At 46.8% G+C, this 55,858-nt stretch carries 61 protein-coding genes and 1 pseudogene (1 of these 62 running past the window's edge); 21 read left to right on the forward strand and 41 right to left on the reverse strand.

Features of this window, described 5'->3' with window-relative positions:
• Positions 1-15, forward strand: partial view of a putative hydroxymethylpyrimidine transporter CytX gene (gene cytX, locus AKG09_RS06160; RefSeq protein ID WP_054618584.1) — the final stretch only. The gene continues 1,176 nt to the left of window position 1, outside the view; the window shows 15 of its 1,191 coding nt (coding positions 1,177-1,191); its start codon lies off the left edge, out of view; its stop codon occupies positions 13-15.
• A 569-nt stretch (positions 16-584) separates the two neighbouring features.
• On the opposite strand, the gene AKG09_RS06165 is transcribed toward cytX, so the two are convergent.
• Positions 585-2,363 (reverse strand): heavy metal translocating P-type ATPase, encoded by a 1,779-nt coding sequence (locus AKG09_RS06165; protein WP_369814087.1) that lies wholly within the window; start codon positions 2,361-2,363, stop codon positions 585-587.
• Here AKG09_RS06165 and AKG09_RS12390 point away from each other — a divergent pair.
• Entirely contained in the window at positions 2,347-2,418 is a 72-nt protein-coding gene (locus AKG09_RS12390; RefSeq protein WP_369814088.1) for a hypothetical protein, read from the forward strand. The genes AKG09_RS06165 and AKG09_RS12390 overlap by 17 nt on opposite strands.
• Before the next feature lie 143 nt (positions 2,419-2,561).
• On the opposite strand, the pseudogene AKG09_RS12395 reads toward AKG09_RS12390, so the two are convergent.
• Positions 2,562-3,014, reverse strand: a pseudogene (locus AKG09_RS12395) (heavy metal translocating P-type ATPase metal-binding domain-containing protein); the annotation flags it as partial.
• A gap of 166 nt (positions 3,015-3,180) precedes the next feature.
• Here AKG09_RS12395 and AKG09_RS06170 point away from each other — a divergent pair.
• Complete coding sequence (locus tag AKG09_RS06170; protein WP_054618739.1) at positions 3,181-3,720, forward strand: DUF924 family protein; 540 nt, start codon at positions 3,181-3,183, stop codon at positions 3,718-3,720.
• 213 nt (positions 3,721-3,933) lie between these two features.
• On the opposite strand, the gene AKG09_RS06175 is transcribed toward AKG09_RS06170, so the two are convergent.
• From AKG09_RS06175 to queC, 4 genes are read right to left on the reverse strand one after another with little or no spacing between them, the layout of a single operon-like run.
• Positions 3,934-4,566, reverse strand: coding sequence for a 7-carboxy-7-deazaguanine synthase QueE (locus AKG09_RS06175; protein WP_054618586.1), 633 nt, complete (start codon positions 4,564-4,566; stop codon positions 3,934-3,936).
• A gap of 4 nt (positions 4,567-4,570) precedes the next feature.
• Positions 4,571-4,993, reverse strand: a complete 423-nt coding sequence (gene queD, locus AKG09_RS06180; protein WP_054618587.1) for a 6-carboxytetrahydropterin synthase QueD — start codon at positions 4,991-4,993, stop codon at positions 4,571-4,573.
• Positions 4,994-5,051: 58 nt separating this feature from the next.
• Complete coding sequence (locus tag AKG09_RS06185) at positions 5,052-5,552, reverse strand: DUF1543 domain-containing protein (RefSeq protein WP_054618588.1); 501 nt, start codon at positions 5,550-5,552, stop codon at positions 5,052-5,054.
• A gap of 30 nt (positions 5,553-5,582) precedes the next feature.
• The gene (gene queC, locus AKG09_RS06190) at positions 5,583-6,248 is read right to left on the reverse strand and encodes a 7-cyano-7-deazaguanine synthase QueC (protein WP_054618589.1); all 666 of its coding nucleotides are present in this window, start codon (positions 6,246-6,248) and stop codon (positions 5,583-5,585) included.
• A 282-nt stretch (positions 6,249-6,530) separates the two neighbouring features.
• Here queC and AKG09_RS06195 point away from each other — a divergent pair, with 282 nt between their 5' ends.
• Positions 6,531-7,208 (forward strand): CDP-alcohol phosphatidyltransferase family protein, encoded by a 678-nt coding sequence (locus AKG09_RS06195; RefSeq protein ID WP_054618590.1) that lies wholly within the window; start codon positions 6,531-6,533, stop codon positions 7,206-7,208.
• A 100-nt stretch (positions 7,209-7,308) separates the two neighbouring features.
• Here the strand turns inward: AKG09_RS06195 and rsmI are convergent, their stop codons facing one another.
• The gene (gene rsmI, locus AKG09_RS06200; protein ID WP_054618591.1) at positions 7,309-8,190 is read right to left on the reverse strand and encodes a 16S rRNA (cytidine(1402)-2'-O)-methyltransferase; all 882 of its coding nucleotides are present in this window, start codon (positions 8,188-8,190) and stop codon (positions 7,309-7,311) included.
• A gap of 53 nt (positions 8,191-8,243) precedes the next feature.
• Here rsmI and AKG09_RS06205 point away from each other — a divergent pair, with 53 nt between their 5' ends.
• The 4 genes from AKG09_RS06205 (at position 8,244) to AKG09_RS06220 (ending at position 10,613) form a co-directional block, all read left to right on the forward strand.
• A complete protein-coding gene (locus AKG09_RS06205; RefSeq protein ID WP_054618592.1) occupies positions 8,244-8,591 on the forward strand; it encodes a YraN family protein in 348 nt (115 codons plus the stop codon).
• Positions 8,592-8,595: 4 nt separating this feature from the next.
• Positions 8,596-9,189 carry a phosphoheptose isomerase gene (locus tag AKG09_RS06210; RefSeq protein ID WP_054618593.1) on the forward strand — a complete coding sequence of 198 codons (594 nt, stop codon included), beginning with the start codon at positions 8,596-8,598 and terminating at the stop codon, positions 9,187-9,189.
• 133 nt (positions 9,190-9,322) lie between these two features.
• Positions 9,323-9,925, forward strand: a complete 603-nt coding sequence (locus AKG09_RS06215; protein ID WP_054618594.1) for a BON domain-containing protein — start codon at positions 9,323-9,325, stop codon at positions 9,923-9,925.
• A gap of 88 nt (positions 9,926-10,013) precedes the next feature.
• Complete coding sequence (locus AKG09_RS06220) at positions 10,014-10,613, forward strand: hypothetical protein (protein ID WP_054618595.1); 600 nt, start codon at positions 10,014-10,016, stop codon at positions 10,611-10,613.
• Between the two features lie 131 nt (positions 10,614-10,744).
• On the opposite strand, the gene AKG09_RS06225 is transcribed toward AKG09_RS06220, so the two are convergent.
• From AKG09_RS06225 to AKG09_RS06240, 4 genes are all read right to left on the reverse strand, one after another.
• Positions 10,745-11,449: an LrgB family protein gene (locus AKG09_RS06225; protein WP_107688484.1), complete on the reverse strand. Its 705-nt coding sequence runs from the start codon at positions 11,447-11,449 to the stop codon at positions 10,745-10,747.
• Positions 11,446-11,781, reverse strand: coding sequence for a CidA/LrgA family protein (locus tag AKG09_RS06230; RefSeq protein ID WP_054618596.1), 336 nt, complete (start codon positions 11,779-11,781; stop codon positions 11,446-11,448). The genes AKG09_RS06225 and AKG09_RS06230 overlap by 4 nt, the downstream gene beginning before the upstream one ends.
• Positions 11,782-11,929: 148 nt before the next feature.
• Positions 11,930-12,145: a hypothetical protein gene (locus tag AKG09_RS06235; protein ID WP_054618597.1), complete on the reverse strand. Its 216-nt coding sequence runs from the start codon at positions 12,143-12,145 to the stop codon at positions 11,930-11,932.
• 10 nt (positions 12,146-12,155) lie between these two features.
• Complete coding sequence (locus AKG09_RS06240) at positions 12,156-12,716, reverse strand: C40 family peptidase (protein WP_054618598.1); 561 nt, start codon at positions 12,714-12,716, stop codon at positions 12,156-12,158.
• Between the two features lie 204 nt (positions 12,717-12,920).
• Here AKG09_RS06240 and AKG09_RS06245 point away from each other — a divergent pair, with 204 nt between their 5' ends.
• Both AKG09_RS06245 and AKG09_RS06250 read left to right on the forward strand, forming a co-directional pair.
• Positions 12,921-14,573, forward strand: coding sequence for an AarF/ABC1/UbiB kinase family protein (locus AKG09_RS06245; protein ID WP_054618599.1), 1,653 nt, complete (start codon positions 12,921-12,923; stop codon positions 14,571-14,573).
• Between the two features lie 215 nt (positions 14,574-14,788).
• The gene (locus AKG09_RS06250) at positions 14,789-15,478 is read left to right on the forward strand and encodes a Bax inhibitor-1/YccA family protein (RefSeq protein WP_054618600.1); all 690 of its coding nucleotides are present in this window, start codon (positions 14,789-14,791) and stop codon (positions 15,476-15,478) included.
• A gap of 83 nt (positions 15,479-15,561) precedes the next feature.
• On the opposite strand, the gene ftnA is transcribed toward AKG09_RS06250, so the two are convergent.
• Entirely contained in the window at positions 15,562-16,056 is a 495-nt protein-coding gene (gene ftnA, locus AKG09_RS06255) for a non-heme ferritin (protein WP_054618601.1), read from the reverse strand.
• 298 nt (positions 16,057-16,354) lie between these two features.
• Between ftnA and coaD the strand changes: the two genes are divergently transcribed.
• Positions 16,355-16,861 (forward strand): pantetheine-phosphate adenylyltransferase, encoded by a 507-nt coding sequence (gene coaD / locus AKG09_RS06260; RefSeq protein ID WP_054618602.1) that lies wholly within the window; start codon positions 16,355-16,357, stop codon positions 16,859-16,861.
• A 76-nt stretch (positions 16,862-16,937) separates the two neighbouring features.
• Here coaD and AKG09_RS06265 read toward each other — a convergent pair whose 3' ends face one another.
• From AKG09_RS06265 to AKG09_RS06285, 4 genes are all read right to left on the reverse strand, one after another.
• Positions 16,938-17,672 (reverse strand): GntR family transcriptional regulator, encoded by a 735-nt coding sequence (locus AKG09_RS06265; protein ID WP_054618603.1) that lies wholly within the window; start codon positions 17,670-17,672, stop codon positions 16,938-16,940.
• A 322-nt stretch (positions 17,673-17,994) separates the two neighbouring features.
• Positions 17,995-18,720, reverse strand: a complete 726-nt coding sequence (locus AKG09_RS11885; RefSeq protein WP_054618605.1) for an amino acid ABC transporter ATP-binding protein — start codon at positions 18,718-18,720, stop codon at positions 17,995-17,997.
• 12 nt (positions 18,721-18,732) lie between these two features.
• Entirely contained in the window at positions 18,733-19,515 is a 783-nt protein-coding gene (gene rsmA / locus AKG09_RS11890; protein ID WP_054618606.1) for a 16S rRNA (adenine(1518)-N(6)/adenine(1519)-N(6))-dimethyltransferase RsmA, read from the reverse strand.
• 85 nt (positions 19,516-19,600) lie between these two features.
• Positions 19,601-20,008 (reverse strand): YqaA family protein, encoded by a 408-nt coding sequence (locus tag AKG09_RS06285; protein WP_054618607.1) that lies wholly within the window; start codon positions 20,006-20,008, stop codon positions 19,601-19,603.
• 311 nt (positions 20,009-20,319) lie between these two features.
• Here AKG09_RS06285 and AKG09_RS06290 point away from each other — a divergent pair, with 311 nt between their 5' ends.
• Positions 20,320-21,165, forward strand: a complete 846-nt coding sequence (locus tag AKG09_RS06290; protein ID WP_054618608.1) for an SDR family NAD(P)-dependent oxidoreductase — start codon at positions 20,320-20,322, stop codon at positions 21,163-21,165.
• Entirely contained in the window at positions 21,162-21,770 is a 609-nt protein-coding gene (locus tag AKG09_RS06295) for a nucleoside triphosphate pyrophosphatase (protein WP_054618609.1), read from the forward strand. The genes AKG09_RS06290 and AKG09_RS06295 overlap by 4 nt, the downstream gene beginning before the upstream one ends.
• A 482-nt stretch (positions 21,771-22,252) precedes the next feature.
• On the opposite strand, the gene porB is transcribed toward AKG09_RS06295, so the two are convergent.
• Positions 22,253-23,314 carry a trimeric porin PorB gene (gene porB, locus AKG09_RS06300; RefSeq protein WP_054618610.1) on the reverse strand — a complete coding sequence of 354 codons (1,062 nt, stop codon included), beginning with the start codon at positions 23,312-23,314 and terminating at the stop codon, positions 22,253-22,255.
• A 615-nt stretch (positions 23,315-23,929) separates the two neighbouring features.
• Here porB and AKG09_RS06310 point away from each other — a divergent pair.
• Both AKG09_RS06310 and AKG09_RS06315 read left to right on the forward strand, forming a co-directional pair.
• Positions 23,930-24,412, forward strand: coding sequence for a disulfide bond formation protein B (locus AKG09_RS06310; RefSeq protein ID WP_054618612.1), 483 nt, complete (start codon positions 23,930-23,932; stop codon positions 24,410-24,412).
• 320 nt (positions 24,413-24,732) lie between these two features.
• Positions 24,733-25,416, forward strand: a complete 684-nt coding sequence (locus AKG09_RS06315) for a hypothetical protein (protein ID WP_156320809.1) — start codon at positions 24,733-24,735, stop codon at positions 25,414-25,416.
• A 38-nt stretch (positions 25,417-25,454) separates the two neighbouring features.
• Here the strand turns inward: AKG09_RS06315 and AKG09_RS06320 are convergent, their stop codons facing one another.
• From AKG09_RS06320 to pgaA, 4 genes are all read right to left on the reverse strand, one after another.
• The gene (locus AKG09_RS06320; protein ID WP_054618614.1) at positions 25,455-25,850 is read right to left on the reverse strand and encodes a hypothetical protein; all 396 of its coding nucleotides are present in this window, start codon (positions 25,848-25,850) and stop codon (positions 25,455-25,457) included.
• Positions 25,851-25,868: 18 nt separating this feature from the next.
• Positions 25,869-27,092 carry a poly-beta-1,6-N-acetyl-D-glucosamine synthase gene (gene pgaC / locus AKG09_RS06325; RefSeq protein ID WP_054618615.1) on the reverse strand — a complete coding sequence of 408 codons (1,224 nt, stop codon included), beginning with the start codon at positions 27,090-27,092 and terminating at the stop codon, positions 25,869-25,871.
• Positions 27,093-27,232: 140 nt separating this feature from the next.
• Entirely contained in the window at positions 27,233-29,134 is a 1,902-nt protein-coding gene (gene pgaB, locus AKG09_RS06330) for a poly-beta-1,6-N-acetyl-D-glucosamine N-deacetylase PgaB (RefSeq protein WP_054618616.1), read from the reverse strand.
• Positions 29,135-29,229: 95 nt separating this feature from the next.
• Positions 29,230-31,638 (reverse strand): poly-beta-1,6 N-acetyl-D-glucosamine export porin PgaA, encoded by a 2,409-nt coding sequence (gene pgaA / locus AKG09_RS06335; RefSeq protein WP_054618617.1) that lies wholly within the window; start codon positions 31,636-31,638, stop codon positions 29,230-29,232.
• A 451-nt stretch (positions 31,639-32,089) separates the two neighbouring features.
• On the opposite strand from pgaA, the gene moaC reads away from it, so the two are divergent.
• From moaC to AKG09_RS06355, 4 genes are all read left to right on the forward strand, one after another.
• Positions 32,090-32,593, forward strand: coding sequence for a cyclic pyranopterin monophosphate synthase MoaC (gene moaC / locus AKG09_RS06340; RefSeq protein ID WP_054618618.1), 504 nt, complete (start codon positions 32,090-32,092; stop codon positions 32,591-32,593).
• On the forward strand, positions 32,593-33,354 hold the full coding sequence (locus AKG09_RS06345; protein ID WP_054618619.1) for a HesA/MoeB/ThiF family protein: 762 nt from the start codon (positions 32,593-32,595) through the stop codon (positions 33,352-33,354). The genes moaC and AKG09_RS06345 overlap by 1 nt, the downstream gene beginning before the upstream one ends.
• A 2-nt stretch (positions 33,355-33,356) precedes the next feature.
• Positions 33,357-33,818, forward strand: a complete 462-nt coding sequence (gene dtd, locus AKG09_RS06350) for a D-aminoacyl-tRNA deacylase (protein WP_054618620.1) — start codon at positions 33,357-33,359, stop codon at positions 33,816-33,818.
• 446 nt (positions 33,819-34,264) lie between these two features.
• Entirely contained in the window at positions 34,265-34,777 is a 513-nt protein-coding gene (locus AKG09_RS06355) for a DUF2478 domain-containing protein (protein WP_054618621.1), read from the forward strand.
• A 596-nt stretch (positions 34,778-35,373) separates the two neighbouring features.
• Here the strand turns inward: AKG09_RS06355 and AKG09_RS06360 are convergent.
• The 6 genes from AKG09_RS06360 to rlmD form a co-directional block, all read right to left on the reverse strand.
• Positions 35,374-35,736: a roadblock/LC7 domain-containing protein gene (locus AKG09_RS06360; RefSeq protein WP_009117308.1), complete on the reverse strand. Its 363-nt coding sequence runs from the start codon at positions 35,734-35,736 to the stop codon at positions 35,374-35,376.
• 100 nt (positions 35,737-35,836) lie between these two features.
• Positions 35,837-36,466 (reverse strand): hypothetical protein, encoded by a 630-nt coding sequence (locus tag AKG09_RS06365; protein ID WP_054618622.1) that lies wholly within the window; start codon positions 36,464-36,466, stop codon positions 35,837-35,839.
• Positions 36,467-36,468: 2 nt separating this feature from the next.
• Positions 36,469-37,005, reverse strand: a complete 537-nt coding sequence (locus AKG09_RS06370) for an ATP/GTP-binding protein (protein WP_009117310.1) — start codon at positions 37,003-37,005, stop codon at positions 36,469-36,471.
• Positions 37,006-37,016: 11 nt separating this feature from the next.
• Positions 37,017-38,129: a hypothetical protein gene (locus AKG09_RS06375; RefSeq protein ID WP_054618623.1), complete on the reverse strand. Its 1,113-nt coding sequence runs from the start codon at positions 38,127-38,129 to the stop codon at positions 37,017-37,019.
• 17 nt (positions 38,130-38,146) lie between these two features.
• Positions 38,147-39,589 (reverse strand): 23S rRNA methyltransferase, encoded by a 1,443-nt coding sequence (locus AKG09_RS06380; RefSeq protein WP_231623909.1) that lies wholly within the window; start codon positions 39,587-39,589, stop codon positions 38,147-38,149.
• Between the two features lie 163 nt (positions 39,590-39,752).
• Positions 39,753-41,075 carry a 23S rRNA (uracil(1939)-C(5))-methyltransferase RlmD gene (gene rlmD / locus AKG09_RS06385; protein WP_054618624.1) on the reverse strand — a complete coding sequence of 441 codons (1,323 nt, stop codon included), beginning with the start codon at positions 41,073-41,075 and terminating at the stop codon, positions 39,753-39,755.
• 137 nt (positions 41,076-41,212) lie between these two features.
• On the opposite strand from rlmD, the gene AKG09_RS06390 reads away from it, so the two are divergent.
• Positions 41,213-42,205 (forward strand): L,D-transpeptidase, encoded by a 993-nt coding sequence (locus AKG09_RS06390; protein WP_054618625.1) that lies wholly within the window; start codon positions 41,213-41,215, stop codon positions 42,203-42,205.
• A 159-nt stretch (positions 42,206-42,364) separates the two neighbouring features.
• Here the strand turns inward: AKG09_RS06390 and AKG09_RS06395 are convergent, their stop codons facing one another.
• The 14 genes from AKG09_RS06395 to AKG09_RS06460 form a co-directional block, all read right to left on the reverse strand.
• Positions 42,365-43,198: a GNAT family N-acetyltransferase gene (locus tag AKG09_RS06395; protein ID WP_054618626.1), complete on the reverse strand. Its 834-nt coding sequence runs from the start codon at positions 43,196-43,198 to the stop codon at positions 42,365-42,367.
• 442 nt (positions 43,199-43,640) lie between these two features.
• Positions 43,641-45,491 carry an NAD(P)/FAD-dependent oxidoreductase gene (locus tag AKG09_RS06400; protein WP_054618742.1) on the reverse strand — a complete coding sequence of 617 codons (1,851 nt, stop codon included), beginning with the start codon at positions 45,489-45,491 and terminating at the stop codon, positions 43,641-43,643.
• A 375-nt stretch (positions 45,492-45,866) separates the two neighbouring features.
• Entirely contained in the window at positions 45,867-47,555 is a 1,689-nt protein-coding gene (dld, locus tag AKG09_RS06405; protein WP_054618627.1) for a D-lactate dehydrogenase, read from the reverse strand.
• A 17-nt stretch (positions 47,556-47,572) separates the two neighbouring features.
• Complete coding sequence (locus AKG09_RS06410; RefSeq protein ID WP_054618743.1) at positions 47,573-48,358, reverse strand: sulfite exporter TauE/SafE family protein; 786 nt, start codon at positions 48,356-48,358, stop codon at positions 47,573-47,575.
• A 97-nt stretch (positions 48,359-48,455) separates the two neighbouring features.
• On the reverse strand, positions 48,456-49,214 hold the full coding sequence (gene pssA, locus AKG09_RS06415; protein WP_009117321.1) for a CDP-diacylglycerol--serine O-phosphatidyltransferase: 759 nt from the start codon (positions 49,212-49,214) through the stop codon (positions 48,456-48,458).
• A 397-nt stretch (positions 49,215-49,611) separates the two neighbouring features.
• Positions 49,612-49,986, reverse strand: a complete 375-nt coding sequence (locus AKG09_RS06420; RefSeq protein WP_054618628.1) for a VanZ family protein — start codon at positions 49,984-49,986, stop codon at positions 49,612-49,614.
• Positions 49,980-50,183 carry a hypothetical protein gene (locus AKG09_RS06425; protein WP_054618629.1) on the reverse strand — a complete coding sequence of 68 codons (204 nt, stop codon included), beginning with the start codon at positions 50,181-50,183 and terminating at the stop codon, positions 49,980-49,982. The genes AKG09_RS06420 and AKG09_RS06425 overlap by 7 nt, the downstream gene beginning before the upstream one ends.
• A gap of 86 nt (positions 50,184-50,269) precedes the next feature.
• Positions 50,270-50,998: a YebC/PmpR family DNA-binding transcriptional regulator gene (locus AKG09_RS06430; RefSeq protein ID WP_054618630.1), complete on the reverse strand. Its 729-nt coding sequence runs from the start codon at positions 50,996-50,998 to the stop codon at positions 50,270-50,272.
• A gap of 128 nt (positions 50,999-51,126) precedes the next feature.
• Entirely contained in the window at positions 51,127-51,717 is a 591-nt protein-coding gene (locus AKG09_RS06435; RefSeq protein ID WP_054618631.1) for a hypothetical protein, read from the reverse strand.
• Between the two features lie 11 nt (positions 51,718-51,728).
• The gene (locus tag AKG09_RS06440; RefSeq protein ID WP_231623910.1) at positions 51,729-52,652 is read right to left on the reverse strand and encodes a CsgG/HfaB family protein; all 924 of its coding nucleotides are present in this window, start codon (positions 52,650-52,652) and stop codon (positions 51,729-51,731) included.
• 26 nt (positions 52,653-52,678) lie between these two features.
• Positions 52,679-53,254, reverse strand: a complete 576-nt coding sequence (locus AKG09_RS06445; RefSeq protein ID WP_054618633.1) for a hypothetical protein — start codon at positions 53,252-53,254, stop codon at positions 52,679-52,681.
• 83 nt (positions 53,255-53,337) lie between these two features.
• The gene (locus AKG09_RS06450) at positions 53,338-53,682 is read right to left on the reverse strand and encodes a hypothetical protein (protein ID WP_054618634.1); all 345 of its coding nucleotides are present in this window, start codon (positions 53,680-53,682) and stop codon (positions 53,338-53,340) included.
• A 129-nt stretch (positions 53,683-53,811) separates the two neighbouring features.
• A complete protein-coding gene (locus AKG09_RS06455; protein ID WP_054618635.1) occupies positions 53,812-54,168 on the reverse strand; it encodes a hypothetical protein in 357 nt (118 codons plus the stop codon).
• Positions 54,169-54,334: 166 nt separating this feature from the next.
• Positions 54,335-54,673: a hypothetical protein gene (locus tag AKG09_RS06460; protein WP_054618636.1), complete on the reverse strand. Its 339-nt coding sequence runs from the start codon at positions 54,671-54,673 to the stop codon at positions 54,335-54,337.
• A 743-nt stretch (positions 54,674-55,416) separates the two neighbouring features.
• Here AKG09_RS06460 and AKG09_RS06465 point away from each other — a divergent pair.
• On the forward strand, positions 55,417-55,794 hold the full coding sequence (locus AKG09_RS06465) for a PAS domain-containing protein (protein ID WP_054618637.1): 378 nt from the start codon (positions 55,417-55,419) through the stop codon (positions 55,792-55,794).
• Positions 55,795-55,858 lie beyond the last annotated feature (64 nt).

Genomic DNA, 55,858 nt, shown 5'->3' on the forward strand with positions numbered 1-55,858 from the left:
ATACAAGGTGCTTGAATAAACGGATAAAGCAAAATGCCTGTCTGAAAAAGGTTTCAGACAGGCATTTCTATCATTTTATCTGATTGCTTTCATACGGCGGGCAATAATGCCCGCCCTACATTGTTCAGCTTTTGTTGTTTCACAGTATAACTGATCAACCCTCAGCCTGATTGAAACCTCAGCCACTCCCGCTTCACCCGCTGGCGCCGCCGAACGGAACGGGATTTTCGGAGAAACAAGGCCGGTCCCGGAGCGTAGCGACTACCGGCCGCCCCGAAAAGTACGCGCAGAGAGGGTAGTTTGCGAAGCAAACCGGCAACCGCGGTCGCCTTCCTTTGCCTACTTTCTTTGGCGAGACAAAGAAAGTAGGTGGCCGCGCGGCCATGAAGCGCAACCTAGGTCGAGCGGAAATCGGTGGGATTTAAGTAAACGCAACCGCGCCCATTCTTAAGTTATACAATAAAATACTCTATATAAACTGATCCCAAGCCAATGCCTGTCTGAAACGGGCAACGCCAATTTCTGCGAAACCAAACCCTTTCAGACAGGCATTGGCCTGATTTAACCCGCTATCCGAATCCAGCTTATTGCTTACCCAGCCTCAGCGCGTTCATCAACACCAATAAAGAGCTGCTGCTCATACCCAGCGCCGCAACCCACGGCGTTACATAGCCGGCGGCGGCAAGCGGTACGGCGATGATGTTATACAGGCTTGCCCAAATCAGGTTTTGCCGGATATTGGCCTGCGTGCGTGCAGCCTGTTCCAGCATTTCGGGCAACACGGCCATGTCTTCGTTTAAGAGCACCACATCGGCGCCGTCCCGCGCCACATCGGCGCCGCCTGCAACAGCCACAGACACATCCGCCGCCGCCAGCACAGGCGCGTCGTTGATGCCGTCGCCCACCATCAGCACTTTTTTTCCCTGCCGCTGCAAGTTTTCCACATAGGCCAGCTTGTCTTCCGGCGCGGCTTCGGCGCAGGCGGATTCGATGCCCAACTGCTTGGCCAGCGCGTTCACGGCATTTCGGCGGTCGCCGCTCAAAATATGCGGCGTTAACCCGCGATTTTTGAGCGCGGCCAGCATTTCCGGCACACCCGCTTTCACTTGGTCTTTCAGAAAAAACAATGCGGCAAAACCCTGCTGGTTGCCCAAAGCAATCACGCTGCCGTCGTGTCCGGTATCGCAGCATTGCGGCGGAATGTCGCCGGCAATTTCAGCCACAAATTCCGGCCTGCCGATGGCCCAAATTTGCTGTTTGCCGCTGATGGTCAACATGGCGCTCACGCCGTGCCCCACGCGGTTGACCCGCTGTTCTACTGCTATATCCGCCGCTTTTTCCACAGGCAATGCCATAATGGCGTGCGCAATCGGGTGTTCGGACTGGCTTTCCAATGCCTGCGCGGCCTGAACGGCATATTCTCCGCCCAGCAGCAGAGTTTGGGTTACCCACAATTTGCCTTCGGTGAGCGTGCCCGTTTTGTCGAATACCACATCGGTAGCCGCCGCCAATGCCTCCAAAGCATGCCCCCGTGCAATCAGCACGCCTTTGCCGGCCAGTTTGCCGGTGGAGACGGCCAGCGCAGTCGGCGTGGCCAGCGAAAGCGCGCACGGGCAGGTAATCACCAGCAGCGACACGGTTATCCACAAAGCCTGATAAGCATCGGTGAAATACCACCAACCCGCAAACACGGGCGCGGCCAGCGACAACATGCCGGACACAAAGCCCGAGGCATACTTGTCGGCCGCCTCGGCCAAACGCGGCTTCTGCGACAGCGCACGGTCGAGCAGCTTCACAATATGCGCCAAACGGGTTTGCCCGCCCACCTCGTCGGCGCGCACAACCAACGGGCTGGCGGTATTGAGCGTGCCCGCCGTAACCTTATCTCCGGCGCGCTTGGCAACCGGCAGGCTTTCACCTGTGAGCATGGCTTCGTCGGCTTCGCTTTCGCCCGACAACACCGTGCCGTCCACCGGCACCACTTCACCCGCACGCACCAGCAACACATCGCCCGAGCGCAGTTGCGCCACTGCCGCTTCCTGCACTTTTTCATCCGGATAATCCGGCAACTTGTGGCAAAACGCCGGCACCAATTTAACCAGCCGCTCGGCTGCGTCGCCCGCTTTGCGTCGCGCCGCCTGCTCCATAAAACGCCCCAGCAACAGCAAAAAGGCAAACATGGCAATGCCTTCGAAATACATGCCCTGGCCGGCATTAGAAAGCAGCGCATACACGCCCGCCACAAACGCCAGCAATATGGCCAGCGCAACCGGCGTATCCATGCCCGCGCGGCGGTTTTTCACATCACGCAGCGCGCCTTGATAAAACGGCACGGCGGAATACAGCATCACCGGCAACACCATCAGAAACGCGCCCCAATGCAAAATCTCCAAATATTGCGGCTCGATATCGTCGTAAAGATAAGTAGGCACGGCAAACATCATGGTCTGCATCATACACAAGCCTGCCACCGCCAACCGCGCCAGCGATTTTTTGCGCTCGGCCACCGCCGCTTCTTCCACTTTCTGCGCATCATAAGGCGCTGCGCTATAACCCGAATTCTGAATGCGCAAAAGAATATCCGAAAGCTTTACGCGGCTGTCGTCCCACTTCACACGCACGCGGCGGGTGCTGTAATTCAGCTCCACCGACACCACACCCTGCAGCCGTAAGAGCTGCTGTTCAATCAGCCACACGCAGGCCGCACAAGTGATGCCGCTCAACATCAACACCGCTTCGCGTCCGTTTTCCGAATCCGCCTCCACAAAATCCGCCTGCACTTCAGGCAAATCATAAAGCTTTAACTGCTCGAGCAATTCCGGCGGCGGCAAACCCGCTTTCTGCGCATCGGCCGTGCGCTGTTTGTAATAATTGCCCAAACCCGCATCAATAATGCTCTGCGCCACCGCCTGACACCCTGCGCAGCAAGCAGGTTCGGTGCGGTTTTCATAACGGATGGGCAAATCGACATCTTCGGGAACGGGCAGGCCGCAATGGAAACAGGATTGGGACATAACAGGCTTTGAATTGAATAGAGAGTGAGAGGATTTTCAGACAGGCATCATTATAGAATCAATGCACCGCCAAACCAATGCCTGTCTGAATATAGCGGGCATAATTGCCTGTTCCGCATCGGATTCTGTTAAAGTATGCCTTTTTCATCACTTTCTGACAGCAGTTATGACCCCGCAAACAATTTTGAATTTTTGGTTTTCAGATGCCTCGAAGCCTTTCTGGTTTGAAAAAAGCGATACCTTCGACCAAAGCATCCGCACTGAATTTGCAGATATTTGGCAACAGGCCGCACAGAGCGAGCTTGATGCGTGGCGCGGCACGCTTGAAGGACGTCTGGCCGAAATTATTGTTCTCGACCAATTCTCGCGTAATCTTTTCCGCAACAGCCCGCAAGCTTTCGCCCAAGACAATATGGCCGTTGCCCTTGCCCAAGAGGCTTTGCGCCAAAGCGGCTTTGAACACATGCCCGAAATACAGCGCAAATTTATGCTGATGCCGTTGATGCACAGCGAAAGCCGCGCCATTCACGAGCAGGCGCTGCCGTTGTTTCAACGCTACACCGACTCCGTAACCGTTGACTTTGAAATCCGACACAAAGCCATTATTGACCGCTTCGGCCGCTACCCGCACCGCAACGCCGTGTTCGGCAGGGTATCCACACCGGAAGAAACCGAATTTCTAAAGCAGCCCGGCTCTGCGTTTTAGAAATGTTTCAGACAGGCATCTGTGCTATACGGTGCCTGTCTGAAAAATACGCAAAAATAATCCGCAGCTGCCTTCCGGCTTAACCGAACATTCTAAGCTTACCGTCGCAATTAAACATGCTTTTATGCAACGGATAAAACCAAATGCCTGTCTGAAACCATTTTTCAGACAGGCATTTGGTTTTTATTCACACTATTTATCTTTCCCAACTTTTTACTCAATCCCCGCCCACTTATGCGTTTGAACGCTCAATTGCCAATGCACGGGGGCGTTGGGGCGGCTGTTGAGCTCGCCGAGTTGGCGGATGGTGTCGTAAATATTCATCACGCCGTTTTTTTCGCAAGGCGAGAGGTAGTAATGCTTGGCGCGGATTTTGTGCTCCATACGCTCGCAAAACGCGGTAACGTCGCCGTCGGCCACAATGCGCACTTCATCGGCGCTTTCAATGCACTGCTTTTCATATTTTTCGGCATAGCAGGCTTTGGGGCTGGTGGCCACGTAGTCAATCTGCGGCGGCGCGGGGTTGAGGCCGTTGGTTTCGATGCAGAGTCGGTAGCCTTCGGCTTTGAGCGAATCAAGCAAGGCAGCCAGATTGGGCTGTATCGTCGGTTCGCCGCCTGTGATGATGATGTTGCGGGCGGTATAGCTTTTCAGACAGGCATGGATTTCGCTCAGTGTCATGGGTTTGAAGGTCAGGTAATCGGTGTCGCACCACGGGCAGGCGAGGTTGCATTTGCCCAGGCGGATGAATACGGCGGGCATGCCGGTGTTATAGCCTTCTCCTTGCAAGCTCTCAAAGATTTCGACGATGCGGTATTGGGGGTTGTCTGTATGATTTTTAGTCATTTTTCTACACTCCGTCGCACTCGGCGCAAGAAGTCGGTGTTTCCCACAAGCGGATTAAGCTCACGGGCAGGCCTGCGTTTTTCAGACAGGCATACATGTAAGCCGCCATATTTTCTGCCGTGGTGCGGAAATCAAGCCGCAGGGTTTTCATGTTCCAGCTTTCGAGCAGGGCGGCGATTTGGCTTTCGCGCGGGTTGTTGCCGTTGTAGATGAAGGCGTGGTCGAACGGTTCGATGATGGTGCGTTTGACGATGGTTTTGAGGTCGGAAAAGTCCATGACCATGCCGTCTTTCGCGCCGCCTTGGATGAGGCCGTCTGAAACCGTGACTTCGAGTTTGTAGGTGTGGCCGTGCAGGTTTTGGCATTTGCCGTCGTGGCCGTCGAGCATGTGTGATGAATCGAATGTGAAGATTTTGGTGATTTTCATGGTTTGTATGGGTGAGGCCGTCTGAATTTCAGACGGCCTTTTGTCTGTTTTAATATTCTTAGATCGGCATATAGCCTTGAAAGCCGATTTCGTCGGGCTTGCCGTCGGGATTGGGCTCAAGGTGGATATGCAGGCCGCCGATTTCGTTTAATTCGAGCAGGTTGTCGATATCTTTCAGGTTGTCTTTGTGTTGCAGCGTATGGTCGGGCAGCAGGCTTTGCAAGGCTTTTTGTTTGGCCTCGGACGGGTTTGCCGCTACAAAGAGGCCGAAGGCATGGGTTTCTGCCAGCGTTTCGGCGGTGTAGCCGCCCACATTGACGAAATACAGGCGTTCTTTGCTTTCAGACGGCCTGTCTGAAAGGCGGATGTCGTAGCCGTCGGCACAACTGACGGTTTGCCAGCCGTCGATATGGATTTTGTCGGCATCGCCGAACCAAGCGGCTTTCAGTTCGGGAATGGCTTCGCGGTAATCGCTGCATACGGCAAACTGTATGTCGTGTACTTCGATATTGGAACGGCCTGCGTTGCCGCCGAGGTAAAACATATACAGTTGTTTCATGGTTGCTCCTTTGTGTTTTTATGGTTTGGTTTATGTTGCGGAAAGCCGTTTGGCGGCAAGATATTCGGCCAGCCCGCGTTCGCGCAGCACGCAGCTCGGGCATTCTCCGCAGCCGCCCGTTACGCCGTGGTAGCAGGTGTGGGTGTGTTCGCGGATGTAGTCGAGGCAGCCCAGCCGGTCGGCCAGCGCCCACGTTTCGGCTTTGGTGAGATACATCAGCGGTGTGTGGATTTGGAAGGCGTAGTCCATGGCCAGATTGAGGGTCACGTTCATGGATTTGACGAATACGTCACGGCAGTCGGGGTAGCCGGAAAAGTCGGTTTCGCACACGCCTACGATGATGTGTTTGATGTTTTGGCTTTTGGCGTAAATGGCTGCGTATAGCAGAAAGAGGGCGTTGCGGCCGTCTACAAAAGTATTCGGCATGCCGTTGGTGCCTGTCTGAATTTCGGCCGTGTCGTCCATTAAGGCGTTGTGGGTGATTTGCTGCATCAGGCTTAAATCAAGCACGGTTTGTGCGATGCCCAAGTCTTCGGCAATCCGGCGGGCGCAATCCAGCTCGACGGCGTGGCGTTGGCCGTATTGGAACGTGATGGCCTGCACGTTGTCGCGGCCGTAGGTTTGAATGGCCTGAATCAGGCAGGTAGTAGAATCCTGGCCGCCTGAAAAGATGACCAGTGCTTTTTGGTTTTGCATGTGGGTTCCTAGTTTTGGTATCGCGGGAGGATTTCGAACCGCGCTGAAAACGGCGGATTATAGCCGAATTGCCGGAGGTTTGTCATAAAGCGGTAAAAGCGGATGGTGCGGCAAAAATCATCCATGCCTGTCTGAAAAACGCGGGGCGCCGGTTTGGCAAATACGGCCGCTTACACACTTTACGCCCCATATCGCAACTTAACACTTTGCATACACAAAAATCTTGTTTATCCTTAAGGGATATCTACAATTGTTTTTACTCACTCAATTTTTCCAAACAATATGACAACCCACAACAACCGCCGCCCCATTGCCTCCCGCAACAACAAACTGATTATCCGTTTTGCAGCATGGTTGGCCGCAAAAGACTCCCCTTCACCCAATCAAATTTCCATTTTAAGCGCCGTGTTTGCCGCTTGCGGCGCCGGTTTGCTTGCATACAGCCAGCATGCCGCAGCTTTGGTGGGCTGCGCGATTTTCATCCAGCTCAGGCTGATGTGTAACCTGCTCGACGGCATGGTGGCGGTTGAAGGCGGCAAAAAAACCGACACCGGCGAAATTTACAACGAATTTCCTGACCGCGTGGCCGACAGCGTTTTGATCGTGGCGCTGGGTTATGCCATCGGGCAAAGCTGGCTAGGCTGGCTGGGTGCCCTGCTGGCTATGGCAACCGCCTATATCCGCGTGTTTGGCGGCAGCTTGGGCTTTGCACAGGATTTTCTCGGCCCGATGGCCAAGCAGCAGCGCATGGCCGTGCTGACACTGGGTTGCCTTTTGGGCGCGATAGAAAGCCATTACAACCAAACCAATTTTCTGCTCGGCGTTTCTCTGGCAGCTATTGTTATCGGCAGCGGCATTACCTGCTACAAACGCACCCAAACCATCGCCGAACTGATGCGCCTGCGTGCAGCCGAAACACAAAGTGAAGATGAGGTTGGGCAAACCCGCAAAAACGATTAGCTATTACAAGCTGCATAATCCTACCCACCTCAAACTGAAACATGAATAATGCCTGTCTGAAAGCTTTTCAGACAGGCATTATTTATCCGAGCCAACAATCTTATCCGCCGCTTTTCTTCCACTCGAGCGCCAAATCATAAAGCGCTTTTTTACTCTCGCCCGTAATCTTCGCCGCCAATTCCGCAGCCTGTTTGGTTGGCAATTCGTCCGCCAACACTTTCATCACATGTCGCGCATCCTCCGGCAGCGTCTCATTACGCTCCGCAGCCTGCGGATGCAACACCAGCACCATTTCACCGCGGCTTTGGTTGCTGTCTGCCTGCAGCATGGCGCGCACTTCTTCCACCGTGCCGCTCAAAAAAGTTTCAAACGTTTTGGAAATTTCCCGCGCCAACATGATCTTGCGCTCGGGAAAAAACTCCGCCATATCGCTTAACGCCGCTTCGATGCGGTGCGGCGTTTCAAACATCACCACCGGGAAATCCGCCGTTTGCCAGCGTTCGAACAGTTTTTTCCGCTCGCCCGATTTATGCGGCAAAAAACCGTAAAAATAAAAATCGGGTTGCGTCACACCCGCCACGCTCAAAGCCGCCATCACAGCGCTGGCACCCGCCACAGGCACCACTTTATACCCCGCCTCGCGCACCAGCGCGGCAAGCTTGGCGCCGGGGTCGCATACGGCAGGCGTGCCCGCATCAGAAACCTGCGCCACGCTCTGCCTGGCCGCCAGCGCCTCAATAATTTTGTCGGCCATCTGGCGCTCGTTGTGCTCCCGAACACTCACCAATTTACCCTGTATACCGTAGGCGCTCAGCAGCTGCGCCGTTACCCGCGTATCCTCCGCACAGATAATATCGGCATGGTTCAACACCGCCAGCGCGCGCAACGTGATGTCTCCCAAATTGCCGATAGGCGTGGCAACCACGTATAATGTCTGCTTCTCAACACTTTCGCAGGCTTTTTGGTAATGTTTCTGCATCATATCTGAATGCCTGTCTGAAAAACGAAAACCATATTATACGGGCGAATCGGATTATGCGCTTAAACCATCAATCAGGCGCAGCGGGCGAAGATGCGGCGCTGGCGTTTTTAAAAAGCCGCGGCTGCACGTTGGTCGAACGAAACTGGCATTGCCCGTTTGGCGAGATTGATTTAATCGTTAAACAGGGTAAGATGTTGCTTTTCGTAGAAGTCAAATACCGCAAAAACAGCACCTTCGGCGGCGCAGCACACAGCATCACACCAGCCAAACTGGCCAAGCTCACCCGCAGCGTCGAGCATTATCTGCAAACCCGCAAGGCAGGCAATCCGCCCTGCCGCCTCGACGCGGTATTGATTCAGGGCAACGATGCGCCCATATGGATTCAAAACATCACAGGTTAAACCCATGACAACATTGCAAGAGCGCGTAGCCGCGCATTTCGAAGAAAGTATCCAAGTCAAACAGCAGGCAGCCGAAGTGCTGGCCGAACCCACCGCCGAAGCAGCCATGCTGATGATGAACTGCCTGATGAACGACGGCAAAATCCTCGCCTGCGGCAACGGCGGCTCGGCTGCCGACGCCCAACATTTCGCTGCCGAAATGACCGGCCGTTTTGAAAAAGAACGCATGGAGCTGGCCGCCGTGGCACTCACCACCGACACCTCCGCCCTCACCGCCATCGGCAACGATTACGGCTTCGACCATATTTTCAGTAAACAGGTGCGTGCACTCGGCCGCGCAGGCGACGTGTTAATCGGCATCTCCACTTCCGGCAATTCCGGCAACGTGATTGAAGCCATTAAAGCCGCCCACGAGCGCGACATGCACGTTATCGCGTTTACCGGCCGCGACGGCGGCAAAATCGCCGGCATGTTGAAAGACAGCGACGTGCTGCTCAACGTGCCCCACCCGCGCACCGCCCGCATTCAGGAAACCCATATTCTGCTGATACATGCCTTGTGCGACTCTATCGACACCATGTTGCTCGAAGGCATGTAAATGCCTGTCTGAAACCTTTTGGCAACCGATTATCGGCAAAAACGTGTCAAATTGATGATAAACCGTTAAAATGCTTTTCTTTTTTCAAAACCGGCCTCACCAAAGGCCGGATTGCCACGTTAAGGAATTCCGCATGAATAAAACCTTAAAAACCCTCTTGCTGGCTGCTGCCGTTTCCACCGGATTGAGCGGTTGCGCCGCAGCCTTACTCGGCGGAGCCGCCGTCGGCACGCAATCCGGCTTAGACCGCCGCAGCACCGGCGCCCAAGCCGACGACCAAGTGATGGAGCTGCGCATCCACAACACAGCCATTTCCTATCTGAAAAACAATAATCAAACCTCCGGCTACGCGCCGCGCCTTTCCGTGGTGAGCTACAACCGTCATGTTCTCTTGCTCGGCCAAGTTTCTTCCGAACAAGAAAAACAATTTGTCGAACAAATCGCCCGCTCAGAGCAAGCCGTGCAAGCCGTTTACAACTACATCAACGTAGCCTCCCCCCAACGCACGTTTAACGATGTGGGTATCGACACCTGGAGCACCACCAAAGTGCGCACCACCCTATTGGGCATCCAAGGCGTGTACCCCGGCCGCGTAAAAATCGTTACCTACAACGGCGTAACCTATGTAATGGGCATTCTCACGCCCGAAGAGCAAGCTGCGGTAACCCAAAAAGTCAGCACCACCGCCGGCGTGCAAAAAGTGATTACCCTCTATCAAACCTACACCAAACAATAATACCCGAATGCCTGTCTGAAAATTTTCAGACAGGCATTCGGAACCGCCGTACCCTAAACGGCGGCCTGATACACACTTGAGAACAATAATGAGCAACACCAAACCCGGCTTCAAACTGACGCCCCGCAAACTATTATTTATCGCACTGGCCATCGTAGCATTGGCTGTTTTTGCCTTAGTTGGCTACACTTTCTCGGTCGTTACCACCAAAGAACAGGTCAAACAGGCAGACCAATCCGGAAACAGCGCCAACCAGCCTCAAGTTGAATTGCTGTCACCCAACGGCGGCAAAGGCACTGTCGTAACCGTTCAAAGCGCCTCACAGGCATCTGCCGCACAGCCCCCCAAAGAAGACGACGATAAAGGCAACAACAAAGATAAACCAGCCAACGAAAACAACACCGAAGAAGACAAAAACGATAACGACGAAGACCAAGCCGCAGAATCACGTGACCATACCCCCGCAGCCCCTCGCGCCACGGCAAAACCCCAAACCTCTAAACGCAACACCGAGCCGGCTGCCGAAAGCGCCAACCGAAACGCCCAAAGAGAAACGCCGGTAGAACCCATCCGCCGCACACGCGAACCTGCGCCCTCTAAGGCAGAGCAGGCACCGCGCAGCCAAAGCAACCGCAGCGAACGCTCTGCTCCGGCACCACAGCGCGAAGTGATGGATAATTTGTTTTAACCATGCAGCAAGATACACAAATGCCTGTCTGAAACTTTTTCAGACAGGCATTTACCTTTAAACTACCTACATATCGCACCATCATAACTCAGGCTTGGCACGAGTATAACGAAATACTATCTTTAACTTGTTTACACACCCATCAAAGGAATCAAAATCGGCACGAATATCGCCGTGAGCACACCATTAAAAATCAAACCCAAGCTCGCATAGGCCGCATATTTCTTGCTGCGCTCCATGGAAATCGCAATGCCCATCGCATGTGAAGCCGAACCCATCGACATCCCTTGCGACATCGGCTTGGTTACCGTACTCGCGCTCATCATGCGATAGCCCGCCATTTGCCCAAGCATACCCGCCACAATCACCATCGCCGCCGTAATCGCCGGAATGCCGCCTATGGTTTTGGTGATTTCAATCGCAATCGGATTGGTTACCGATTTGGCCGCCAAGCTCAGTGTTACCTCCCGATCCGCGCCCATCAGCTTCGCAATATACACCGCGCTCACGATGCCCGTAATGCTGCCCGCTCCTTGTGAAATCACAATCGGCAGCCATTGCTTACGGATTTTCTCCCAGTTGTTATAAAGCGGCACCGCCAGCCCTACCACTGCAGGTTTCAGCCAAAAATCAATAAATTCCGCTGCCTCGTGATAAGTTGCGTAATCAATATTTAATGCAGTTAAGTAGAGAATAATCGCCGTTGTACTCAGCAATACGGGATTGAACAACACATTCCCCGTACGCGTGCGCAAGATATTGGCCACCCAATAAGCAGTAACCGTGAGCCAGAGCAGCACCATCGGATGTTTGAACACATTCATCGGTTCCATCATTTTCTCCGTAAAAGCTCATGGGTTTTGCCCGTAACAAACATCACTGCAAACGTGCTGATCACCGTAGCCGTAACAATCGGCACAAAATCGCGTGCCACCAAATCCAGATAACTCATCACCGCAACACAAGGCGGCACCAGAAACAGCGCAAGGTTTGCCATCATGGTGTCTACCATTTTCTGAAGCTGCGAGGGTTTTACCCATTTAAGCTGCAAGGCTGCAAAAAGCAATCCCATACCCACAATGCTGCCCGGAAATTTCAGACCTGTTAAATAAACAACGGCTTCCCCCACTGCGAGAAAGCCGAAAATAATGCTGAGCGATAAAATCATGATGTATCCTTCGTTTGTGTTTTTCTTATGTTCGTTTTTGGTCGGCTTTGATGAAGTGATAAGCAGCAACAACCAGTTACACTATACTACAAAGAATGCCTGTCTGAAACCGCTTTTCAGACAGGCATTATAAATATTTTAACAATCTTTATTTTTTATAAGGGTTCTCTACCCCTTGAACGAGCCGAACCAGATATTCCCTCAGCTGCGCCTCGCCGCAGCCCATCAAAAGGCCATCTTCAAACGCATCTTGCGCCAGCTGGAACAGCTCGGTCATGTTTTCATTCATTACCTTGATTTTTTCGGTGCAGGAAACGATGGTGCCATCCTCTCCATACCATTTGGGCATCTGCGGCATACTCATGGCATACCTCTTAATTCAAGAAACGGGACGGATCGTTTTTCTTGACGCGCCGCGCCGTAACATACCGCTTGCTCCAATATTTATTGCTCAAGCTGGTTACTTCGATTCGCTTTCCCGTGCGCGGCGCGTGGATGAACCGGTCGTTACCGATATACAGGCCCACATGCGAAATGCGGCGGCCCGAAGTGTTGAAAAACACCATATCGCCCGGCTGCAAAGCGCTTCTGCTCACCTGCGTGCCCACTTTGGCTTGTTCTGCCGAAGTACGCGGCAGGCTGACCTGCATGCTCTTGCGAAAAATATATTGCATAAAGCCGCTGCAATCAAAGCCGGTTGACGCGCTTGTTCCGCCAAAGCGATAGGCCACGCCCAAAAGGCTCATAGCGCTTCCGATTAACTGGTCGGCCTCATTCTGGCTGATGGCCTGCCCCACGGGCATCGGTTCGCCAAAATTGATACCGCCCGCCTGGAAACGGATAAACTGCTCCAAATCGTCTGCCTCAGCCGGCGGCGCGAACCACAGCGCTACCGAAGCCAAGATGACCGCTCCCAATTGCTTTAAAAATCTCATGAACACTTTCCGTTAATGTAAAAGGCTTTTGCAGCAATATTCTCCTATCGGCTCTTCTCTGACACCAATAAAAAACATTGTTGTAAAAGGCTTTATTCGTTATCCTAAGGTTTACCGGCATGATATTCGGCACTCAAATCCATACAAGATTTGCACACTGCCCCCATATATACAGCAGAAAGCCATAAAGATACCTCAAAAACCATGATGATACCAACTTTACTCGCCATACGCGATTTTTCCCGTCTAAGGGAAATCATCGCCATCCTGAGCAAATACGGTTTGGGAGAGTTTGTCCAGCGCATTAAACTGTCGGGCAAAACGCTTACCGAGGAAGACGCCGCCGAAAACCACTACCGCTATATCAGCACGCCGCGCCGTTTCAGACTGGCCTTTGAAGAGCTGGGCCCCACATTTGTCAAACTCGGGCAAATCCTTTCCACCCGGGTTGACATTTTCAATGCCGAATGGATTGAAGAATTCGAGCAACTGCAAAACAACGTCCCCCCCATCCCCACCACCAATATTCATGCCCTTATCGAATCACATCTGGGCAGGCCGATTAACGAAATATTCCAAAGCATTGACGCCGTGCCCATCGGCAGCGCATCCATCGCGCAAGTGCACAAAGCCGTATTGCTCAGCGGAGAAACCGTCGCTATCAAAATCAAACGGCCGAGCATCGAAAAAATCATCAATGCCGACTTGCGTATTCTCACTCATCTGGCGGGACTCATCGAATCGGAAATACCCGAAGCCCGCCGCTACCGCCCCTTGCAGATGGTTCAATACTTCGCCCGCAGTCTGGCCAAAGAAACCGATTTATCGGTGGAACTGCGTTATATGCAGCGGTTTGAAAATGCCTTCAGTGATCACAGTTATGTGCATATTCCCAAAGTGTACCGCGACATCTCAAACCGCCAGATTCTGGTGCAGGAATTCATTCAAGGCAAACTTCTGCTGGACACCGATCTCGACAGCCTTCCCCCGGAAACGCGAACCTTGATGGCGCAACGCATTACCGACACCTTGTTTACCATGATTTTAAAACAAGGCTTTTTCCATGCCGACCCTCATCCCGGCAACATCTTCCTTGATAAAGAAGGCACCATCAGCTTCATAGATTTCGGCTTGGTCGGCCATCTTTCCGCCACCCGCCGCCGTGAGATTATCGAACTCATCAACGCCTTGATCCAGCGCGACCAGTTTTCCATGCAATATGTATTGAGTAATTGGGCGCAAGGCGAATTACCCGACGAAAACCTGCTGGGCGCCGACGTATTGGAAATGCTGCTCAACTACGAACACACCGCCATCCGCGATTTGCGCATCAGCCAAGTGATTAACGACATCACCCAAATCATGCGCGGGCACGAGCTTACCCTGCCGGGCGATTTGGTGATGCTGTTTAAAACCCTGATTACGTTAGAAGGCGTCGTCAAACGGCTCGACGGCAGCTCCGAGTTGCTGGAGCGCGCCAAACCCATCGTAACGGAAGTGATGAAAGAGCGCCTGTCGCCCGAGCATATCTTGCGCAAAAGCCGTATGCACGGCCAAATGCTGATACAGGCAGCCGACGAACTGCCGCAAAACATCATCCGCTTAAGCCGCCGCATCCAGAAAGGCCAATTCAACATCAATTTAGACATCAAACGCATCGACCAGCTCAACCACCAGCTCGACCGCACCGCCAACCGCCTGACGATGGGCATAGTCACCGCTGCGCTCATTATCGGTTCATCGATTGTGATGAGCATCGATACGGGCCCCAAATTCATCGGGTTCATCGGCTATCTTTTGGCATTAATCAACAGCTTATGGATTATCTGGTCGATTTGGCGCTCGGGCAAACACTGAATGCCTATCTGAAAATCTTCGGTTTCACAACCGTTTGTTGTTAGCCATCCCAAACCCATTGTCTTTCAAAAACATTTTTTTCAGACAGGCATTCTTCCGCCCACAAGCAATAAAATCACTTAAATTTCACCATCCATCTTGAAATATCACACAAGATGCTCTATTTACTGTTAAAATCCAAATCTTAATTCACTCACACAATAAAGGTACGCACCATGAATCATGATGTTTACAACTACACCGACACCGCAGGCCGCGTCAGCCAAAACACCGTTTTGCGCAAAACCTACGGTTTGCTGGGTCTCTCTTTTATTCCGGCCGCCATTGGCGCCGTTGCCAGCACCATGATGGGCTTTAACGTCTTTGCCACTTTCGGCAGCCCCTGGATTGCTTTGGCTGTTTTCTTTGCATTTGTTTATGGCATGTGCTTTCTGATTGAGAAAAACCGTTACAGCAACACAGGCATTGCTTTGCTGATGGTATTTACTTTCGGCATGGGTATTTTGATTTCGCCTCTGCTGCAACGTACCCTCGGTTATTCCAACGGCGGTGAATTAATCGGCATCGCCGCCGCTATGACTGCCGGCGTGTTCTTCACCATGGCTGCTTTAGCGCGCCGTGCCAATGTGAACACCAGCGCGCTGGGCCGTTTCCTGACTGTCGGCGCCGTGGTATTGATTATCGGCATGATTGCCAGCTGGTTCCTGCAAATTCCCGCTTTAACCTTAACCGTTTCTGCCGGCTTTGCCATTTTCAGCTCACTGATGATTATGTGGCAAGTGCGCACCATCATCGAAGGTGGTGAAAACAGCCACATCAGCGCCACGCTGACCATCTTCATCTCTATCTACAATATCTTCAGCAGCCTACTGAACATTTTAGGTGTATTCAGCGGCGAAGATTAATTAATATCCGGCCAGAACCCAAAATGCCTGTCTGAAAAAGAACGTTCAGACAGGCATTTGTATATCCGGCAGCTTAGTTTGATTTACTTCGCAGCCAAAGCTGCCAACTCCTTATCCACATGGAACAAACCGTTGCCGTTATCCCCGATCAAGTTAATTTTATCCAAAATCGACTTAAACAAACGCTCTTCCTCGTGCTGCTCGGCCACATACCATTGCAGAAAGTTGAAAGAAGAAAAGTCTTTTTCAGAAAGCGTTTTCTCAACCAACTCATTAATTTTCACCGTAATGTCTTTTTCGTGCTTATACACTTCCTCAAACACTTCCTTCAACCCCGCATAACACGACCTCGGCGCCGCCACCGCACCGATTTCCGCCAGAGCACCGGTTTCATTCAGATAATCAAACAAGCGGTACATATGCTGCATCTCTTCAGCAGCATGCGCTTTCAAAAACTTGGCTGCCCCCTCAAAACCATTGTTATCCGCCCAAGCTGACATTTGCAGGTACACATTTGCCGAATAAAGCTCCAAATTCAACTGCTCATTCAAACGTTTGATCATACTTTCCGATAACATTATTTCTCTCCTTGTTGATTAAACGATATAGCAAAGCCCAACCCACTATCTGCAACAATCAAGCAGAAAACGGTTTCGCTTGGCTCACCACAAATTGCCGCAGCAATCTCAATTAGCATACCATACCCAAACAATTAAAGTTAATAGAAATCACTATTAATAAAATCGTTTTTTCAATCCCAAATAATAAAGATATGGCACAGAATTTCCAAATAATCCGGTTTCCCACCATATGTTTTGACAATTTCGCCCAATCGGTCTATGCTGCCCAACTCAATTGACCTTAAGTAACACAACCATGAACCACCCCATCAGCCGAGCTGTATACGCAGGCAGTTTCGACCCGCCCACCAACGGCCATCTCTGGATGATACGGCAGGCGCAAACCATGTTTGACGAGCTGATTATCGCCATCGGCGTCAACCCTGATAAAAAAAGCACTTACACCATAGCCGAGCGCTATGCCATGCTTGAGGCAATTACCCAAGAATTTCCCAATGTGCGCATTCATTCCTTTGAAAACCGCTTCTTAGTGGACTATGCTCACGATGTAGACGCAAAATTTATCGTTCGGGGCATTCGCACAGCCTCCGATTATGAATACGAGCGTACGATCCGTTATATCAACTCCGACCTCCAGCCCGACATTCTCACTATCTTTCTGATGCCGCCGCGCGAATTCGCCGAAGTATCCTCTACGATGGTCAAAGGCATGGTCGGCCCCAACGGCTGGCGTCAAATGATACGCCGCTATGTACCTGATGCGGTATACGAAAAAATCCTGGCCGATAATGAAGGCCGGTAAAATTCAAACATAATGCCTGTCTGAAAACCACTTTTTCAGACAGGCATTATCATTATTCCAGCCGCTTGCCATCATATCAAGCGGGCATCAAACCGGCTTCTTCCTCCGCGTCCTCAAACCGCTCCTCCAATTGAGCCAATACCACTTCAAGATGTTTGCGCATTTTTTTGGCCGCACGCCTATACTTACCTTCCTGCAACAGCGCCAGCATTTCCGTATGCTCGTTGTTGGGACTTTCATGCTTCACCGCACGCCCCGTAAGCGCAACCATCAGCGACGAACGCGCGCATAAAGAAGCCATCATCTCCACCAGCACCTGATTATCCAAAACCCGGGCCAACTCGATATGAAACGCATTCGACAAACGGTCTCGCCCTACTCTATCGCCCGCTTCATGCGCTTCTGCCTGCTGCGCCACCAACCGGTAGAGCGGCACCAATTTTTCCTGTACATCCGGCAGCTCAGCCAGCTTGTCCACAGTCATCTCTTCCAAAGCTATCCGCATAAAAAACACATCTCGGATTTCCTGTAAATCCGGCACATGAACAAACGCACCGCGGTTCGGCAGCAAATCCACAATTTTATCGTGCGCCAGCAAAGAAAGCGCGCCGCGCACCGTATTGCGAGAGCATACCATCTGTCGACATAAATCCGACTCTGTCAGCTTCTTCCCCGGCAGCAACACGCCATCCATAATCGCGTTTAAAATCGCATGGTAAACGCGGGTAAGCTCCGAATCATGGCGTTCGATTACTTCCACCGGTGAAGCCACAGTTGATTGAATAGAAGCGATATTTTCCGTGTCCGTCATAAGCATTATTTAAACCAAAATATTTTCAAAAATCGTTCACAATCTTAAACAAAATTGTTGACAATCCAAGCTAAAGAAAGCACAATCAATATCAACAAACGCCAAGTTGAAAAAGGCGAATAAATAGAGGACTCCAAAATCAAGCCCGTATCCGAATATCCCTTTCGGCGCGGGCTTGAGTATTATAACCAATCTGCTTTCCATAAGATACAGCCATATCGGGCTTTGCATCGATTCCCTTATTATCCACTTCTATGCCTGTCTGAAAAAATAAAAAAAAACGCCTGAAAAATTCAAGCGTTTTTTAAACTGCAATTTTAAATTAATGCTTGATTTGTGCTAAAAACTGCTTTGCACGCTCGGTTTTCGGGTTTAAGAAAAAGCTTTCTGGATCCGATTCTTCCAGAATCTGGCCGTGGTCAACAAAAATAATGCGATCGGCCACTTCACGTGCAAATCCCATTTCATGAGTTACACACATCATAGTCATACCGGTTTTGGCCAAATCTTTCATGACTTTCAACACTTCACCCACCATTTCAGGATCAAGCGCGGAAGTCGGCTCGTCAAACAACATCACACGAGGCTCCATCGCCAACCCGCGCGCGATCGCCACACGCTGTTGCTGCCCGCCCGATAATTCGCTTGGAAAGGCGTCTTTTTTATGCGCCAACCCTACCCGCTCCAGCAACTCCACTGCTTTCTTCTCGGCATCTGCCCGGCTTACTTTCTTTACTTGCATGGGTGAAAGCGTAATGTTTTCCAGCACCGTCAAATGCGGATACAGATTAAAATGCTGAAACACAAAACCCACCTCGGCGCGGATTTTGTTCAAGTCGGTTTTCGGGTCGGCCACATTCACGCCATCCACCCAGATTTCGCCTTTCTGAATCGGTTCCAGCTGGTTGACAGTACGGATCAGCGTGGACTTACCGCTGCCTGAGGGCCCGCACACCACCACAACCTCACCTTGCTTGATTTCTAAGTTCACACCGTTGATCACGTGCAGGTCTTTAAAATGTTTGTGTACATTTTTAAATTTAATCATTGACTTCTTTCTTCAGACAGGCTTTTTTTCTGTCAGATAATTACTCAGTTTCACATAAAGCTCCGGCGCAATATGCTCGGCCCTATCCTGCGGATTAATGCCCACTGCGGCCAAATCTTCATCGGAGGCAATTTCTTTTAGATTATTGCGTATGGTTTTGCGCCGCTGTGCAAACGCAGCCTTAACCACCATACTGAAATGTTCAAAATCGTTCGCTATACCAATGCGCCCTTTTTGCGGAATCATGCGCACCACGGCAGAATCAACTTTCGGCGCCGGATCAAATGATTCGGGCGGCACTTCAATCAACATTTCCATATCGAAAAAGTATTGCAACATCACACCCAAGCGGCCGTAATCATTGGTTTTCGGCTCGGCCACCATGCGCTCGACCACTTCTTTCTGCAGCATAAAATGCATATCTTCCACATCGTCTGCCACTTCGCTCAAACGAAATAGCAAAGGCGTGGAAATATTATATGGTAGGTTGCCCACGATTTTTTTTCTGCCCGGCACGCTATTGAAGTCGAATTGCAGCACATCGCCTTCATGAATAACCAATTTATCAGCAAACGGCAGCGTTTTGAGGCGTTTGATAATATCTCTGTCGATTTCGATAACATGCAGCCGGCCCAGCTTTTTCGCCAATGGCTCGGTAATCGCCGCCAAACCCGGGCCGATTTCGATAACCATATCATCAGGCTGCGGGCGCACGGCATTAACAATATCATTGATGATGCGCGTATCCTGCAAAAAGTTCTGTCCGAAACGCTTGCGGGCTTTATGCTCTTTCATGCGGATTCTTTTAAGAAAAATGCAAACGCGTATTGTAGCGGATTTTTGCCCTGCTCGGCAGAGCCTTGATGCACAACATGCGAAATTAAAAAGCCGACAAGCCCATCATCAACACACCATAACGCGCAATTTTTCCGATTGCCAGCATCAGGCAGCTAACAGCAAAAGGCAAGCGCAGCCAACCTGCCGCTATCGGCAAAGCATCCCCTACAAACGGCACCCAAGCCAGCAACAGCCCCCACGCCCCGTATTTTTTCAGACAGGCTTCTGTTTTAACGCTTGGCTTGTATTTTTGCGGCAGCAAGCGGCCCATGCCGTAAGAAACAATGCTGCCCAAAATATTGCCGAAAGCAGCCAAGCAAAACGCCCACCAGAAACTTTGCGGATAGTTATGCACCATCACTGCCAACGCCGCTTCCGAAGTGCCGGGGAAAATCGTAGCAGAAGTAAAAGCGGAGAAAAAGAGAGCGGCATATTGCCAAAATAAATCCATTGAAAGCCTTTTCAAAGCTTCGTAACACCTGAATTTTCAGACAGGCATTCCCATCATTCCAAACATTTTACGCCATATTCGGGCTTGACCTGTTCACCTTGAAGTCCAGTAACATTGGAGATAATCAGATCAAGCCCAAAGCATGGCAGATGTACCGCTGTTAAGTTAATTGACTGTGTATTTTTCAGACGGGCATAAGTTAGTCAAACGGCAATCCAACACTTGCCATATTTTGCCGATTTTAGCTCAAATCGCTATACAAAGCTGCTATGATTCGTCTCCATCATTATTCGACTTTTCAAAGGAATACTATGCCGCAATCCGTTTTAATCACCGGCTGCTCCAGCGGCATCGGCTATGATACTGCCAAATTTTTAAAACAGATGGGGTGGCAGGTTTTCGCTACCTGCCGCAAACAAGAAGACGTTGAGCGGCTTCGCCAAGAAGGCTTTACCTACGCACTACAACTCGACACCGCCGACAGCCAAAGCATACATGCTGCTTTTGATACCGTATTACACACTACCGGCGGCACGCTGGATGCTCTGTTTTGTAACGCGGGTTATGGGCAAGTCGGTGCAGTGGAAGATATCCCGCGCCAAGCATTGCGTGAGCAATTTGAAACCAATGTATTCGGCGCATGGGAATGCATCACGCTGGCCATGAACGTGTTCCGCCGTCAAAACCATGGGCGTATTCTAGTAAACAGCAGTATTTTGGGGTTTGCCGCCATGCCATGGCGCGGCGCGTATAACAGCAGCAAATTCGCGCTGGAAGGTATGTGCGACACTTTGCGCCACGAGCTATATGGCAGCAATATTTATGTGAGCCTGGTAGAGCCCGGTCCGATTGCCACCCGCTTCCGCACCAATGCATTGGAAAAATTTGCCGAACATATTGATTATGAAAGCAGCTTTCATGCCGAAAGCTACCGCCGGCAGCTCAACCGCTTGGAAGCAGAAGGCTCTGTTGCGCCATTTACATTAAGCTCGCCCAGTTGCGCGATGGTGTGCGTACGCGCATTAACAGCAAAAAAACCGAAAGCACGCTATCTAGTTACCGTGCCGACTATTGTGTTTTGGTATCTGAAGCGTCTGCTACCCACTACACTGCTTGACAGCCTGCAACGCGCCGCCGTGAAAGACCAAGGAAAATGAAACCAACCTTATACCTCGCATCCGGCAGCCCGCGCCGCAGGGAAATTTTGGAAAACCTCGGTTATCAAATCTTGCAACTGCCTGCCGATATTAATGAAACACCCTATTCCGACGAAACAGCTTCCGCATATGTTGAGCGAATGGCCGCCGAAAAAAACGCAACCGCGCTTACACTTTGGCATAGCCGACACACTCACGAACCTGAATATCCACTACTGACTGCCGACACCACCGTCGCTCTCAACGAGCAGATTCTTGGCAAACCTGATAATGCACAACATGCAGCTGAAATTCTTGCCGCTCTTTCCGGCTCCACGCATCAAGTGCTCACCTCTGTTTGCGTGTATTTCAACAGTCAATGCCTGTGCACCACCCAAATTAGTCATGTTACGTTCAAAGCTTTGAACGAAGCCGAAATATCAGCTTATATTAACTCAGGCGAACCGCTCGACAAAGCCGGCGGGTATGGCATTCAAGGCTTAGGCGGCGTGTTTGTACAACATCTGCAAGGCAGTTTTACCGGCGTGATGGGATTACCTGTGTATGAAACCATTTCACTGTTGGAGGCCTGCGGATGTATCACTCCACCGTTTATAATGAAATAACCAAATCACATATTAAATCAATCGAAAAGCAGTACGCTTGCCCTACCCGAACTGAACCTGAATACTTTTCAAAGTTATCGGAGCTTAAGTATCTTCCAACATCACTAAAACCCCAGATACGGCAGATCCGAGTATGACGCTGCCGTTACTATACAAACGGTTTGACTATAATGCACCTTGGCGCATCACATTACCCTTCTTCACCCAAGCCAAAACCGATGTACTGGGACGCATTCCATGTTTATGTTCTAATGCAATGCCTGTCTGAAAAATGGTTTCAGACAGGCATTCAGAATTTGTGACACGAGCCTGATATACTTTATTTCAAATTTAAACAGTTCATACGCGTCGATGGCGACACTCTATATTCACGAAACAACCTTACCAACGCTCAAATGGATTTTTGAATGTATTCCACAAATAAAAAGCAACAAAAGAGCCTGCAAATACAGGCTCTTTTTTAGCTAATCTTTAAATCAAGATTAGAATTTGTGACGCAAACCAACCAAACCGGCAGTATTTTCAGTTTTGTTGTCACCGCTACCAGCTTTCAACCAACCGGCAGAAACCATAGCAGTAGTGCGTTTAGAGAAATCGTAGTCAGCACCCAATACAACTTGTTTGTAGTTAGTGCCGTCAACTTTGTTACCACCTGCTTTAGCTTTAAAGCCGTGAGCGTAGCTCAAGCGAGGAGTTACGTTACCGAAAGTGTAGGCAGCAGTAGCAGCAGCTTCGTGAGTTTTCAGACGACCAGAGTTGTCTGAAGCAGGCGCATCTTCACCTCTGATAGTAGCAATGTAGCTGCGCTCACTATCCCAACCGTTGGTATATTGATAACCCAAACCTACAAACAGGTTGTTGGCATCATAACCACCATGGATACGGTGTGCTTGGGCAGATTTGCTGTCACCGTTAGCTACATAAGCAGATTTTTTGTAACCAACACCGTATTGAGCAAAGAAACCGGCATTTTCGTAGTTAACACCACCATAGTAAGCAGAAGTATCGCTTAAAGCGCTCTCACGACCAGTATCTGCTTGGTTATCACGCGGAGTGAATTGAGCATTGAAAGAGAAACCTGCCCAAACAGGAGAATCATAACGCGCAGAAATTACACGCTCACCTGTACGGGTAAATACGCCCAAGCCTAAAGCAGGGTTATTGTATTCCCAAGCATCCAAAGCGTCCATATCATTTAATTGGGTGCTCAAGCGACCAGCACGGATTTTACCCCAGCTTTCACCTTCCAAGCCGATGAATGAGTCACGAGTACCCCATGAACCGCCACCAGAAACCGGTGTTTTTTGCTCAATTTGCCAAATAGCATTCAAGCCGGAACCCAAGTGTTCGGTACCTTTGAAGCCAATGCGCGAACCAAAGTCAGCAATCTTAGTTTCAGTATGATCTTTGGTTGTCACACCGTTATCACGATTTTTCTTTTGGCTAACCTCAACACCTGCTTTTACTTGACCGTACAGGATCACTTCAGCAGAAGCGGCGCCAGACAAAGCTACCAAAGACAGAGCAATCAGAGTTTTTTTCATTGCTGTATTCCTTTTCTATCGTTAAGAAAAACAAACTCAAACAGTATTAATGTTCGTCTAAGTTTTGAATTCACCGCCATAAACGGCGATTCCATGACTGCTAATATAAATGCTTCGTTTAAAAAAAACAAACTTTATCACCCTTTTCCTCTGCTTTTTTCTGCCTGCTGTGTATGTTTAATTACACAACCATATATTTTCTTAATTATTTTCAAACAGATACAAAAACACAAAAACAAATTTGCATGTTTACAACAGATTTATTTTTTTGTGGCTTTTTGGCACGCTCTGTTTAAAATTATCTGTTTAAAATTATCTGTATTTTAAAGCTTGCCTCTGAATCTTGTGCAGTTAACAGATATATCTATCATAGCAAACCAACTTAAGAACGATACATTTGCCATGCACAAACTCCGACGCGGATATTTTGAATTTCCGTAATGTTGGGAGACACTCGGGTCAAGTCCAAGCATAATGAAGCCATGGTAAAAAATAAGTTTATTTGCTATATAGTATAATGAATATAGGCTACTTCTGCTTTTTTTAACGGATTTTGTAAAGCCCAAGAACCCAAGCTAGAGTTATGCCTGTCTGAAATTTTGTGAGAGTTAGATAATGAGCTATCGTAAAGCTTTATTGATCGTTATTGTTACCGGCCTGTTATGCACGGCGGGTTCTTTTTTTGCCCAATATGTTATGGAGCTGAACCCCTGTCCTTTATGTATTTTGCAACGGGTGGCTGTGATTTCGGTAACACTGATGGCGATGTTGGTATTACTTTTACCTACGCATAAAAAAGGCGGCCGGTTTGCGGCAGCGGGTTTGGTAAGCATTCCGGCTCTGTGGGGCTTCGGGGTGGCTGTGTATCAAATGTGGCTGCAAAGCTTACCTGCCATGAAACGCCCATCCTGCGGCGCGCCATGGACTTTCCGTTTGAAGGATTGGCCCTTGTTTGATATGTGGGAACCTGTTGTACGCGGATTTGGTGATTGTGGCGTTCAAGAGTATGTGATGGGCGTGCCATTGCCGATTTGGAGTGTTATGTTTTTTGGCTCTGTATTGGTTTGGGTGTGGTTTGCTCTGAGGCTTTCTAAATAAATACAACAAATAATCAAAAACAGTACATACATATAACTTCAAGCAAAGGGGATTCGGGCCAATTCCGAGCATGCGGATGTGCGCTTTTTAAGTTGATTCATTATAAATCTGTTTCTATGCACGTTTGCATTGTTTTCCTCCAAGATAAGAATTCTTTTACCAATAATTTAATAAGCCATTAGGTAATCTGATACTTTAGTTTCTTTAAATATACGTTGTTAATTTCACTTTCTATATTGCTTAGCGCTTGTGCCACAAAACAGGCTCCTTTTCTCGGCATGTATCACACTGTTGAACCTAGGCGTCAAGTTCAACTATTCATGTTTCCTGATAAAACTTTTTGTTACGGCATGCTTGCAGAAGGGGCTGGTTTTACAATCAGCGGGGATTGGAAAATCACTCAACGAAATTCAAACAAGGCATTGGTCATTCAGCTTCAAGGAAAATCACTGGATTTACCTCTATTCGGAATATCTACAATGAGTGATATCCCTCAAGAAGAAGCATTTATCCTTAAACATTCACGTTGGCTGGTTACCGACACATCAAACCAAGAATGGGCGAGTCTAGCCGGCATACGCCTGGCAGTTAATGCCAATGGGGGGATACCCGCTGCTACAGCTTTTCAAAAGATTACGCCGCCCAAAGATAATAAAGTGCCCGACAGCATAGTTACAGAGTTGCCGGAAAATGCGCGCTATCTTTTTGTATTATTACCTGAACAAATTAATGGTGATGATATCTTTCCACTGAGCTATCAAAATAAACTATATCGTTTTGACTTTGGAACTGAGTCCCGTGCTGTTTTACTCGGCATAAGACATGAGTTATTAGTTCAAGCCAAGATGAATGAAATGTATCAAGCAGATGCTATATTTGATCTCGACACTCAAACAATAACAGTACAACAACAGGAGCTAGGTTCACCCAAAATATGGGAAGATGATTGGCGCAAAGTTCAGCAACAATGTATGCCGCTGACAAACCAAAGAATGCCTGTCTGAAAAGTTGTTTCAGACAGGCATTCTAATTAGCAACACTATTATTTTTTCAAATTCCGATTTGCCGGAGGCTCATCGATCTTTCTATATTGCCTTGTGGTTTCCACAGCGGTTTTGATTCGCGCAGCAGTTCGGCGCTTGTTACGCAGAGCGCTGACCCGCGAAGTTGCCAAAATCGACCAGCAAAATAAGATGTTCAACTGGGTCAATGTTACTACGGCTACGGCTTTAATTAAGTCTATCAACGTCCATGTGCCGATAATAGGTTCGAAAATCAACGCTTCATGATCGTTGAAAACAAAATATACAGCAGCAAGCCACAACGCCCAAGTGATTGCAAATATCAGAAGACTTTTAGCGCTGATAGAGCGGTTTTTACTGCGTGCTCTTTTAATAACCATTTGCTCACGCAGGTTTTTTCTGTTTTCCGGCGACATAATGTTTTCTCCCGTTTATTACTGTACGCCCCGATCCGGGCTTATCCACGTGGCTTTTCGCTCTTTATCCCGCAAAATAGCTCTTGGGAAACCGTGTACCAAGGTAAGGCTGTTGAGCAGCCAAAAAACGTAAGGATACCAGATACAGCTTACAAAATAGCGGAAAAGGTTACCTTCATAGCGGCTGTCGATAAACATACTGATAGAAAATTGCAACATAAACATCAAAAAGGTAATCAAACCGCTTACCTCTATCAATGTGAAGTCCGCCTGCCCTGTCAAAATCCGGATGAATCCGTATATCATGAAAGCAAATAGGCTATATGCCCAAATCAATGTAATGAAATATTCAAAATAAAGAGGCCAGAGACGGAAATTTTTTACACGCCAAACTTGAGGAAAGTATTTCAAAATTACTTCGGCTCCGCCTTGCGCCCAACGCAACCGCTGTTTATACAGACCGCGGATTGTTTCGGGCATCAACACCCAGCAGAGTGCTCGGGGCTCATAAGCAATATTGTAGCCTGCTACTTGGGTTTTCCAGCTGACATCAATGTCATCGGTAATCATGTTGTCGCTCCAGCCGCCAATGCGTTCAATCACATCTTTGCGGATACACATGATGACGCCTGACACGGTAAATAATGTTCCCAAGATGCTTTGCGAGCGTTTGATTAAGCCGATAATGGAACTGAACTCAGCCACTTGCAGCTTGCCTAACACGGTACTGCGGTTTCTCACACGCGGATTGCCGGTTACTGCGCCTAAACTCGGATCTTCTTCAAGACTTTGTACCATATATTCAATGGCACTGTAATCAAGGATGGCATCGCCATCAATTCCGACAATGTACTTACCGCGCGCATGACGCATACCGTTATTCATAGCCGAAGCTTTACCGCCGTTTTCTTGGTCGATGCCCACCACTTTATCGGAAATTTTTTCCCAACTGCGGATAATTTTCAAAGTGTCGTCGCTGCTGCCATCATTGATGAAAACGAGCTCATAATTCGGGTAGGTAAGATTTAAAAGGTGGGGGATGGAGCTGTTGAGATTATCTGCTTCGTTGTAGCAGGGAATCAGCACGCTTACCATCGGGATTTCTTCCTGATTATGAAAATCAGGCTCAGGCATTTCGCGTTCCCAGAATATGTAGTAAATCACGCCGGAGATTGTCCAGTATACGGCCATCACGCCGGGATACATCATGACAAAAACAGCTAAATAATCATACCATTTCATTTTTTATTTGCTCTTATGTATATTTATATTTGGTGTTGGTTGTATTTGGCAAATTTATCTGTTTTCAGACAGGCATGACATAGTGCCTGTCTGAAAATGTTCATCTGACAAGTGTAAATACAAAACTAAGACGCTAAATATTACCGTTTAATCGAAAAAGCCGGTTTCACAATATTGATAGCTGGTCTGTCATTCACAAAATCATCAGGCCCATAAGCTATGTTTTTGACACCTCCTTTTTTCAGATCTTCCATCCATTGAACCAACTCCGTCGCAGGAACATGCTGATTTGTTTGCCTGTTTTGTGCAGGCAGCTCAAAAATGGTTTTATCTAAAGGAATACCGGTTTTTTTGATATCGTGTGTCGCACTCTTTACCCATTTGCCAGCATCTTGGGTATTGGTATTCTGACCTTTTTCATAAGGCATCAGGGCTATTGCCGTATAGTCATAATGCTTGATGTATTTGGAAAGGCTTTGCGTAAACCATTTTTGTGCTTCTTTATCAATCGCTTGCCCGGCATAAAGATTATGAACCGATTTTAATTCTACCGCTCCGTTAAAGCTGTATTTCATTGCTCCGGCTTTAAGTTGGTCGGAATAACGGATTAAGCCGTCAATATTGGTGGCGACTTGTTGCCAATACTGTGAATTGCCAAATGCACCTGAAGGCAGATTACCTTTAAAGTCGGCAAAAACCGCATCATTTTGAAACAACAGGCCATTAAAACGACTGCTAAATGCTAAGTCCTCATAGACTTCCGAAACAGCGCGCCGGTTTTTTTCATTGTTAAACGAGAGACGGCGTGCGCCACTATTAGAAACGTAGTCATAGCCTGAGCCGAAATTAAACGCGGTCATCGGCATCCATGCATACACCTTCACACCGGAACGCGTCATTAACTGCCAAGCCACTCTGCTGAACAAATCTGCTTTCATTTTCAAATGACGGTTGGGGAAATAAACCGTTTCCGCAATACCATTACCATCCTCATCTGAAAATGCTTGCAGATAAACAACGCTTACTCCAAGCTGGGCGATTCGGCTGACCAATTTGTCGAAATTCCGATTGAATTCTTCAGTATTCGGGCTATATAAATCATCCAAGTTAACATAGACGGCACGTTTGATTTTGCTTTCAAACATTTTGCCTTCCAGATAGGATTTAATCACACCGTAACCCGTTTCATGGTCAACCAAAATCCGGCCTACGTGACCTGCGCTGTCTTCATTCAACTTTAAATCGAATAAAGTGAAATCACTATCGAAACCTTCTTTGCGGGCGATTTCCGTAGCCTCTCGGTTATATTGTCCGTAAGGCCATACCAAGGCATTAGGTCTTTTTCCGGTATGTTTTTCGATAATATCGGCGGAGCGTCTTAAATCATCCGCAATGCGCTTACGGTATTCCTCAGGTGTTTCATAACGACCGTTTTCATATTTGCCCGGCAGTGCAGCAGCAAACTCCGACCCGAAAGGGTTACCGAAATTACTACGGTGTAAGTCATGGCTGTGCGAAGCAATTTCTATCAAACCGCTTTGCTGCATTTCCCTCACTTGCTCCCATGTAATGAACGCTTTACGCGATAATTTCTTCTTACCATAGGCGATATAACCGTTTGCCGGTGTTTCCATCCAACTCGTTACCAAAGCATACATAGCCGGATAGTTATATGCTTTCAACACTGGAAATATCGTTTTGTAAAAACTGATATAACCATCATCGAAAGTGAGCAAAACAGGCTTGGCAGGAAGCTTTCCCCTCCCTGCCTTCGCATCTTTAATCTGCTGCCAGCTTACCGGTGTATAACCGTTATTTTTCAGCCAGTTAAAATGATTAATCAGTTTATTTACCGTGATGGTTTGCGGATAGTATTGGCGTCTGAATTCATCATCAAACTCGTCACCACCGTAAGCCTCCGGCGGTGCGCTTTCGTCAACCACATCGTGGTAGCACATCACGCCATACTGTATATTGGCAGCATAGGCCGTGCTCATACTTAACAGCAACGTAATGGCTGATAAAAAACGGGTATATTTCATAAGGCAAACCTACTCAATGGGTAGTCTAACTGTAATAAGTGTACGATATAGATTGTTCAGACAGGCATATGCCTGTCTGAACATCACATTTTCATTTATTTGAATCTAACGCTTAAATTAACATTGCCGAAATTTTGGAATTCCGGTTCACCATCATAAATTGCTTGCTTGCGGCCTAATTCATAACCCAAACTGGTTTTCTTACCCAGCGACCAATCATGGCCGTATTTCAACAACCAAGTGTTCTCAGAACTATGATCCGCTTGCCAGTAACGGCCAACGCCTCCTGTTAGCTTCTGATTCAAACGGATTCCGTTATCCAGCGGCATAGCATATGAAAGGCTTAAGCTGCCGCTCACAGTTTTACTGTTTTTCGGGTTATAATAATAAGCCGAAGGCGTGTCTTTATTGCTGCTGTAATCGGCCCAGAGTGAACCGTCCAGCTTCCAGCGGTTGCGCTGATAAAGCATCTGTGAAACCCAACCATAAACACTCTTGCGAACGTTATCATCATCAAATGTCATCACACCCAAACCCGCCCCGGCTCGTGTGTTAGCAGAATGAGTATAAGACGCGCCAATATTATATTCATCAGCATACACTTTTTGCTGAAGCGCTTTTGTCGGCGTGTTGGCACTGTTATGTGCAGCTTTGGCATTCAAGCTGATGCGTTCGTTTACACGGTAGTCGGCACCAATACTGGCATACGCTTTTTTATTCAATTCGGTACCATGTCCGGCTTCAACGTTAACCGTTACCGGATGTAAGCTGATATCTGCACCTATACCAACCCGGCCTGAACGCAATGGATCACCGTTATTGGGAACATAAGCAGTTTGCTCAGTGATATAAGCTCGATGACCGCTTTGACTACGAGGGCTATACAGCGTGGCGCTTTGCCCCCATTCAGTGCCGTCTTTAGGCGAGGTAGCCTTCATCGCACTGCCTGAAATATTCAACTGCGCCGCACGCGCTTTATCATATTGTTCCCAAAAAGGCTTATAAGCAGGATCATTTCTATCCAACTTTGAAGCCATCTCTTTTACCGCCGCCCAATTACCGGTGCTCATCCAAACATTGGCAATTTGATTATTTACCCAAATTTGGCTTTCGGGAGAAATATGATCTTTGGCATTTTCATACCATTTGATTGCTTCATCTCCACGACCATTCCAATAGGCCAAATCACCACGCAAAATCATTGCCCATGGGTCGCCCGGATGTTCGGCCAGCCAAGCATCCATCAATGCTGCTGCTTTTTTATGGTTGCCGTTCCAAGCTTCCAGCCGGGCGTTCCAAAAAAACTGCTGATCGTAATAAGGATTATCTATTTCGCGTGTGTGTGTGAAGTCTGGAACGTTTTTTTTTGGGTTCCAGCTTTTGACTCGCTCCTGTGCGTTGGTGTAATAACCCGCATCTGCATCTGCTTCCACCAGCTTACCGGTCAGATTCGGAGAAACTTGACCGGTCTCTGCTTTTTGCTGCTGCATGATTTCCTGATAAATGCTGCGTGCTGTAATCGGGCTGCCGTTCATAGATAAAGCTTGCGCATATTGTTCTTTGACATATTGAGGCTGCTCACCAATACGGCGCAGCATGTTGTAATCTTCCAATGCTTGCTTATCTTTACCCAAAGCAATTGAAGCCGCCATGCGGTCGCGTATGGCATTAACCTGAAGATCGCTTCCTGCAGGAGCTTGGGTTGCTACTTCATTCAAGCTATTATAAGCAGCTTCAAGCTGAGGAATATCATTGGTTTCACGGCTCAATCGCAACTGAGTCACAGCCTTACTAAGCTTTAACCACAACAAATCGGTTTGACTGAATAATTTCGGATAACGCTGGATTAACTCATCTTGCACAGGATAAGCCTGAAGTTGTGCAGCTGTGCGGTAAGTTTGCAATGCCAAATCTTTATTTTCAGGATCTTTCGCCAGCTTTTGTTTCAATGTTTCCAAACGCTCGGATAAAGATTGAGAACGCTCATTGATATATTCCTCTGCTTGAGTGATATCGGCATCATTACCAAACCGTTTACGGTACTCGGCAATTTGATTACGCGCCGCCGTATGCTTACCTGCTTCAGACGAAGCCAATGCTCCTCCGAGAAAACCTATCTTTTTGAAAGCATCTACGCGTTGCAATTGCGCGTAAAGCGCCGCTGATTCTTCAAACCGCTTATTATCGCGGGCAGCTTTTGCCAGATTTTCCAATTCGTCAGAAGTGTAATTGCTAGGTTTGCATTCTGCACATACCGCCAATGCTTCTACCTGCTTGCCTTGTCGAACAAGCAGCGCGATTAAATCAGCTCTAACTTTTGTGTCTTTGCTTTGCGTATAAAGTTTGCGCAAAGCATCAACTGACTCAGCTAATTCGGCCTGACCTTTGCGCGCATGTAGCGCCCAATGTTCACGTTCGGCATTAATATCTTGTGCCACAGCGCTCAATGGCAGACAGGTAAGCGCCAGAGCCAGACTAATAGTGGTTTTTCTGATAGATTTCATAATGTTATTTAAGCTAATTCTTTAAATTTCTAAAGACACAATGATTAAAAAATCGTTATTATAAAGCAGCCCTTGCGGTTTGCTTAGATTGAGTTAAGACTACATTCCCTATATGTAGGGATATTTATTGAATTATTGTAGACAAATTAAGAAACAATTTCTTCTTGGAATATTGCTTAAACATGCTACAAGAATGATAAAACAGAGGAAAGACTGGGTGTATTAACGGTTCCCCCGAGGGTTTAACGGGATTTTAAAGGTTGTATAAAATACAACAATTACCCCGCAATTATGGAAACATAATGCAAATCACGGTATAAACATTTCATTTTGACCACTACAGCATAGGCGGCACATCAAAAATCTATTAGAATATTCTCCTGAAACCCATACCAAACGTTTACTACTCACTTAAATCTATAAAATATTCAAAACTTTAGGGAAACTTATGATGTTTGACGAATTAACCCATTTCAATGAAAACGATGAAGCCCACATGGTAAATATCGGTGACAAAGAACCGACAGAACGTGTAGCTGTGGCCAGTGGCTACATTAATATGAGCCCCAAAGCAGTACGCATTTTAGCTGAAGGTTCTGCAAAAAAAGGGGATGTATTGGGTGTTGCCAGAGTGGCGGCAATTCAAGGTGCAAAACAAACCAGTTTTTTGATTCCGCTTTGCCACCAAATCTCTCTCACTCATGTGCGCGTTGATTTTGAAATAGACTTAGATGTTAGCCGCGTAAAAGCAACGGTTACCGTCAGCACAACAGCCAGCACCGGTGTAGAAATGGAAGCGCTTACAAGTGTAAATGTTGCGCTATTAACCATTTATGACATGCTAAAAGCCGTGGATAAAACCATGAGCATGACCCATATCCGTTTAGAAAGTAAAACCGGCGGCAAAAGTGGCGACTTCTCTTTCGAACAAAGCTATGAAGGCATCACATTCTAATGGATGACCGAGATTTGTTGCGTTACAGCCGCCATATCCTGCTTGATGAAATCGGTATTGAAGGGCAGGAAAAACTCTTGGCTGCAACGGCCTTGGTTATCGGCTGCGGCGGACTAGGTTCCGCCGCTTTGCCTTATTTGGCAGCAGCCGGCTTAGGCCGCATTATTATTGCTGATGACGATACGGTTTCAGACACCAATCTGCAACGGCAAGTCTGCTTTACCGAGGCAGATATCGATCATTTCAAAGCAGAAACCATTAAAACTCGCTTACAAGCCATCAACAGCCGTATAAAGATTACTGCGTTAAATGAACGCCTGTCTGAAAAACGTTTGCTCCAACTGGCAGCACAAGCCGATATTATTTTAGATTGTTGCGACAATTTTTCTACACGGCTAGCCGTTAACCGCACCAGCGTTGCAACCAAAAAACCATTAGTTTCCGGTGCAGCAGTAAGGTTTGAAGGCCAGGTTGCTATCTATCGACCAGACCTGCCCGATACGCCCTGCTATGCCTGCCTCTTTGACGGTGACAACGCTTCCGACGGGGCCTGCGCCGTATTCGGCGTGTTTGGCCCATTAGTCGGCATTATTGGGACGACACAGGCAGCCGAAGCATTAAAAATTCTCGTCGGCATAGGCAAACCTTCACACGGATACCTCATGAGTTACAACGCGTTAAATAGCGAATGGCAGCGCTTTAGCTTTGACAAAAACCCTACCTGCCGCGTTTGCGGCCAAATTTCAGACAGGAGTAACTGAATATGCGCGCAGTTATCCAAAAAGTCAGCCGCGCCCGCGTTGATGTAATCTCAACAGATACACGAACTACTACAGGAGAAATTCACTCAGGCTTTGTTGTACTACTCGGCGTAAACCATGACGATACCGAAGCAGATGCCCGTTATATTGCAGAAAAAACAGCGCATCTGCGTATTTTTGAAGATGAAAACGGCAAACTCAATCTTTCCCTTAAAGATACGGGTGGTTCTGTTCTACTCATCTCCCAATTCACTCTATATGCCGATGCACGTAGCGGGCGCCGCCCTTCGTTTTCTAATGCAGCAAAACCAGAACAAGCTCGAAAGCTTTATGAACGGGTTGCAGATCTTTTACGCTCCCAAGGCATCCAAGTACAAACCGGCCAATTCCAAACGCACATGCAAATTGATTTATGCAATGACGGCCCGGTTACTATCCTATTAGATTCTCATAAAATTCTATAAACCAATGCCTGTCTGAATATTTCAGACAGGCATTCTTTTCACATAGGGTAAACTTTGCTCAACTCAGCACAAAATATAGTGATATTTCCAGTATACAGCAATCGGGTTGGCTGAGCTTCAACCCAGCAATTATCCAAATATTCTAAACAGTGTGATACTAAAGCCAACCTGCCTCGTTGCTATGTTTTAGTTATTTCACGGTAACAAATCTAAAGGTAATATGGCCGGATACAACAATAAGTTTTCGCAAAACTATAGTCAATCAAATTAATTTTTGATACAAGGCAGCAAGCCGAAGACAGTACAAGTAGTACGGAGAAGCGCGGCAACGCTGTAGCAAAAGTTAAGTTAATTGAGTAAATTCATCCATAATCCATTGGCACAATAGACATCTCTAACTAGCTGTTTTATAAGAGAAGTACAATAATTACCTCAAAACATCCAAAATGAACATAAAACTCGCAGCTATCATACATGGCTCAGACAGCAGTGCCGCTCAAACTGTACTGGAAATTTTTATCACCCGGTTGCAATCTCAAGGATTCCGGATAGGAGGACTAATTGCCACAGAATATATGCGCAGCGATGGTACACAAGATAAATGCATCCGTGGGATAGAAAGCGGCATTCTTTATCCCATATTTCAAAACTTAGGGAATAATTCCGAAGCTTGTAGACTGAATCCAGCAGGGCTAGCCACTGCAGCAAACGAACTTCTGTCTTTATTAGAAGATCCACCAGACCTAGCCATTATCAATCGGTTTGGCGTAATGGAAGCAACAGGTAAAGGCTTTTTTCAAGAATTTTTAGAATTGATATCCGCCGAAATTCCCGTACTTACCTTATTAAATAGTTCAAAATATTTGCAACAATGGAGGGCATTTACAGATAACGAAGCCACTGAATTAGCTGCCGACTTAGAAAGCCTAACGACTTGGTTTAATACATGCATCAAATGACACGGACGATAATTACATGCCTAAAACACAGCAATTAAATATAGCGAAACAACCAAAACCTAACAGGGTGACTGGCGGCATCCTTACCTACTTGTATGACCTCTAATAAATGAAAAAATATAGTTAATTACAATAACAGTGCCGTCATACTCTGAACAAGCTCGGGTATAACAGCAAATAATCGGAATAATTATAATGCCTAGCCTGTCTGAAAAACTTTCAGACAGGCATTACCGTATCTAGCCATGAAACTTGGTATGCTATACAAACTACCTCTCTTTACTGCGATATCTATAAAGCCCATAGCTCAGAACGCTTTGTAGAAATCTATGCTTTACAGCCATGACTACTATGTAACAAATAAACTTAACTTTATGATACGTTGTTGCTGCACCTTAGCTCAAAGAACACAATTTTGTAAGCTACTGAAGCAGCAGCAAAAACTATCCTGTACTATTTGTACTGTCTACGACTTGCTGCCTTGTATCAAAAATAAGTTTATTTGCTATATAACTGAAAAAGTTTGTCCGGTTTACCCAATAAAATCTATTGGGTAAACCGGACAAACTTTAATATATACACTTGGTAAGCTTAACTTAAAGAATATCAGCAATATGTTTTGCCGCACGCTTTGCATCAAGTAAAATCAAGCCCAGTTTACCACTCTCTTTTGCCATTAAGGTCAAAACAGCATCCGATCCAGCTTGATTCAATAGAATATAACCAGTTTTACCTTTAACCATTACCTGATCCAACTCACCACATGCCAACTCACCAGCTGCGTGGCTGCCTAAAGCCAACAGTGTGGCTGACATTGCACCTACCCTGTCTTGATCCAAGGTCTTAGGCATCAACGTTGCTATTGGTAAGCCATCAGTTGAGATAACGGCAGAAGCAATAATATCCACAGAAGTAGCGTTCAAATCGCTCAATACTGACATTAAAAGTTGTTCACGCATATTTTTTCCAATTTATTGAATAATAAGCAGCTTGCTTGTTTAGTTTTCCCACAGTGCCAATTAAATTATTTCATTCATTAATGGCTGCTTTTAAATAATATTAACGGTTGCTCAATGCTTTGATTAAAGAAACAAAAGCTTCTTGGTTCAAATCAGGAACGCCTCCAATCACCAAAATCAACTTACTTTGACCGATATATAAAGGAAAGAAAGTCAACTCGGTTTGACCCGAAGGATCACAAATCCCCCATGCAGTATGATGGATATTTAAATTGTTTTTCAACAATAATTGATGACGCTCACCAACAGCAACCACCTCACTGGCTAAAATTCCAACTTCTTCCGCAGTTTCATGATGGAATCCGGCGTTAGCAAAATACAACCCATTTTGATCTGCCAATAAAGCCCTTCCAATATTCGATAGTTTTGCTAACAAATCAGGTAACTGTTCATCTGTCAGATGGATATTATCAACTGTAGGAGATTCATCTCCATACAAAAACTCTAGGCGCTGAAGGCGATATAATAAGTTAAGTGCAATATTGATATCGCTTGTATCAGACCATGCCAAAAGCTTTTCCGTGCTAATCAATTCATCAGAATTTGCTTTTAACAGACCATGCAGCAAAGTTCGGCTGGCACTTACCGTATTATTAGAAACAGCATAATAAGCACCTGCCGGAGTAATTCTCGGATATAAATTTGCTTGTAACGAAAGAGTAGTGTCCATTCTTACACCTCTAAGCCCGGATCAATTGAGAACAACATAGCACTAACTAGTTGTTTTACATCATCTTCCTGACGGGCATCAATTTCAAAAACAGGAACATTAAAATTATTCTGAGCCAGATATTTTTGATAAACCTCAATACTCGGCAAAGAGCGGATATCCATTTTTGTTACACCAACCACCAAAGGTGCCGTTTTAAGCAAATCTTTAAACGCCTCTAAAAAGAAATTTAAATCTTTCAATGGATTGGTTCGTGTATTGTCTAACAAAAGAACCAATCCCATACTCCCTTTACTTAAAATCGTCCACATGAAATTAAAGCGTTCCTGACCAGGAGTACCATAAAGGTGAACTTTGGTTTCTTCATCCAGACGAATAACACCGTAATCCATTGCAACAGTCGTATAACCTTTACGCACCAATGTCATATCGGAAGCGCGGGCATCAGTTTGCACAGGAGGATCGTCAGATAACGCACTGATTGCAGTAGTCTTCCCTACGCCAACAGGGCCGGTAAATATAATTTTATTTTCAATCACTTATACACTCCTCACTTACCAATCAACTTGCGCATCAATCTATTCAACAAGCCTCTCGGCTGTTCTTTCGAACCACTTGCAGCACGCTCAGCATCACTAGACATTTTCTTATCAGTAATCTCATTACTGTTTACACTCATGCTGGAAGAAACATCCACAGGAGCACTTGGCGTAGCACTTTTCTCTGCAGCAAACTCATTATCAGTTGCTAAAAATCCGGTAACATAAGTTGCGGCAAGATAATTTAGAATATCTGCCATATCCAAAGGCATTACTTTATACAGCACATTCAGATTTACCGAAGTCTTAGTTAAAAATGCTGACAACCTCATCGATTCTGGGACAGGAGCCAAACGGGTCAGATTAGGCCACCGCTTCAACGTAAAAACTGTCTGCGGAGTTAAAGGGTAAACTAAACGGCCTTGCGCTGTCCAAATAGCCATTTGCCACATACACGACATAATGGTAACTTTAGCTTTATCTTTCCACTGAGGATTATCAGGAACCGCTTTGCACACAACCTCAAGATTATCATCTTTACACATACGCTCCAAATCATCAGCACTAACGGTTAGCAAAACACGCTGAATGCTTGGAAACACGATCAAAACAGGCTTTCCGTTATTCAGAACGGCAGTGTCCTGTTGTCGTGAACTTGCCATTTTCAATGCGCCCAACAAACCGCTTTGTGGGTTGAAACGTTTGATAGTTGTTTTTCTGTATTCATTCTTTGAACTGGTCTCGGCCGGCTTCGCTGCATCTTCACCCGGTTTGACTTCATAAACATTGCCCCCTTGAACCAAGCTACGCAAAGTTGGAAACAATGTATCGAATTTAACAGGTTTTGCGAGATAAGGCGCTGTCAACTTTGGCTTTTCAGATGAAAAGATAACTACAGGAATATCACTGTATTGCTGACGTGACTCATGCCAAGGCAACATACCGCGCTGGGTGTCAACATCAACTAAAACCATATCCGGCTTATGCTCTGCACCATCTCCGACAATTTCATAATTAGTCGTATTGTGCATTTTAAATGCCATGCGGAAAATAGCTTCTTGCTGCTCACTAAAATCCTTTAGCATCACCCGTACTGTTTTAACTTTCGGTAACAGACTATCCATTGTTGGTACTCTTATAGTTATTTAGAAATTTCATTAACACGTTGCAACAAACGACTCATCGCCAATACTGCTTCTTCTGGCAGAGTTGATGCACGATCTCTCAACAGTTTGACAAACTGTTCCAAACGATCCCAACCTTCAGAGCGCTCATACAAATCGAAGAGGGTAATATAAAGTTGAGATTCTTCCGGATACTGCAAAACCGACTGTTCTAATGTATCAATGGCTTGATCCAACTGTCCATACATCAGTAAAGACTCAACTTCTTTAATTACCATGTCCGTAGGCGAATTGCTGGTGCTGGTTACCGAATCATTCTCCAACACCAAATCACGGTAATGGGCTTTTAATTGACGCTTAGAAGGCTGCAAATAACCTTTTGCTAATCCGATCTCCCGGATTTGCTGCTCATTAGGTCCTTTTTCCAAGTCATCAAACAGCTCATGCTGGCCTAGGCTATATCCCCAACCCAACATTCTTTCTTTCACTTGCCGTCCATAAGGCCCTAAAGAATAATAAAGTTTCCATAAGTGTCCGGCAAATTGCTCCACTTCATTGTGTTGATAGTCAAGCTTCAAGGCATCAATGATAAGTGCTGCCGGTTTTTCCGATTTTTGAATAGCTCGGTTATATTGTTGAAGTGCAGTTTCATAACCTACTTGGTTTTTAAGGATTTTAGTGCTGCGTTCAGGCTTCACAAAACCCATAACCGCATTCATTTCTTCATTCGACAAATCACGCAGTTCTTGAGTACCTTTAGCTACAACAATCGTACTGCGTTTAGATGCACGTTTCTGAGGGGCAACTGAACCAGATGGAACAGGCTGATGAGCAGTTTTCGCACTTGCCACATCCTCGCCACCCAAGCCTGTCTTCTCGCCGATTTGATGCGCTACTTCCTGCATACTCCAGCCCAACTTCGCCTCCGCAACCACACGCAAGGGTAAGTTGTTTGAGTCTTGCATCAAACCTTCACGAACATAATCAGACAGACTCTCATTCGACAAAATATCAGCATGTCTGTCCAAAGTGGTTGCCAACAGATCTATATTTCCAGTACTCAGGCTCAAATTGGCCAGCTCATGCACCAATTTTTCAGGAGCACTGCCTTCCATTTTATTAAGATAACCGGCTAAAGATGCGGCTGCCTTATCTTCATACCCAAATTGCTTATAAACCTGATATTCGGTCAACGGATCCACTTCTTTGGCAGAAACGGAAGTCGCACCGGGGTCAATACCTCCTGTGTCCCACTCCCAATCTTGGTCGTCTGTTTCTTCCACAGTTTGGCTGACCATATCCAGCCATTCGCCAGAAGACTGTTCTGCCTCATTATTTTGGGGACGTTTAAATGCCGGTTTGGTTGTCGTTTTATTATCCTTTTTGTTTTGCTTTAAGCGCACAAAAAGGGCGACAATTACCAGTGCACCCAATAATCCTATTAACAGCGAGTAATTCAAGAAACTCTCCCGATTTATACAGTAAACCTATAAATACTTAATTTATCAAAACAAATAGAGAAAATTGGTATCAATAGGCTGTTAATTCCTCAGATGTGGATGATAGCATGACTTCCTTATATCAGTCATTTCACAAATATTTCTTTACGCCTAAAAATACCGATTATCTAAAAAAAAGACCGATAGACTCAACATGTGCCGTTTGCGGAAACATATTCATAATACCTACTTCTTTGAATTTATAGCCTTTTTCAATTATTACATGAGCATCCCTAGCAAATGTTGCAGGATTGCAGGAAACATACACTATCCGCTTAGGCATAAAAGGTTTACACAATGCTTTAACAATTTCATACGCTCCGCTTCGCGGCGGGTCAAGTAATATCTTGTCTATTTCACCCCATTTTCGAATATCCGCTTCTGTAATTGAAAACAAATCTGCTGTTTCAAAATGTGTATTCTCTGCACAACCGTTAATTTTGGCATTCTTTCGTGCCCGTTGCACTAGATGCTCTGCACCCTCTATACCTAAAACATGTGCACCACTTTTGGCTATCGGCAAAGTAAAATTGCCCAATCCACAAAATAAATCTATAACCCTTTCTTCTGGCTTAGGCTCAAGCATTCGAACAGCCCGCTCAATCATCAATGTGTTTAATTCCTGATTAATTTGCGTAAAATCACCAGGCCTGAATGGCATCCGCACGCCAAATTCAGGTATTTCATAAAACAAATCTGGCATATTTTCCGGATAAAAAGGATTAGCTTGACTTTGTTTGGTTTGCAGCCAAATTTGCCAAACTGAGCGTTTGGTTTGTAAATGCCTGTCTGAAAATATTTTTAGCTTATCCAAGTCTTTTTCAGACAGGCATGTGTTTGTACGGATATTTAAAGCAGTAAGGAGCTTGCCGACTGAAAATTCTACATATTCCACAACAACATTATCAGAAACGCTGCCTAATAACGTACGCAAATGCGGCAACACTTCTTCTACATGCGGCGGTAAAACAGGGCACTCGTTTAAATTCACCACTTCATTACTACGTCGAGAACGAAATCCGAGCAATAGCCTGCTCTGTTTGTTTTTTGACACACTTAAACGTGCACGATGGCGATAAGCCCAAGCGCTGCCATAAATCGGAGGCAGAATATCTTCCGGCTGTACTTTCCCGATGCGCAATAACTGCTCTTCCATCACCCTTTGCTTGAATGCCACTTGCGCTTCTACCGAAGCATGTTGCAATACGCAACCACCGCACACGCCAAAATGCTGACACGCAGGTTCTATGCGGTCGGGTGAGGCATGATAAATATGGGTTACATCCGCTTCATCAAAACTTTTCTTGCTTCGTGTCACATGAAAAGCAACTTCTTCTCCCGGCAAAGCACCTTGTATAAAAACAGTCTTACCGTCAGCGCGCGCGACGCCCCGCCCTTCGTAATCTACAGCAAAAACTTTTGCCTTACCTTGTATACTGCCCTGCATTTTGACAACCTTAATATGCCTACCTTTCGGCCGACACTGACAAAATCCGATATTTTCTCACAAAACCATTGAAAATGCGGTATGATTTCCTCTTGATTTTAACAACCACAACATACTTTTAAAAAAGATAATTCACAATGAATAAAACTGGATTAGGTCTGTTTCTTGCCATATTCAGCGGCGCAGCAGCAGCCAACACACCCCTGCCAGACGTCCAACCTTACTCGGAAGGCCAACACGTTTTTATCAATATCCCTCAACAAAGACTGTTTCTCTATACCAACGGTGAACTTACCAAAGCGTACCCTGTTGCCGTAGGCAAAGCAGCTACCCAAACCAATTTGGGCCGCCATCTCATCGGTGCCAAAGCTTATAACCCGACTTGGCATATCCCGAAATCAATTCAAAAAGAATTGAAAAACGGTAAAACTACCATACCTCCGGGGCCGAGTAACCCACTGGGGCCGGTGTTTGTTCGCATGGGCGATCCCAAACTCGGCTTAGGCATTCACGGCACCAATGCCCCTGCAAGTGTTCCGGGAGTACGCAGCCATGGTTGCGTACGAATGAAATCGCCTGACGCACTGGAATTTGCCAAAACCATCAATACCGGTACGCCTGTTGATGTGATTTATCAAATGGCTTCACTTAATACCGATGCCAATAACAACCTTTGGTTGGCAGCCTATCGTGATCCTTACCGCCAAAACAACTTAGATATAAAAGCCTTGGAAGCCAGCGTGAAAAAATGGGCTAAAGCTCATGGCAAAACCGTGCATACCAAACGCTTAGCTCTTGTATTAAAAAACAAAACCGGTGCGCTCAACTGTATCACCTGCGGTTCGAAAAACGGAAAAGTGCCAAGCTCACTGAAATCACTGGCTTGGACAAACGGCGATGGCGAATTAAGCAAATCCGTAGCGCCTCCGCCGAAGCCAGTACCGCAACAAGACGAAGTATTACCTGAAGGCAGCGAAATTGAAATCGACGCCGGCACCGACACCCTGCCCGCTTCGGAACGCGCACCCCAAGCTCCTCAAACAGAGCAGGAACCAACATACTTCAATGCTATTCCTCCTGCCTCTGATGATTACCAGCCAGAAAATAATGGCACTTCACACTTGTTTTAATACCGGTCGTTTAACGGAACAATGCCTGTCTGAAAAGTTTCAGACAGGCATTGTTTCATATATTCTTAATGGCCATTAAATCACAATTGCCGCAGGCCGTATACAGCTATAATCCACACAGCATCACAGGAATCAAACTAAAAACCATACGAAACCGCACTACCCCTTGAACTCTTCAACCTTGCAGACAAAGTGATGGCCGGTAATATCAAATCCGTGGCGGAAATATAAACGGCGGGCATCGGTACGGTCTTGGCCAACAGTTGAATTAATCTGAATTTGAGTAATACCTTCTTGCCGTGCAATTTTAGCCACTTCGGCCAACAAACGCGCCGCATACCCCTTGCCACGGCTGCTGGGAATCGTTACTACATCATCGATATGGATATAGATGCCGCTGACTAAGTTTACGGAAACGCGGAAACCGCACACAGCTAACGCGCTGCTCTTTCCCTCTTCAAAAATACCCAGCAAACGATAGCCCTGTGGGCGTTGCAGAGTATTAACCTGCTCAACAAAACGGTTCACATCAGTCAGCATCGGACGCAAAATACTTAATGCTGCAAACGCAGTTGCAGTTTCCGCGGGTTCAATTTCACGCAGGCCTTCAATAACTTCTGTATCGGAGGCAGGCACCTGAGCAGCGCTTGCAGCAGCTTCTGCCGGTTTCCTTTCCTCTGCACCCCCTTCTTGATCTTCGCGTTCGTCAATCAGGGCATTACAGTTCATGACCCGTAAATCATTATCGGCGGCAAAATCCATCAGAAAACGGAACATTGCCGGATTAATTTCTTCCAGATTTTTATGCACGGCAACACAGCGCACATTGTCCACCAATAAAGGGCGCACCCATTGATGGTAAGACAGCCGGTTGCCTTTATCGAATGAAGACAAAATGCCGCATAAGCGCTCCGACCAATCGCTTGGACGGAAAGTTTTACCTTTGCTGGTCGTACCGTGAATAATTATTTCATCAATATTGCAAACTAACATAATGCCCTCTTTAATTTGGTTTTATCGAGTTTGGCATACGCACAAACTGCATTAATCATGCAGATTATACATAGGTTTGAGTGGTTTAAACATCACTCCTAGCCGGATTGTAATTTTATTTCTTTCAGCACTTGAAACGCACGGACAACATCCGCATCGTTTTACGGATGCCTTCGCCGATTTATTTGTTGAAACTGAATTAAATAACAGCTTATAAACTTTAACGTAACTTAAAAGAAATTTTATTTCTATTTTTATGCAACATTTTGGTCAATCCAAACCTGCCAAGAAAATTGAAGAAGCGATACTTGAAACATAGTCACCCCTAAACTGTACACAAAGAAAACACTGATACTTTTAACAACAGAAGTCTTCCACAAAGTTTTATGCCTGTCTGAAAAGTTTTCAGACAGGCATTGTAGATTAAGCAGTTAAAACGTATTTAAGCGGATGCTTCTTTAACTGCACGGAAAGCTTCATCCACTGCATTTTGCAGATACGGCATCCATGCCACGTCGCAACCTGCCATAAAGATGTTACCCACCGGCTTGCGCATGGCGCGGGTGGTACGCTCCATAGACTGCTCCGTATCGGCAAGCTCCGCCTGTTCGTAGCTATATCCGTGCGCCCAGCGGTTCAGGGTTATATCAACCAACATTTCATCGAAATTTTCCCCTGCCAATTCATATAGATGACGCAATTGGCCTAACAATTCTGTTTTAAGCGCGTCATAGCTTTGTGCAAACAGTTTTCTGCGGCCATTACGATATTGCTCGCGGATATTTTCACCGGTGAAATCAGTGGCAATCCGAACAGCATGCACAATTATTGGTTCATCCGGGCTCTGTTGTGCCTGATAACCACCGATATTGACCGGATCTTCAAGCTGTATCAAGCAATAAGGAGAACTTGGGGCATAAAGTGAATACACGCCGAGCTTTTTAAAAGCTTGCGCGTTTTTTACCAAAACTTTGGCATATACCATCGGTACTTTCACGCAGCTCAATTCAGCTTTTTTCTGCGCTTCCGGCATCTGAGGGATAATGCGGGCCGCCAACGCGCTGTGTCCGGCAAAAATACATTTCTTGGCCTGCACTTGCACAAGCTGCTGATCATCGTGTTTCAAATAAGCCACCGCCACGCCTTCGGCATTGTTTTCAGCCAATAAAGCAGTGCAGTTTAAGCGGATGCGTGTGGAATTTTCAGGAAGGTCGAGTTTGCTGTAATCGAATTTGGCCAACACAATATCTTCCATCGTATTACCTGCAGCTATGCTGGGGATGAGTTTGCGAACCAGCAATCGGGCGATCGAAGCATTGCCATCGGGAAAATGATAAATATACGGCTCTTTTTCTTCTTCGCCATCTTCTTCAGGCAAACCTAAGTTCTGGACGCCCGGATAGTTTTCTTCCAATGCTTCCATTACGGAAATAGCGCTGATAGGATGGCCCCAATATTCGGAACTGATGTCTTTCAGATAATTAAGCGCCCCCTCCGGCAGCTTTACGGTGTCTTTCAGAAAGTCATAATAACTGGTTTCTTCTGCAAACTCGATGCGCTGGCGTTTTTTCTTACCTTTTAAATAGTTGGTTTTACCGGTATAAAGCTCAATCAGCGCCTGCTTGGCATCGTCGGCCAATGGAAACCGGCGGATAATTTCTGCGGCATTTTCTTTACCCGTTTCAGGCAAGCTTGCCACCACGGCTGCCTTACCGAATATTTCAGGACTAAAGAACGCACCTTGTTTGAGCTGCCATTTTTTCTCGTATAAATCACGGTCGAAATATTGCTCGAATTTTTTATAGTCCACACCTAAGCTTTCCAAAAGCGAATGTGCTTGCTTGGAAAAAGTAGTTTTCGGTGAATCCAGCGATTCGCTGCCGCCATATGTGATGAATGTACGGCCTTGATAGCTGAACTCATTACGCTTGGCGTGACCGCCAAAATCATCGTGGTTATCCAACACCAGCACTTTGGCTTCGGGATGTTTCTGGCGGTAGAGATAGGCCGAAGTCAAACCGCTGATACCGCCACCGATAACCACCAAATCATAATGCTCCAACGCTTTACCGGGCAGCGTGTAGTTTTTGCCAAACATGGCCATACTGTGTGCAGCGGTTTCACTACCCTCGTGATCACCACGCAAACCGTTGAGTGCGGGCGGATAGTAAATTTTAACGGTGTTTTCAGGCTGCGCCGGGCGGTATTCTTTTTGGCAAGCGCTAAACATCAGGCTGCCGGTTAAAGCAGCCGACCCCTGGAGAAAGTAGCGGCGGGAAATTTTGTGTTGCATTGTCATCTCTAAATTGTGTATTTTTTATGAGCTCGGGATTATAAAACCTTATACCAACTTAAACAATCTTTACAGTTATAAAATTACATTTATCTACAAAGTTTTCAGACAGGCATAAACCTTGTATAGTCAATCAACTTAAAAGTTGGGATAACAACGCGCGCCTTGAATGTTTGTATGCCCATTATTTTCAGATTGCGCTTCCCAGCTGCACGGCCACTCACTTTCTTTACTTTGCCAACATAAGCAAAGAAAGGCGGCCGCAGTTGCCAAGATTTGCTAATAATTTAAGCGTTCGACTTTTTTAAGTTGGTCGAAAAATAGACCATGCCTGTCTGAAAAAACATTTTTCAGACAGGCATGGTCATTATTGCATTACGCCCAATGTTTCTTTTTCGATGTTTTGCCAATACCCGGATTAAAACTGTTGGTCGGATCAAGCTTGCGGTAAAACTGTTTCAGCGCCGGCTTGGCTTCATAAAGGTGGCCGACATTATGCTCGGCTGGATACTGCGCACCGCGCTCATCCAAAAGATGCAGCATTTCATGCTCAAGCGCCATGCAATCGTGCCCTTTTTTCACGATATAGTCTTGATGGAACACATGGCACATAAAATGACCGTAATAAAGTTTGTGGCTGATTTTACTGCTGATTTCTTCAGGCAGGTGTTCGAACCAATCGCGGTCGTCGCGTCGCAGGGCAATATCCAGTGCCACAATATCTTCCACTTCTTTATCATGCACCGCACGGTAACGCACTGCGGCAGAAGCCACGGCAAAGCGGTGCAGCATGGCGGCTTGTGTTTCTTCCGGGCAGCATTCAAAATAATCGCCCGATTTTTCAGCAAAATAATTTTTCAAAAACACGCGCGCTTCTTCCACGCCTTCTCCGCCCATTTTCAAAATCAAATGGTGTTCGAAGCGGTTCCGGTAGTCGCGCAAAGATTGCGGCAAATGCTCCGGCAAAAATTTGCTGATTTTTTGCAAGGCTTTATCGGAAAAATGCTTGGGCAGAAAATTCAGCTTTTTGCCGAACCGGTCAACTTTTGCTTTGTAATCAAAAAGTTTAGGCAGATTATGTGTGCCGAATTTTTTAATTACCCAAAACGTATCTTTGCCGTACACCGCTGCAATGTCAAAAGCATCCCGGTGAATGTATTCGCCGGATATGGGCAGGCTTTTGAATCCGCCCAAAATGGTGCGGCGGATATCGGTTAGTTCGTTGATGTCGTTAGTGCCTATATAGAAAACAGCTGTATTTTTTTCCAACGGGAACGTATCCAGCCTCACGGCAAACACCATCAGCTTGCCCGCGCAGCCCGAAGCTTCGTAATGTCGCGCCGGGTCGGCATTAAAGCGGGCGGCGGTGGGTTCGTCCACTTGGCGGACATGGTTGCAATAAGCATGATCGTGCCCTTTTCCGGCATCGCGGGTGATGTCTTTTTGCTGGTAATGATAGCCTTGCAGATTGGTAAGGATTTCTTCAGGCGTTTCGCCCAAATCAATACCCAAGTGGTTGATTAATTGCAATTCGCCCGCTTCGTTTAGCTGGGCAAACAATGCCATTTCCGTGTAGGCCGGGCCACGCTGCACCAGAGCCCCGCCCGAATTGTTGCACACTCCGCCCAACACAGATGCGCCGATGCATGAAGAGCCGATCACCGAATGCGGCTCCCGACCCAACGGCTTCAGCAGTAATTCGAGCTGGTTTAAAGTGGCACCGGGTAAGCAGACGACTTGTTCATTCTGGTTGATGGGCTGGATAATGTTCATGCGCATGGTGTTCACAATCACGATATCGCGGTCGTAATCATTGCCGTCAGGGGTAGAGCCGCCGGTCAGGCCGGTGTTTGCTGCTTGTGTGAGCACAATCACATCTGCCTCCACACAAGTTTTCAGCACTTGCCATTGCTCCAGCAACGTGCCCGGACGTACCACCGCCAATGCTTTGCCCTCGCCGAAGCGGTAGCCTTGGCGGTAAGGCTCGGTTTTGGCGAGGTCGGTAATGATATGCGGTTGGCCTACAATTTCTGTAAGCCTTTGGATGAATTGGGTTGCAGTCACGATTTATTCTCCGTTGTCTAGTTAATCACTTGCCACAACATACGCGCAGCAATCACCAGCAGCAATACGCCGAACGCCATTTTCAGCTTTTCGGCAGGCAACTTATGAGATGCTTTCACACCAATTGGTGCAAAAATCAAAGTAGCTGCCGCCAACACCACAGCGGCCGGCCAATACACAAAGCCGACCGCGCCGGAAGGCAAGCCGGCCACGTTCCAACCTGCCGCAAGATAAGTAACCGCACCAGTCACCGCAATCGGCCAACCGAGCGCAGCCGAAGTGCCGACCGCCTGATGCATCGGCACATTGCAAAACACCATATACGGCACGGAAAGCGAACCGCCGCCGATACCGATCCAGCTGGAAAACACGCCAAATAAGCCACCCATACCAAACAAACCGCCTCTGCCCGGCAGCTGGCGGGTAGGCTTAGGTTTCACATTCATCAAAGCGCGCACGGCAAGAATCGTGGCAAAAACCACGAAGAAAATCTGCAGGCCTTCTTTCGGCAGATATTTGGCCAACAACGAACCCGCCACCACACCGGCGATCATGCCCGGCGCCATGCTTCTGAATATCGCCCAATCGACACCGCCTTTTTTATGCTGCGACATCATACTCGAAAACGAAGTGAACACCATCACGGCAAACGATGTACCGATAGCAATATGCTGCGTATAAGCCGTGTCGCCCGCCCCCTGCATCTGCATCGCCCAAAGCACTACCGGCACAATAATCATACCGCCGCCGATGCCTAGCAAGCCGGCGATAAACCCGGCAAACGAGCCGACCAAAGCCAGCATCACAATAATTTCCACTTGCTATCCTCTCTTGCTTTTCAGACAGGCATATGCCTGTCTGAAACACTTGTTTTTCTTAAGCCATCAAAAAATCTGATTATCAAACCAGCTTTCTCTTTTTCTTGATTCTGCGCCAGAAATACATCACATAGCCCGACAAACTGTATCCCAGGAAAAACAGAAAAATCACCAGTGAAGGCCCGAGCGCCACCAAAGGCAGCACCAGCATTGCCGCGATAATCGCCACAAACGGCACCTTGCGGCGCACATTCAGCTCTTTAAAGCTCCAAAACGGAATCTGCACCACCATCGACAAGCCGGCAAACAAAGTAAGCAGCAGCGCAAACCATTCCACACCGCCGATTTCACCATAATTATGGTTAACCCAAACCAAACCGATAACCAGCGCAGCGGCCGTCGGGCTGGGGATACCGATAAACCAGCGTTTGTCCACTTTACCGATCATCGTATTGAACAAAGCCAAACGCAGCGCGGCACATGCACAATAAATAAACGCCACCGAATAACCGACTTTGCCGAAATTAAACAGCTGCCACTTATAAGCAATCAGCGCCGGCGCCACACCGAAGCTCACCATATCGGCCAAACTGTCGAGCTGCTCGCCAAATGCACTCTGGCTGTTGGTCCAACGCGCTACGCGACCGTCCATACCGTCGAGCAGCATGGACACAAACACCGCAATCGCCGCCGTTTCATAATGCTCGTGCATCGCCTGCGTAATCGCAAAAAAAGCAGAAAACAAAGCCGCGATGGTAAAAGAATTGGGCAGCAGATAAATGCTGTTCTGACGCAAACGGCCGCGGCCGCTTACTGCTTGATCTTGCTGGGGGTATTCCATAAAAATTCTCGACTGTTTATTCAAACAGGCATCCACGCCTGTATTTATTTTGGGTAACTTCCTTAACCAATTCAGATTATAACCCAATTTGCCTGCTGCATATGGCAGGCAGGCGTAGGCGGCACGCGTCGATCATAGTTCAGACAGGCATATGCCTGTCTGAACATATTTTCTACATATTTGAAAGTAGCCCAACTTGAGAATAATACCCCCATCATATTCAGGCTTGATCCGAGTATCTTCCACTATTACTGGAATTCAAGATACTCGGGGCAAGCCCTAGTATGGTGAATGTACTATTTTTAAGTTGGTTCACTCTAGTCTCAATCATAAGAATGCCTGTCTGAAAAATTATTTTCAGACAGGCATTTATGTTCATCCCGATATAAATAAAGCCTTAACCTACGCCCTTTATAGCCGCCACATTGCGCGCCAGCAACAAAGCCAAACCTGTGCCCAGCATATCGGCCAAACCATCCGCCAACTCTGCCGAACGCGTTTGGGTAAACCAGAGCTGCGCCAGCTCGCTGCTCAGGGCAAATACCAGTGCAAACACCAGCAGCGCCGCATAAGGCGGGCGGCGGCGTGCTTCTAAAAAGCTGCGGGCTATCAGCCAGATTTGTGCAAAAAACATGCCGCAATGGGCGGCTTTGTCAAAATGAGGAAACGGCGGCGCCGAGCCGGAGCTTTCCTTCAAAATGCCGAACCAGCACACGACAAACCACACCAGCGCAAACACCGTATATTTATTGAAAGGTATGTTTTTCAGCATTCTTCGTCCAACCAAGTTTGGCAGATACCCGCCAACCGCACAAATTTACCGCCGCGCGCATTCAGAATATCGCGCCATTGCGCCACTTCTGCCGCTGAAGGCGCATCTTCCACGCTGCATTCATACAGCAAAAAATCCAGCGTTTCGCCCACCACACCCGGCGCCTCATGCTCTATTAAATCAATAAGTTCCGACATTATCTATGCCTGTCTGAAAAAGAAATAGCCGCGCGGTTAAGTTAGCCTTCACAGCGCAGCCGTTTCATAACATTCGAATATTGTTTTTACACATCAAACTGCAACACGGCGGAAGTGTACACGTTTTGCACGTCGTCCAAATCTTCCAACGCATCAATCAGTTTCTGCATTTTTTCAGCATCTTCGCCGGTGAGCACGGTATCGTTTTGCGCACGCATGGTGACATCGCCGTCTTCCGATTTGAAACCCGCCTCTTCCAAAGTGGCTTTCACTTGCGCCCAGTCCGCAGGCGCGGTAATCACTTCGATCACGCCTTCGTCATCCACAACCACATCTTCCGCACCCGCTTCCAAAGCCGCTTCCATCAGCGCATCTTCATCCGCATCGGTAAACACCAAATAGCCCTGATGCTCGAATTGAAACGCCACGCAGCCGTCGGTGCCCAAATTGCCGCCGTTTTTATTGAACGCATGGCGCACATCGGCTACCGTGCGGGTTTTGTTATCGGTCAGGCAATCCACCATCAAAGCCGCGCCGCCGATGCCGTAGCCCTCATAACGCAGCTCCACATAATCCGCGCCTTCCACGTTGCCCGTGCCCTTATCAATCGCGCGCTGCACGTTATCTTTCGGCATATTCGCGTCCCAAGCCTTGTCCATCGCCAAACGCAAACGCGGATTGGAAGCAGGATCGCCGCCGCCCAAGCGTGCAGCAACGGTAATCTCTTTAATCAATCGCGTGAAAATCTTGCCGCGCTTCGCATCCTGGCGCGCTTTTTTATGCTGGATATTCGCCCATTTACTGTGGCCTGCCATACAAAAATCCTTTTACTTCGATAAATTTTGAGGCGGATATTTTAACATACATAGCCGCCCAAACGCTGAAAACAGACAATGCCTGTCTGAAAAACAATTTCCAGACAGGCATTGTAATCGGTCAGAAACTATTCTGATTGAGGCGTGGAAACCGGTTTTTCCTCCGTATTTCTCTCGGTAGAAACCGCCGGTTGTGTTACGCTTCCGGCAGCAGAGTCACCCTGCCGTGCAATAACACGCACTTTATTCAATTTGTTATTCAAATCCCGAACAGTGCGTGCGTTTTGTTCCTCGATATTGTAAAGCTGTTGCAACTCGGGTAACTCAAGCCCGGCTTCCAAAGATGCCATGGACTGCTGTATCTCCGAATTCATTTGCTTCAACGCTTCGCGCACGCTGGCTACACTTCGTTCAGGAGCGCCATGCTGCATCCAGCCGGCAATCTGCATAGACATCATTTGCAGGTTTTGCTGACGGCGGTTGACCGCGGGAACCCGTTGCGCATACTGGTAACGCTGCAATAGCGCGATTCTGTTAGTATCAATATTGGACAGCGAAATTTGCGGCATCTGAAACTGACCGGCTTGCTGGCCACCCTGAGCTGTCCTTCCACCGATATTCGGATCAGGATTATTAACGATGAAAATTTCTGCGGATACCGGCGCAGCAACAGATAACACACCGATTAACAACGAGGTTGTTTTTATTTTGTTAAACATAATCCAGCTCCCTAACAACTTTGTTCGCTTGTTTTATAGGGTTTGAGAAATTTATCCAGCAACTGGTACACGCCCTTATCAATCATCTCTTTAACGGCCGCCATTTTCGGGTCGGCTACCCGGGCAGAATAATCTATACCGTAATCTTTAGACCCTATCAAGCGGAAAAAATTGTGTGTGTTTTTCACGGCATAAAACGTATTGGTCAGGCTAACCGTAGCCAGCTCGTTAGTGCCGTTCACACGCATTACCGCACCTGTCCAAGAATCAATCAGCCGCATATTTACCGTTGCTGTAATCGCCTGAATATCCCGCGAATATTGGTATTGATAAACATCTACACCAATATTGGTATTAGGTAAAACTCCCTCTTCATCATACTGAGTCAAAGCACCGGCGATATAATAATTGGAAGGGAAATTTACTCCGGTCGGCACATGCTGCAACGAAGTCATAGTAGAGGAAAAATTCTGCACAATACCGTCGGCCAATACATAATTCGGATGCAGGAAATTATTGCGCGATTCAATCAAGGTGTCAGGAAACAACGGTGTTTCCACCAAATCAAAATGACGGAAATGCGACATTGCATCCATGACCATATCCGAAATAGCCGTGGAATTAATATCAAAAACCTTACCGGTTTTATCCCTGAACGGTGCTACCGCCATGCGGAAATACCCGTTACCAGTTGTTACGCCTGATTGAAGCGCACTCTGACGGACTGTGTCGAAAAAACCGGCATGCATATCGCGCAGACATTCCAGCTTTTTACCGTAAAAAGTTTGATGATCGCTAATCTGTTGGGAGCGCTGGTCGGCCACAGCCTGCACTTTGGCACGCTTACTTTCGCTATTGTAATAATTGCGCGTATATTTCAAATCAAGTGTCGAACATGCCCCTGCAAATAATGTGGCCGACAACAAAGCAGCCATTTTTATTTTTGTTTTTATTGAAGTTATCATTTTGCGATCGCCTTAAATGTGTTGCGTCCTTTAACATCAACAATAATATTGCTTTCATCGTCATCGTCAAAGCCGGTGCACACCACTCCTGCACACGCCTTGCCTCCGTTAGAAGCAACTGCAGTAGCTTGAATATTGCTGTTGCGCGAAGTAACACGCACATTCTGCATCTTCACCTTAGAATTACCTTTTTTATTGCCATTTTCAATCACTACAATGCCAGCATTATTCCCCTTGGTAGATTGAGTAATGCCATCAGTAATGATGCGCGTATCACGGATGATTATCTGCTTGTTGAGCGGGTTTTCAATCTGAATCAACGGCTCTTTATCGCCTGCCTTACCGATAATGGTACCGCCCTGCAAAATCACTTTATTGCCGTTTTGAATCAACTTACCGCCTTGCAAATTGCGTACTTCGATTTTCTCCTGCTTTAACGCACCTTTGTTTTCGGTAACAGGCTTTCTTTCGGAAACCGAACCTTTATCGGTAATGGAGTTCGGCGCCGCATGAGAAACAGACGCTGCCAGAAATACGCTGCTTAAAGCAAGCACTAATTGACGTTTAGACATGTCTTAAAACTCCTGTTTAAAAATTAGAATTGTTCCGCTTTCTCAAACACACGATCTTACCCTTGTAGCCATTATTCAAATATTTATTTATTCACATAAGCACCGGCAAATGCCTTGTTTCCGTTTGATGCCTCCGCATGAGCATTTATCCGGGCACTTTCAAGCTTCACTTCCGCTCTCTTTTTGTCGTTTTTAATGCCTTTATTACTGTTATGGCTGATTACACCGCCTGCTACTGCATAAGAATTTCCTCCGTCGGCAATAGCCGTAGCATTAATACTGCTGTTATCCAATTTCCCTATAGCGACATTACCATCTATCTTGTTAACCCATTTAAGCGACTCATTTTCGATAAAGTCAGTTATAGGGTTGGCACCGGCATACATGGCAGCCAAACAAAATGCAAATAACATTACTCTCTTATTCATCAGTCATACTCCTGTTATAGATTTATTAAATAAACCGAAAATATCTAAAGCGTGGGCTCATGCCCACGCTTATCGTCTCAATGGCACAGGGCATAACCTGACATTATTGATTCAGGTAAAAGCCTAATATTAATATTGCGAAGCCACTACGCCACCAGCATTAGCTACACTATTCTTACCTGATGCTTTAGCTTTAGCTTTAACTGTTCCACCAGTAAATACGCCAAGACCTACGTTCACACCAACAGTTGATTGGCCAGCTTTTTGACTTGCTACCACACCACCCGCATTAGCCAGCCCACCGTTTTGAGCATCCGCTTCAGCCTCAATGTTAGCATTGTCTGTTACAAAACCTACGCCGGCATTAATTGCTGCAGTTTTATTAAAAACTTTGCCCGCCACATCAGCTGCGCTGCCAAGCGCATCTGCCTGAGCACCAGCAGAAACGATCATCAAAGCTAAAAACAATGCAGAAACTTTTTTCATGATTAAACTCCTAAAATCTAAACTCTATTAATTTAAGGATACGGAACTATTTTCCGCCAAGGAGGCATGCAACAGTAACAATGAAGAGGGGTTTACCATTGCTTGCTATAAACAGCCGGGTCCATCCCAAACCATTTAATTCTAAAACTCTACAAAATTCAGACGATTATTCGGTTCCCGCAATAATGCCTCCGGCCAAAGCTTTGCTTTTACGCCCGTTGGCTTTTGCACGGGCTTTAATATCTGTATTTTTCAATATACCTGCTGACACATTAATACGGACAGCTTTATTTTTAGTATTCTGATCGGCAATCACTCCACCCGCCGAAGCCATACCGCCATTTGAAGCTTCCGCCTCTGCATCTATGGAACTATTGTCTAATACACCTACTGCAACATTGGCTCTGGTTCTCCCGGTCAAAATATCACTCAATCCGCCAAGACCGAAAGCTGAAGCAATAGCCGGTATCGCCAACGCACACAGCAACAGATAAATCCTTTTCACTCCCGCCTCCTAGCTATATTAAGCTGAATTGAATTCTCTAGTGATAAATGACTTTAAACAAACAACAAATTTAAAATGTTCCGTTTTTTGATAGTGCCTTCATTTCAAATTTTATGTCATTGTACTAATTTGTCAGTTTCTAATAAAGAAAAGTTTCCTTTTTTCAGGCAGACAACTTTTGTTAACAAATATTCTTCAAGCAGAGAATTTTTCAAATGCTTAAATTACCAACAAACGGCACGCTTTAAGCGCCTCCCCCAAAAACTAATTTTTACAAAAATAAACAATTTAACAATACAAAGTTTATTATAATTAACAAAATTATCATCTTTTAAATCAACATATTAATAATTTTTGTTATGATATTTTAATAACAAACGATATGGATAAACGTATCATTTAAACGCATAGAAGGCTGTCTGAAATCGGTTTTAGCTTCGCAGAAACCCGCGTTGCCCGTTTTCAAACAGCCTTCTTCTATTCAAATCATTCAAATATTCATCTATCCTACTTCCCAATACCATACCAAAACAGCGTGGCTATGAAACTGAACTTTTCATACGAAGCGGCTGAATACAGTACATAAATTTAAGAAACTGCCATAACAATTAATTAAGCATTTCAACTAATTAAGCATTTCAACAAAAATATAAAACCGAAAACTGAACATTTAGTAGGATATTAAGCCTTTCAGCCACCTCGTTATAATAAAGCACATGAAACATAACCAACGGAGCCAGACCATGAACCACCTTCCCTATCAAGCCATGATCGAGCAGATGGCAGATTCCGCAATTTATGCAGATAAACAAGGCATTATCCGCGTATGGAACAAGGCATCGGAAAACCTGTTTGGCTTTACTCGGGAAGAAGCATTGGGGCAAAGCCTCGACATTATTATCCCGGAACACCTGCGCGCTCCACATTGGCGTGGTTTTCATGCCGCGATTGCCGCAGGGAAAACCAAACACGGCGGGAAAGCCACCCGCACCAAAGCCTTGCATAAAAACGGCAGCTTTATTTATGCCGAAGTCAGTTTCTGTGTGATTACCGACCCCGCAAGCGGCGAATGCGGTTCGCTCTCTACCGCAAGGCCCTCACCGCCAAAAGAAAAAGATTAACGTATCGTGGGAAGCCCAATTATTTCAGTACAAACCAGGTATCTCTACCTATCATGTATGATTG

Origin of the sequence: Neisseria sp. 83E34 (assembly GCF_001308015.1) — a bacterium.
GTDB lineage: Bacteria > Pseudomonadota > Gammaproteobacteria > Burkholderiales > Neisseriaceae > Neisseria.

What these genes read in the sequence shown, in the direction of transcription:
- AKG09_RS06165 (WP_369814087.1), bottom strand. Translation starts at nt 2,363, where the DNA reads ATGGTGTTGCCGGTGATGCTGTATTCCGCCGTGCCGTTTTATCAAGGC.
- AKG09_RS06170 (WP_054618739.1), top strand. Translation starts at nt 3,181, where the DNA reads ATGACCCCGCAAACAATTTTGAATTTTTGGTTTTCAGATGCCTCGAAG.
- AKG09_RS06175 (WP_054618586.1), bottom strand. Translation starts at nt 4,566, where the DNA reads ATGACTAAAAATCATACAGACAACCCCCAATACCGCATCGTCGAAATC.
- queD (WP_054618587.1), bottom strand. Translation starts at nt 4,993, where the DNA reads ATGAAAATCACCAAAATCTTCACATTCGATTCATCACACATGCTCGAC.
- AKG09_RS06185 (WP_054618588.1), bottom strand. Translation starts at nt 5,552, where the DNA reads ATGAAACAACTGTATATGTTTTACCTCGGCGGCAACGCAGGCCGTTCC.
- queC (WP_054618589.1), bottom strand. Translation starts at nt 6,248, where the DNA reads ATGCAAAACCAAAAAGCACTGGTCATCTTTTCAGGCGGCCAGGATTCT.
- AKG09_RS06195 (WP_054618590.1), top strand. Translation starts at nt 6,531, where the DNA reads ATGACAACCCACAACAACCGCCGCCCCATTGCCTCCCGCAACAACAAA.
- rsmI (WP_054618591.1), bottom strand. Translation starts at nt 8,190, where the DNA reads ATGATGCAGAAACATTACCAAAAAGCCTGCGAAAGTGTTGAGAAGCAG.
- AKG09_RS06205 (WP_054618592.1), top strand. Translation starts at nt 8,244, where the DNA reads ATGCGCTTAAACCATCAATCAGGCGCAGCGGGCGAAGATGCGGCGCTG.
- AKG09_RS06210 (WP_054618593.1), top strand. Translation starts at nt 8,596, where the DNA reads ATGACAACATTGCAAGAGCGCGTAGCCGCGCATTTCGAAGAAAGTATC.
- AKG09_RS06215 (WP_054618594.1), top strand. Translation starts at nt 9,323, where the DNA reads ATGAATAAAACCTTAAAAACCCTCTTGCTGGCTGCTGCCGTTTCCACC.
- AKG09_RS06220 (WP_054618595.1), top strand. Translation starts at nt 10,014, where the DNA reads ATGAGCAACACCAAACCCGGCTTCAAACTGACGCCCCGCAAACTATTA.
- AKG09_RS06225 (WP_107688484.1), bottom strand. Translation starts at nt 11,449, where the DNA reads ATGATGGAACCGATGAATGTGTTCAAACATCCGATGGTGCTGCTCTGG.
- AKG09_RS06230 (WP_054618596.1), bottom strand. Translation starts at nt 11,781, where the DNA reads ATGATTTTATCGCTCAGCATTATTTTCGGCTTTCTCGCAGTGGGGGAA.
- AKG09_RS06235 (WP_054618597.1), bottom strand. Translation starts at nt 12,145, where the DNA reads ATGAGTATGCCGCAGATGCCCAAATGGTATGGAGAGGATGGCACCATC.
- AKG09_RS06240 (WP_054618598.1), bottom strand. Translation starts at nt 12,716, where the DNA reads ATGAGATTTTTAAAGCAATTGGGAGCGGTCATCTTGGCTTCGGTAGCG.
- AKG09_RS06245 (WP_054618599.1), top strand. Translation starts at nt 12,921, where the DNA reads ATGATGATACCAACTTTACTCGCCATACGCGATTTTTCCCGTCTAAGG.
- AKG09_RS06250 (WP_054618600.1), top strand. Translation starts at nt 14,789, where the DNA reads ATGAATCATGATGTTTACAACTACACCGACACCGCAGGCCGCGTCAGC.
- ftnA (WP_054618601.1), bottom strand. Translation starts at nt 16,056, where the DNA reads ATGTTATCGGAAAGTATGATCAAACGTTTGAATGAGCAGTTGAATTTG.
- coaD (WP_054618602.1), top strand. Translation starts at nt 16,355, where the DNA reads ATGAACCACCCCATCAGCCGAGCTGTATACGCAGGCAGTTTCGACCCG.
- AKG09_RS06265 (WP_054618603.1), bottom strand. Translation starts at nt 17,672, where the DNA reads ATGACGGACACGGAAAATATCGCTTCTATTCAATCAACTGTGGCTTCA.
- AKG09_RS11885 (WP_054618605.1), bottom strand. Translation starts at nt 18,720, where the DNA reads ATGATTAAATTTAAAAATGTACACAAACATTTTAAAGACCTGCACGTG.
- rsmA (WP_054618606.1), bottom strand. Translation starts at nt 19,515, where the DNA reads ATGAAAGAGCATAAAGCCCGCAAGCGTTTCGGACAGAACTTTTTGCAG.
- AKG09_RS06285 (WP_054618607.1), bottom strand. Translation starts at nt 20,008, where the DNA reads ATGGATTTATTTTGGCAATATGCCGCTCTCTTTTTCTCCGCTTTTACT.
- AKG09_RS06290 (WP_054618608.1), top strand. Translation starts at nt 20,320, where the DNA reads ATGCCGCAATCCGTTTTAATCACCGGCTGCTCCAGCGGCATCGGCTAT.
- AKG09_RS06295 (WP_054618609.1), top strand. Translation starts at nt 21,162, where the DNA reads ATGAAACCAACCTTATACCTCGCATCCGGCAGCCCGCGCCGCAGGGAA.
- porB (WP_054618610.1), bottom strand. Translation starts at nt 23,314, where the DNA reads ATGAAAAAAACTCTGATTGCTCTGTCTTTGGTAGCTTTGTCTGGCGCC.
- AKG09_RS06310 (WP_054618612.1), top strand. Translation starts at nt 23,930, where the DNA reads ATGAGCTATCGTAAAGCTTTATTGATCGTTATTGTTACCGGCCTGTTA.
- AKG09_RS06315 (WP_156320809.1), top strand. Translation starts at nt 24,733, where the DNA reads ATGTTTCCTGATAAAACTTTTTGTTACGGCATGCTTGCAGAAGGGGCT.
- AKG09_RS06320 (WP_054618614.1), bottom strand. Translation starts at nt 25,850, where the DNA reads ATGTCGCCGGAAAACAGAAAAAACCTGCGTGAGCAAATGGTTATTAAA.
- pgaC (WP_054618615.1), bottom strand. Translation starts at nt 27,092, where the DNA reads ATGAAATGGTATGATTATTTAGCTGTTTTTGTCATGATGTATCCCGGC.
- pgaB (WP_054618616.1), bottom strand. Translation starts at nt 29,134, where the DNA reads ATGAAATATACCCGTTTTTTATCAGCCATTACGTTGCTGTTAAGTATG.
- pgaA (WP_054618617.1), bottom strand. Translation starts at nt 31,638, where the DNA reads ATGAAATCTATCAGAAAAACCACTATTAGTCTGGCTCTGGCGCTTACC.
- moaC (WP_054618618.1), top strand. Translation starts at nt 32,090, where the DNA reads ATGTTTGACGAATTAACCCATTTCAATGAAAACGATGAAGCCCACATG.
- AKG09_RS06345 (WP_054618619.1), top strand. Translation starts at nt 32,593, where the DNA reads ATGGATGACCGAGATTTGTTGCGTTACAGCCGCCATATCCTGCTTGAT.
- dtd (WP_054618620.1), top strand. Translation starts at nt 33,357, where the DNA reads ATGCGCGCAGTTATCCAAAAAGTCAGCCGCGCCCGCGTTGATGTAATC.
- AKG09_RS06355 (WP_054618621.1), top strand. Translation starts at nt 34,265, where the DNA reads ATGAACATAAAACTCGCAGCTATCATACATGGCTCAGACAGCAGTGCC.
- AKG09_RS06360 (WP_009117308.1), bottom strand. Translation starts at nt 35,736, where the DNA reads ATGCGTGAACAACTTTTAATGTCAGTATTGAGCGATTTGAACGCTACT.
- AKG09_RS06365 (WP_054618622.1), bottom strand. Translation starts at nt 36,466, where the DNA reads ATGGACACTACTCTTTCGTTACAAGCAAATTTATATCCGAGAATTACT.
- AKG09_RS06375 (WP_054618623.1), bottom strand. Translation starts at nt 38,129, where the DNA reads ATGGATAGTCTGTTACCGAAAGTTAAAACAGTACGGGTGATGCTAAAG.
- rlmD (WP_054618624.1), bottom strand. Translation starts at nt 41,075, where the DNA reads ATGCAGGGCAGTATACAAGGTAAGGCAAAAGTTTTTGCTGTAGATTAC.
- AKG09_RS06390 (WP_054618625.1), top strand. Translation starts at nt 41,213, where the DNA reads ATGAATAAAACTGGATTAGGTCTGTTTCTTGCCATATTCAGCGGCGCA.
- AKG09_RS06395 (WP_054618626.1), bottom strand. Translation starts at nt 43,198, where the DNA reads ATGTTAGTTTGCAATATTGATGAAATAATTATTCACGGTACGACCAGC.
- AKG09_RS06400 (WP_054618742.1), bottom strand. Translation starts at nt 45,491, where the DNA reads ATGCAACACAAAATTTCCCGCCGCTACTTTCTCCAGGGGTCGGCTGCT.
- AKG09_RS06410 (WP_054618743.1), bottom strand. Translation starts at nt 48,358, where the DNA reads ATGCTGGCTTTGGTCGGCTCGTTTGCCGGGTTTATCGCCGGCTTGCTA.
- pssA (WP_009117321.1), bottom strand. Translation starts at nt 49,214, where the DNA reads ATGGAATACCCCCAGCAAGATCAAGCAGTAAGCGGCCGCGGCCGTTTG.
- AKG09_RS06420 (WP_054618628.1), bottom strand. Translation starts at nt 49,986, where the DNA reads ATGCTGAAAAACATACCTTTCAATAAATATACGGTGTTTGCGCTGGTG.
- AKG09_RS06425 (WP_054618629.1), bottom strand. Translation starts at nt 50,183, where the DNA reads ATGTCGGAACTTATTGATTTAATAGAGCATGAGGCGCCGGGTGTGGTG.
- AKG09_RS06430 (WP_054618630.1), bottom strand. Translation starts at nt 50,998, where the DNA reads ATGGCAGGCCACAGTAAATGGGCGAATATCCAGCATAAAAAAGCGCGC.
- AKG09_RS06435 (WP_054618631.1), bottom strand. Translation starts at nt 51,717, where the DNA reads ATGTTTAACAAAATAAAAACAACCTCGTTGTTAATCGGTGTGTTATCT.
- AKG09_RS06440 (WP_231623910.1), bottom strand. Translation starts at nt 52,652, where the DNA reads ATGGCTGCTTTGTTGTCGGCCACATTATTTGCAGGGGCATGTTCGACA.
- AKG09_RS06445 (WP_054618633.1), bottom strand. Translation starts at nt 53,254, where the DNA reads ATGTCTAAACGTCAATTAGTGCTTGCTTTAAGCAGCGTATTTCTGGCA.
- AKG09_RS06450 (WP_054618634.1), bottom strand. Translation starts at nt 53,682, where the DNA reads ATGAATAAGAGAGTAATGTTATTTGCATTTTGTTTGGCTGCCATGTAT.
- AKG09_RS06455 (WP_054618635.1), bottom strand. Translation starts at nt 54,168, where the DNA reads ATGAAAAAAGTTTCTGCATTGTTTTTAGCTTTGATGATCGTTTCTGCT.
- AKG09_RS06465 (WP_054618637.1), top strand. Translation starts at nt 55,417, where the DNA reads ATGAACCACCTTCCCTATCAAGCCATGATCGAGCAGATGGCAGATTCC.